Here is a 51,848-nt window from a genome sequence, read left to right as displayed (position 1 = left end):
TCCGATCCCATCCCGATCTCGGAAATTAAGCCCTCCAGCGATTCATTAAGTACTGCCATCTGGTGGGAACAATGTGACGCCGTTAGTCACTTTTTATTTTAGGCATTTTAATTGGTACATTTGAATTAAGCGATTTTTTAGGATATTAAAAAAATTTAAAATTAAAATCTTACAGGAATATTATTCTTTTCAACTTCTTTTTTTAAGTCGTTTACTGTACATTCCCTGTAGTGCAAGATGCTTGCCATCAATGCAGCATCAGCTTTCCCATCTTTAAATGCATCAACAACATGGTCTGAATTTCCACAACCCCCGCTTGCAATTATTGGAAGTTTTGTATTTTCAGAAATTGCTCTCGTTAATACTAAATCATAGCCATCTTTTGTACCATCTGCATCCATACTGGTTAAAAGGATTTCTCCAGCACCCAGATTTTCAACCTTTTTAGCCCAGTCTATTGCATCGATACCAGTTCCTTCCCTTCCACCATAGATATAAACTTCAAACCAGCAAGACCCAAGTTTTGTTTCAAAGATGTTTTTATCTTTCAAATTTTCATTCTGGGGATTTGTTATATAGTTTCTTTTCACATCCATTGCAACAACAACACACTGTGTTCCAAAAATTTCAGAAGCTTCCTTTATCAATTCTGGAGTTTTTACTGCAGATGTATTTATGGAGATTTTGTCTGCACCTGCCCTCAATATCTTTCTAAAATCATCAACCGTTTTTATTCCTCCGCCAACAGTTAGCGGGATAAAAACCTGTTCAGCAGTTCGTTTTACAACATCTATAATAATATCTCTTTTTTCAAACGATGCAGTAATATCTAAAAATACTAGTTCGTCAGCGCCCTGTTCATTGTAAATTTTGGATAGTTCAACTGGATCTCCAGCATCTCTTAACTCTACAAAATTTGTTCCTTTAACAACTCTGCCCTCTTTAATATCGAGGCAAGGAATAATTCTCTTAGTAAGCATAAATTCACCAAAAAAAGTAATAAATTGATTTTTTAAAATTCTTCGTTTTCTTCAACTTCTTCGTCTCTCTTTTTAGAAGTCATATCTTTTAATTCTTTTGCTACTTTTAAAGCCCTAACTGCGGCAAGGTCTTTTTTAATGTAAACTTCAGCAAGATCTTCTGCTAAATAACTTAATTCTTTACTGAATTTTGACTTCATCTGAACTGCAGGGACGTTTTCCATCCATTGAGTTTCCACTTTTTTGTCGTATGGCAATATTGCAATAATATCGTCAAGTGCTTCATCAAAGTCCACGGTATCTTTGAATTTATTTACAATAACACCAATACAATCGATATCAATTGCATAAAGGAGTTCTTTTGTTTTCATTGTATTTGCAATTCCGGGGATACTATCTTCTGCAACTACAATCATTTTGTTCACTACTTTTTCTTCCAAATTGAGCGAGGAAAACAAGAGATTTCCTTCGGTAATATTTGGAGGAAGGTCTAGAAGAACGATATCGTAGTTATCATTCAAAACTCTGATTAATTCAAGCATTCTTTTCTGATTTATTTCAGTATTAAATGAATTAGGGGTTGAATCTGCAACGATTACAGAAAGATCATCAAACTGGTGAATGATGTCGTTTAAAGCACTTGTTCCAGAAAGGTATGAATTTAATGTGTGCGGGCTATCTTCAAATCCAAATAACAATGCCCCACATCCCGCGTAAATGTCGCAGTCCACATAGACTGTTTTTGTTTTATCGCTTAAGTAATATCCAATATTTGCAGCAATGGTCGTTTTTCCAGTTCCGCCTTGTATGTTGTAAAATCCCAATCTCATAGTACCACTTCCTAGCTATTGAGTGAAATTGTATCTGGTGCTTTTGATATAATCAATTTTCCTGTTGCATCATATAACTCTGTTGAAGTACCTTTTACCCTAGTTATATTTTCTCTATAAATTGTTATTTTTGCATTATCGTCTGCATTTAAATATACAGTATCGTTTTGGATAATAAGTTTACTGGTTCTGTATGTTTCAGCCCAATCGGCATATTCTTCAAATGAACAAATCCAGGTATTTTCGTCATTTAAATCGTATATCGTATTGGTATCGTACTCAAATACATCAGCAACGTAAACTCCATATTCTTCATCATAAGGTTCGATGTATATTTCTTCAATAAAGTGTATTCCGTTAATTTCATTGTTATTTAATCCCGGAACATTAATGACAGAAACTCCGTTCATTTTATCGTATCCGATATAGTCGGGAATTACCAAATAATCGATTCCTTCTATATTTAATTTCCATGTAACATTCTTGTTGTATTTGTTGAATACCGCATCTAATAAATCATCGTCACTTGAGAATAATAAAAGACCGTTTGCACCCGTAGTCATTGCATAAGCGTAATTTTTAACGTACCAATGTTCAAAATAATCGTATCTGTCATTAAGGTCTATTTCTTCGCTCATACTTGCATAATCACCATTAACGGACCAATAATCTCTGGAAACGGTTTCATCATCGTTCCAGTAATCTTCTCCATCGTAGTGGTAATAGTTGTTTTCAGAATCCGCACCTTCATTCCAGTATCCTAAACTTTCAGAACCCGAGTATGAAATGGTATTGGGGTAGTAACCTCCAGTTGGGTCATCTTCAAATGTTTCGGGTGCCTTATCAACATAAATTAATGGATAGTAACTCATTGCAAGTAAGTCAACTGTGTTCGGGTACTCTCCGTAATCATTGTATTTTATATGGGTGTAATAATCAGAATATCGTTTTTTAAACCAATAACTGTTTAAAAGATCTTCTTTTTCATCTTCAGTTATGGAACTGTCTTTTATTATATCTATATTTTCAGAACCTGTTGAGATATACGTAGTTCCGATTCCAAGAAGTTCTGAAACTGTTTTAACGCTATTTAGTTTTCTTTTAATTAAATCTTCATCCCGTACTTCAACAGTTATTTTTCTATCCGCAACAGAAATTGAATTTTCCCCGTTTTCATCAGGAATGATGTTCTGTACAACAATTCCATTAATTACGACAGAATCATAATTTGAAGGAACTTTGTTGATATATGCAAAAGTTTCACCTTGGCTTGCTGCATACTTTCCGATGAAATCGATTATGTCCTGATTTTCAAGGTCAATATTGTATGGAATAAATAACTTTCTAGGTTTAATTTCGTAGTATCCATCATCGTATATTTTTGAACTGATGGATGCTTCAAATATTATACTTTTGTTTGTTTCACCCATGGATGTATCAACATAGATATATGCACCGTCTTCATCCCTGTAAACATAATTTTTGGGAATTACTGAAGTGCTTTGGGTTATAAAAACCGAATCTCCAAAATAGGGTATTTTTCCAGAAAGGTCCTTTGATTCAACCAGACCAATGTACTCTAAAAGTTCTTCTGTTTTAGAGGTCATTGTAAAATCGTTTCCAGTATAAATTACAACAATATTATCCGAATTCAAATAATATTCAAGCTTTTCTATATCCTGTATGTTTGAAATATCAACATATGTGATTGGCGTTGTCGAAGCCCACTTGTAAGGTATTGCATTTGCAACCCCGAATAACATAAATGACACAATAATCAAGCCAAAAAATTTTAGCTTCATCAAATCACCGCAGTATTGTTAATAACGATTACGTATTATGTCTGCGGTCATTAATATAATTTCACTACTTGAACCTACATAAACAAGTACACAAAAATTATTTTAAAACCCCTTTACTAATTTTAACTAGAAATTATAGTTCCATATGGGATTTATCAAGAATTTATCCTTTTTAGGGGTATTATGCGAAAGACGCCAATTTTAATCCTCATTTTGTTATTCACGATTTCTGTAAATTATGCAGAAGATGATGAAGGAATTTCAATTTACAAAATATGGGGTGTCGGGGACAATCCTGACTCTTCAGAAATATACATAGACCCAAGTACGCCTTTAGTATATGTGGGGCTCGTAAATAACGACCCGTACCAGAGAAACGTCAAAGTAAAAGCTACTTATGATGGAAACTATTTTGAATCTACGATTTTGCCACTTTCACCAAACACCCACTATGAAAAAATTGTTGAAATAAGGCTTGAATTTGATGAAGTTGGTAACCATGACATTGATATAAGTTTGGTCGACGAAAATGGAAAAGAAGCCGATTCCGAAGAAATCACTGTAAACGTGGTAAATCCAATCGATGTAAAAAATGTAACATGTCAAGATAGCTACGTTTCTGATTCAAATCCAAATCTTGAAGTTGTAAACAGTAACTGGTTTACAGTAACTCTTGAAAGTAATTATCGGGCACAGACGGACTACGAAGTTAAAACATGGATAAGTATAGTTTCTAAGGATTATGACGGCGATACCAACGAAGATGGAAATAATGAAGATATATATTACAATGGAAAGGATGATACGAAATTAGTTTACGTTCCATACCGCTCCGAAAACGAAGTTTCTTTTAAAATTCCAGAAATAACTTCAGATGAAGATGAATTTAAGATACAGGTCCACACTGAGGTTATGGGTCTTCACGATTACACAAACGATCTCGAAGAAACCGAATTAGTAAAATCAACGGGAACAATATCCTATAATTATAAAAAAACTGCCAAAACATACCAATTTCCAACGCATGTTGTAAGCTATTCTTTATTTAATAATATCAACGGAAGTACTTCCGAAATGGTAAGTGATTACTACCAAACTTCAAAAATTTACGATAAAACAATTGAAGACGCATTAAACAATATTTACGAAACAAAGAATGTTCTTCCAAGGGCCTATGTAAAAGACGATCCTTATCTATCATTTTTAAAAATTAATCTTCAAAATAGGTATGATAACGATCAAACGGTCACAATAATACTTGAAAGTTCCAGTGGCTGTATCTCTAAAGAAACAATTGAAATAAATGAAAATGATGCTGAAACGCTGTATATGCCGTTATTTTTAAAATTATCTGATGATGGAGATTTTAAACTAACCACGTATTCAAATAAGTACTACATTTACGAATCAGATGAAGATGTGGATATAGATCCAGAAGTGGTTTCTCCAGTTCAAATTTATAACCTAAGTTATCCACTGGACGATTCGATAATTTCATCATCTGAAAATTCGAGATGCGTTTTTGTTGGAAAGAATTATACTTTAGATGTGACTTTGAAAAACAATTATAACAGGACATTAACTGGAAAACTCTATATTGGAAACCATTACAATGAAGAAAATGTTTATGAAAGCGGGGTTTTTGAAACATCCGATCCAATAACTTTCAAACTTTCACCAAAAGAAAAAAACACCTATTCAATAGATTTAAAGTTTAATCGGGAAGTAAATGGATTAATTGAAATAGTTGTGGATACCGAAGGAGCTGCAGTAGATGAGGATGATGATATTGCAGGGTACAGTACAATGGTTCATTTTGACGCTTACAACATAATGGATGTAAGAAAAGTATGGTATAACAACACAATTCTTCCAAAAATCGCAACCATAAATGAAAATGGGGCTTTATTTGTAAATTATCCTCTCGCAGGATTTAATAATTCATGCGTAGCTTCATTTGAAAGCAGAGTTTCAGATGATATAACTTACAAGATGTGGGTTGAGGTTTACGACTCAGATGGAAATTTAAAAGCAACATCTGATAAAAAGAACGTACTTGTAAAATCCAAAACCAGCAGTGAAAATTTACAGACTGCTGATTTTGATATATTCTTTGAAGAAGGTTTTGTCGGATATACTCTATTCCACGCAGTTCCTTTGACTGATTTTGAAGATGTGGATATATTTTATACCGAAGGTTCTGGAACTGTTTCAAAAGATATAAACCCATTAGCGCCTGTTGGAAGGTATTCCAGCATAGACCTTTTAAATGCAATACCCACAAGTACAAACAAGATCACTGAAGTTGTAGCACCAATAAATATAGACGATATGGTCTACAATGAAAATAGTTTGAACGTGGTTATTTCATCCGGTCTTTCAAGCATATATCCTGTTAATTTAACTTACTTTTACAAAATTACTATTTCAAATGATAAAGAAACTATATATAAAAGTCCAACATATGAGGACATAATTCATTCTACGGAATCAAAACCTCTTACGATTAAACTGGGTGATATCGATGGGGAAAAGTACAATATAGTCTTTGAAGTTGAAATTCCTGATTTTGCAATGGGATCTGGAAAATACTATCCAATGATACTTAAAAAATCTTTAACTATTTATAACAATCAAGAAATTATTATGGAAGAAGTAACAGCTGACGAATCCGAAATTCAGGCAAGTACTGATACTATCGAAGAAACTATTGAAGACGATAACGCCTCAGAAAATCAGTCTAGTAATATAAATGAAGATAATGGTATTATTGGAAGCATAATGGACACCATAAGTGCCATCGCATCCAGAATACCTATTATAAGAAACTTTGTATGACGAAAATTCTTATTTGGGGTATTAAGTTTACGGTGCCTAATTGTATAAATAATGTCAATGCCACTAAGTACATTATTACCCCTATAATCCCCAGCATTAAGAATATTCTTAATGCCCCCGTATTTTAATTTTAGAAATCCTATCCCCGAGGTGTCTTTTTTTGGGATCAGAAGACATGATGTTTATAAATCCGACGATAATAAGATCTCTAAACAAGAGCAAGCTAAGAAAAAAAATTGTATATTTTTTGTATGACATACACCCCCATGGCACGTACCTTTCAGAACTTTCCCGAAGGGTAAAATCGGACCCTAGCAATGTATTGGGATGTTTAAAAGGCATGGGAAATCGATACAATGGTAGTTCATCTTTGATTGAACTTGGACTTGTCAACTGCGATGGAAAAGAAGGAATGAAGATATATCAAATGACAAATTACGGAAAGACAGTAGTTGAATATCTCAAAGACTACGATTCTGCTGATAACTGGTGAAATCATGGTTTTTAACGTAAACAGTTCAGGTAATAAATCAGGGGTGACGCCAAATATGATTTCTGAAAACGGAATTTCAGGTTACAATTCAAACTTTAGCAAGGCTGATCTAAGCAGCTTGAACAAAAAAGTAGATTCATTAAATTATACTGTAGAATACATTAATAATGAATTAATGGGAACATTTTTCAGACAAGGGCTTAAATTTGGAATATTCAAAGCTATTGAAGATTATAGGCCCTCTATTTCGGAATTAATAAATATTTTGGGCTACCCAAACAAAGAATTTGTAGAAAAATATGTAAAAACTGGTTTAAGTTTAAATCTGCTTGAATTCAACGAAGAAGAAAAGTTAGAATTAAATTCTGATTTTAGATATTCTACAATTCACCCAGAATACAATAAAATCATTTCTGATCATGTTTCAAAATACGACTTCATGGCAGGACTTGTTCAATATGCATTTATTGGTTACAATCACCCGGAAATTCTATTAAACGTTAAAAAAGATGCAGACATCTGGGACATGATGTTAAATACAAACTACATGAAAACATGTAGGGAAGTAGTTTTCGAATATCTGGGAATAAAAAATGGAGATAGTGTTCTTGAAGTTGGTTGCGGTTCAAGGTCTCCGCTTTATTTTGCATCAAAAGTAGCTCCAAACGGCGAATATACTGGAGTAGACATTTCAAAAAAACTCATAAGGGTTGCAGAAGGAAGATTAAAAAGAAGCGGAATTCAGTGCGCAACACTAAAATCAATGGATTTTTCTGAAACGATTTCAAAATACAAGCACGATTACGTGTTATGTATCCATACACTAAGTTATGCAAATTCTTTGAAACTGTTCCTCAAAAAAATGATGGAATCCCTCAAAAAAGGCGGTAAACTTGTTATAATGGAGGAATTTTTTACAGAAAATATCAATACAAATGCAGAACTCTTTGAATTTTACAACCACTTAAACAAATACTTCAAAAATTACGTTTCGAGAACCGAAATTTTAAAAGAACTCGAACTGATTGGAATTGATTACAAATATGAACTGCTTGGAAATAATTGCATCGTAGTCGAAAGGATTTAATAATTAAACTACCCAATTACATTTCGTTTATTTTTTTTTAAAAAGGTGGTTGAATGAAGGTTACGGTATATGGTGCAGGCAACCAAAACCTGTACGTTAACCAGTTAGATTTACCTGGGGCATATGGTGGAGTTCCCCCATATGGTGGAAGCAGAATGGCTATTGAATTTGCCGAAGCTGGCCACGACGTTATTTTAGCAGAAGTTAATAAATCAATGTTAACTGATGATCAATGGAAAATTGTCGAAGAAGCGGGCGTTAAGGTATTAACTGACGACGCAGAAGCTGCAAAAGAAGCAGAAATTGCAATATTTTTTACACCATTTGGTAAAAAAACCGTAGAAATCGCTAAAACTATTTTACCACACCTTCCTCAAAATGCAATCATTGCAAATACATGCACGGTTTCTCCTGTTATATTATATACAATGTTGGAAGTTGAATTAAGAACAAAAAGAAAAGATATTGGTATCACATCAATGCACCCTGCAGCAGTTCCTGGAACTCCTCAGCACGGACATTATGTGATAAGTTCAAAAGCAACAAATGGAACAGAATACGCTTCAGAAGAACAGATTGAAAAATGTGTTAAACTTACTGAAAGCATTGGAAAAACCCCCTATCTAGTTCCAGCAGACGTATCTGCAACAGTATCGGATATGGGCTCCCTTTTAACAGCAGTTACCCTTGCAGGAGTTTTAGATTATTATTCAGTAGGCACAAAAATAATCAAAGCTCCAAAAAAGATGGTGGAACAGCAAATTTTAATGACATTACAGACAATGGCATCACTTGTTGAATCATCAGGGGTAGATGGCCTTTTAAGAGCATTAAATCCAGAATTAGTTACAAAATCTGCTTCATCAATGCATTTACTTGATAAACAAAAAGATTTGGATGCAGCACTTGAAATATTGACTAATTTAGATGGTGAATTACAAAAAGCTTCAACAAGTGCCGAAATAAAGCCAACAACACTTGTCGCAGCACAGTCTTTGGTAAAAGAACTCGAAACCTTAATCGGTGGTGCAGCAGCTAACGGTGCTATTAAGAGAAGTACAAGAAAACTCTTCCAATAATGGGATATTAATGGTAAAAGAACTTAAAATAGTGATAATGGGCTCAGAAGATGTTGGTAAAACCACGCTCATGGAATCCCTGATCAAAAATGTTGGGAAAGTAGAGCACAATGGAACTACTGTGGCGATAGACTATGGTAGAATTGAAATGGATGATAAAAAATTCCACTTCTTTGGAACTCCGGGTCAGGAACGATTTGGATTCATGAGAGAAATTGCAATCGAAGGGGCAGATTATGCTCTTTTAGTTCTTGATGCCACTGTTGGTTTAAGAAAGGTTGATTTGGATATTATTGGCCTTTTAACTAATAAAAATATTCCTTTTTCAGTATTCATAAATAAAATGGATTTATGCAATGAATCGAATGCAGTTGAAATAATAAATAGTTTGAACGGTTTAACGGAAAATTCAAATATTGTTACAGGGTCTATCTATCGAAAAGAAGGATTGTCCGAAATAATAGATCAATTGAAAATAATCTAAGTGGGGTAATATTTATGATTGACAGAATTCTTGCAGATTTGAGTAAAACTGAAGGAATAAAGGGATCAATGGTTGTAGGTAAAGATGGGCTTGTTATTGCATCACAAATTCCATCAAACCTCGATAGCGAACTTATCGGTGCAATGGCTTCCGCAGCATTTGGTTCCGCAGAAAGAACTGCAACAGAAATCGGCCAAGGGGCTCTCGAACAAATGATGGTCGAAGCAGAATTTGGTAAAACGTTAATGACTGATGCAGGAGAGGGAATTTTGGTTGTACTCTCTGATTCAAAAGTTAACCTTGGTTTAATCAGGATATCAATGAAAAAAGCAACTGAAAAAATTAAAACAGCATTTTAATTAATGCTATTTCGTATTACGTTGAAATTGATTATTGGATTTAATTAATAACATTTAAATATCTTCCATATTAATATTATATGGGGATATGGATTTTAAATGTTTTCAGCAGTGGTGGGGGTATATGAAATCTCACAACTGTACTCATACACACTCTATTCTTTTTTCTTTATTTTTTAAAAAAATTTAATATCTCGTACATCTCATTCTCGCTTATTTTATGAATATCCATTTTTTTTATCTCTAAAACGATTCCTTTTCTTAAAATTCTTTCATATAATGGGCAAATTGTAATAATTGATTTTCCATTATCCAGTTTAACTGATTTGTCTATTTTTTTGGCGATCTCTTTTGGATTTTCATATTCTAAGAATACAGAAACCCCATTGGAATCTTTAAAGTATGCATTTTCCATATTTTCCTTAAATATATTTGAAAAATTTACGCAAGAATTATATGATTTTTTTGAGAGCAAACTTTCTTCTATTAATTTTCCGTAAATATCTGGCATTTTATATGTTTTTAAAAGACTTTTAATATCTTCTTTTAAGTTTTTGTCTTTTAATACCTCAATGATTTCTTTAGAAATTCCTAAAAATCCGCCATATTCGCAGTTTATAATTTTTGGCGACCCTGTTGAACAAACAACCATGTCCCCATATCCGCAGTCCCCTCCGATTTTTCCAGAAACATCTTCAATAAACAAAACTTCATTTTCACTACAAATTTTTGCAATTTCTTTTAGGGGTTGTTCTGCGAGGTATCCTGCAAGTGACGTTAAAAAGAGAGATTTTGCACCACTTTCTTTAATTTTTTCTTCGAGAGTTTCAGTATTAACTACTCCGAGATCTGTCTCCAGTGTTTCAACATTCAATCCTGATAATTTAGAGTATGTTTCAAAACCTTTCCATCCGCCCATGTCAGGAATTAATGTTTTTGAATTCGGATTTAATTTTGATATAATTTCTGAAGTGATATGGATTGCAGAATTTCCTGAAGGTAGAATATGAATTTCTTTTTCAGAAAATAAAAGATCATTTAATATATTTCTTAATTCTTCGAGATTTCCAGAACTTCGGATTTCTGACTCAATACATGGTTTTCTGTGTGGAATTATCATCTGTTCACCGAGATATTGTATTTTAATTTCGCAATATGGTTTTAGGAAAATAGTGGCATGCATATATATATTAGTTTTTCTAATAGTATCTATTTATCTAAGATAAATGTTTAATAATAGTGATATCATGGACCCAAAAATTAGTTATTTTCAAACGTTTCTATTTGCCGCAAAGACTAAAAGCTTTTCTAAAGCCGCGAAAAAATTGGGCGTTACACAAGGAACTGTAAGCAACCACATATCTGTTTTAGAGAAATTTTTTGATGCACAGCTTTTTTTGAGAACTCCCGAAGGAGTTGATTTAACTACTGAAGGAAATATTCTATACGAAAATGCAGAAAAGTTACTAGAAAATATATCTAACGCAAAACAACAGATGAGAATTCTCCACGAGCATCCTGAAGGAGTAATTCGAATTGCTGCAAGTACTACGCCTGGAGAACATTTGCTCCCAAGCATTATTAAAGATTATACTAAAGTTTTTCGAGATGTATCATTTCAGATTCAAATTACCGATTCTGAAAAATGTTTCAAGCTTTTAGAAGACAGGACAGTCGACATAATTGCAGTTGGAAATATTTATGATGGATCATACGAAAGTGAAGTTATAGGAAAAGATAGGCTGGTACTCATAGTCCCACCAGAACATCAACTTGCGAAAAAAGGAGTTGCAAAATTTTCAGATCTCTTAAAAGAAGATTATATTGACAGGGAAGTTGGATCGGGTACAAGGGAGATATTTGTAGATGCTTTACAGGATAAAGGATATTCAATGATGGATTTACACACAATAATGAGCCTTGGAAGTAATTCTTCAATAATTACGGCAGTTTCAGAAGGATACGGTATATCAATTATTTCAGAAATTCCTGCAAAAAAAGCGGCAGATGCAGGCCAGTTACAAATAGTTCCTATTGAAGATTTAGACCTTACTAGATACATGTATCTTGTAAAAGGAAAGAAACCAAGAAACCCAAGCGCAATAAAATCATTCTGGGACTTTGTTTCAGGAAAATAATTTTTGAATCACTTAAAAAACCATATATATTTTTTGTACAATAATTCATATGAATTAAAAATCACTGGTGAATGAATGTTCAGGGCTACATGTAATACAAGAGATTTTAAAAAAGTTATTAATGCAACTAGCAATTTAGTAGATGAGATTTGTTTTGAAGTGGACGAAAACGGTATCAAAGCAAGTGCAATGGATCCGTCACACGTGGCTTTAGTGAGCATGGAAATGCCAAAAGACGTTTTTGAAGAATACGAAGGGGATATTCAAGATATCGGAATTGATCTGGAAGCACTCAAAAAAATCATTGCGAGAGGAAGGGGCGACGAAAAATTAATTCTTGATCTTGATACGGAAAAAAACAAATTGAATGTTACTTTTAAAAGCAACGTTACAAGGAAGTTTTCAATCGCGTTATACGATGTTTCATCAAGCAATTTGAAAGTTCCAGACATAGAATATCCAAACAGCGTTTCAATCAAAGCAGGTGCATTTGTTGAAGCCTTAAAAGATGCAGAACTTGTAAATGATCACATCACTTTGAAAATCGATGAAGATAAATTTATAATCTATTCAAAAGGCGATTTAAACCAGAGTGAAACTGTATTTGATAACAGTATTGAAGATGACGACAATGCTCTTGCAGAATTCAACATGGGCGAAGCTTCAAGAAGTACTTTCAATTTAGCTTATTTAAAAGATTTAACAAAATCAACTGCGGCAGAAGACCTTTTAAAAATATACCTTGGTTCAGACATGCCTGTTAAAATCGAGTACGAAGTAAGCGGTTCAAAACTCGTCTTCTTACTTGCACCAAGAATTGAATCCTAAATTTTATTTTTTTTATTATCGCAACGTGAAAAACCATGTATAAGAAAATAAGGGATGCATTTTTCAACGAATTTTTTAAAGACGGTTTATCCGACCTTCCGGAAAATTTTTACAAAGATGCCCGAAACTATCTCGAAACAATCGATGATAATGCTAAATCAAAACGAGTAAAATATTACCTAAATAATCTTTTAAGTTTTAGAATTTACAAGGTAAACTGTTTAAAAGAAAGTCCGAATAAATTTATTCAAGATGAAAAAAAGGTCATAAATTTTATCGAAGAAACCTGCTATGGAAGTGGTACTGAAGATTACATTCCAAAATTAGATGAATCCGATAAAAAAAAAGACAAATTTTCAGTTAATTTAAATAAACCGGAAGAACAAACCGATAAGTGTCAAAAACCAAAACATATAAATAGTGAAAGTGATATTGATATTGTAAGAGTCATCACTAAGTTCCCCTGCTTTACCGATGGGAATTTACAGTATGTTTTAAACAAGAATGACGTTATCTCTTTGGATAGGAAATTTTCAAAGATTTTAGAGAAACACAATATTATTAAACGGGTGAACATCCATGAAGATGAAAAAAAAGATGAACAGATACTGCCCATACTGTAAAAAGCACACTGCACACACAGTAGAAAGAGCTAAAAAAAGAAAAGCTAGCGAATTGAAATGGGGTCAAAGACAATTCAGAAGAGTGACTGCAGGATACGGAGGTTACCCAAGACCTTTACCTGGAGGAGCTAAACCAATTAAAAAATTGGATTTAAGATACAAATGTTCCGAATGCGGAAAAATGCACACTAGAAGCAACGGTGGCTTCAGAGCAAGAATGTTTGAATTAATAGAATAATTAAGAAAAACGGTGAGAAAACATGCAATTAATCTCAAAACCTAAAAGCAGATTCTTAAAAGTTCAATGTACAGACTGCAACAATGAACAAGTTATCTTTGGATGCCCTTCAACAGAAGTTAAATGTGCAGGATGCGGCAAAATCATTGCTGAACCAAAAGCTTCAAAAGGCGCAATCAAAGCAAAAATCTTAGAAGTATTACAATAACTCTTTTTATTCTTTTTTAAAAGTCTTTCAAAGTAGTTCGATTTTATAATTGTTTAAATACTAGTGGGTATAAACACTCCATATGCGTATTATAAGTTAATCAAGGTGGAATCATGAGAAAGGATTTTCCTGAAGAAGGGGACATTGTAATCGGAAATGTTATTGACGTTAAGTCTTTCGGGGCCTTTATCGAACTTTTAGAGTATCCTGGAAAGGAAGGGATGGTTCATATTTCTGAAGTTTCCTCAGGATGGATTAAAAACATAAGAGACCATATTAAAAAGGGTCAAAGAGTCGTTGCAAAGGTAATGAGAGTAACGCCTCACAAGAACCAGATCGATCTTTCATTAAAAAGGGCAACTGACCAGCAGAAAAAAGTAAAAGTTCAGGAATGGAAGAGATTCCAAAGAGCTGAAAAATTACTCCAGTTCGCATCAGAAAAACTTGGAAAAACGATCGAAGAAGGATGGGAAATTGTTGGATATCCTTTAATCGATGAATTTGGGGAATTATACGACGCTTTTGAATCAATCGTTATCGAAGGAAAAGAAGTTTTAGATGAACTTGAAACACCACTTCCACAAGAATGGGCAGATGTAATTTACGAAGTTGCAAGTGAAAATATCGAACTTTCAAATGTTAAAGTTGCAGGAATAGTTTCACTTACAACAACAGATGCTGCGGGAGTAAAAATCATTAAAAACGGTTTGAAAAAAGCTTTAAAAGCAAACCCTTACGAAGACGTGGAAGTAAATATCACTTACATCGGAGCTCCAAAGTATAGGGTAGAAGTACTCGCACCAGACTACAAAAGTGGAGAAGATGTTTTAAGAATGGTATCTGAAGAAGCAATCGACTTCATAAAAGGATATGCTGGTGGAAAAGGTAGTTTTGTACGAGTTGAAGAGTAATTGATACTATGAGAATGAAAAAATGCCCTAAATGTGGAAAATACACATTGAAAGATTTTTGTAGTGGCTGCAATGAAAAATCCGTTACAATAAAACCGCCTAGATTTTCTCCCGTTGATAAATACGGAAAATACAGAAGGGCTCTTAAAAAAGCCAAAATGTGAAATTTATGGTTGATTTAAGATACGGTTCTGGAAATATTTTCAATGAAAAGGTCCACGGGATAGGAATTATTGCTCTTGGATCATTTCTTGAAAATCACGGTTCAGCCCTTCCAATAGATACCGATGCAAAAATTGCATCATATATTGCATTAAATGTTTCAATAATTACCGGAGCAAAATTTTTAGGCGTAGTACTTCCTTCAACAGAATATTCTTACGTGAAACACGGTATTCACGATTCCATCAAAGATGTAATTAATTATATTAAATATCTGGTTGAAAATGGCAGAAAAATTGGGATAAATAAATTCTTGATTATAAACTGCCATGGTGGAAACACCCTAATAAAAGACGAAATTTCAAAATTAAATCATGAAAACTGTTTTATCCGAATGGAAAACGTCTGTTTAACCCATGCAGCAACTGATGAAGTATCCTTGGGATATGCAGTTGGAATACTTTCAGAAGATAAGATGAAGACCCACGATCCTGAAATTTACGAAGAAATTGGAATGGTCGGTCTAAAAGAAGCAAGGGAAAAAAACGAAGCTATAGATTTAGAAGCAAGATCTGTGGAAGAAAATGGCGTTTTTTTAGACAGAACTCATGGAAGATTCCTTTTAAATGAGCTAATTAATAATTATGTTGAAATTGTTAGAAATATGATTTAGGTGATTTATATGTGGGAAAATTCCCCTTCACACATCTGCAGAGGCGGCGATTTAAGGGGACTTGCATTCTGCTGCCCTCCTGTAAAATACTGCCCATTACACAAGGCGTTAGAATCAATTGATATACCTGTAGAAGAATTTTCAAAAATGAAACAAGATTTTGGAAGCCGAACAAGACTCGGGCTTGGCAAAAACACCTGTTTTGGAAGTTTAATCTGGTGCTGCAAGATTACAAAACCATGTCCATTTAGGGACAGCGCAATGCTTGCAATAGATATGGGCGAAGATGAATACATGGAACTTAAAAAAGAACTCGCCGAAGAAATAATTAAGAAATCAAAAATGTTTGAAGAAGGCGTCAAGGCTTTGGAAGAACAGGGAATTTCAAAAGAAGCGGCAGAAAAAGCAATTTTGGAGTCAGGGGATTTAAAAAAAGCTTATGAAATTGTTAAAAAACAAATTTAATTAATATCTTTTATTTTGGCGTTTTTGAATTCCTTAATATTTTTAAACTCGTCTTCAGTTAATTCGTAGATTTTAAAGATGGTATTATTTAATATACAGAAATTTTTGATAATTCTAAACGCTTTATCTCCGTCGTATTCCCCTAAAAATGCCATAATCGGAGTTTTGTCTTTAGAAACAAGTATTGCATTTTTTTCAACAATTTCAACGATCGACGGGTTTTTTGGGAGTATATTATATAACGAATCATTTTCAACAATTTTTGGAGATTTTTGTTTAATTTTTTCTATCAATTCTTCAAATGATACAAAATTTTTCAACAATGCATCCCTATTTTCTTTTAATATTTCATCTAAATCCTGTTTTGATATTTGTTCAGGGCATATTTTTACATCGCTAACTGCAAAAATAGTCTTTATTTTATTCAATGCTTTCAAACCGACAAGAATTTTATCCTTTTTCTGGTGTATTGCAGCAATTTCATCTTTGTTTGAAAATAAAATAGTTCCTATTTCATCTTTATATTTTCTAGGAAATAATGTAACTTTAAAAAGCCCATGCCCCACATAATTTTCAATATTTCCATAAACATCGACAAAAATATCTTTTGAAACGGATTTAACATCTGGATTTTTCGAAAGAACTTTATCGAGCAAGCTGTTTACCCGATCGTAATCCATGTTTTTAGCTTCGATCTGGAATTCTTCGGGGATATTTTTAAAAATATCTTTTAAATCCATTTCTTTATCATTTAAACTAGAAAAAACAAGTTTTGAGTCGATATAATATAATCTGGCATTATCAAGGGAGATAATTCCAGTAAAATTGTTTAAAATAGATATTAACTCTTTTAGTTCGGGAATTCCCCCTTTTTTAGAGTACATTTTGTCCATAAAGCCCACCAAAAATATAAAACGGCGCAGGGGGGGAATCGAACCCCGAATTCCAACGGAACTCGACGGATCTGAAGTCCGCCCTCATCTACCAAGATAAGCACCCCGTGCCACAAGCCAAGATATAAACTATTTTAAAGATATATAAGCCTTTTTGTTTACTTTCTTTTTAAAGTTTATTAAAAAACGTTTTAAAAAAGATATATTAGTTTTTCATTGTCTGGTGAATATTTACTAAATCGCTCAGAATTGCAGAAGCAGTTTCAATGTCTCCTGCACCGGTTCCAACAACTACAATATCGTTTGCAAGATCCGTACTAACCATTGCAACGTTTAAACTTCCTTTAACGTTTAAAGGACTGTCAATAGGTACAAGTTTTGGGCATACTATGAGTTTTTCATCTGTAACTTCCCCTATTAATTTTATAGTGTGGCCACTTTTATTTGCCATCGCAAGCGCTTCAGGAGTAATTCTTGTAATTCCTTCTAATTCCACATCTTTAATTGTTACATCTCTTCCAAATATTGAATTTGCTAAAATTACAATTTTTGCAGCAGTATCCAATCCGCTGATATCCTGATGAGGGTTTGTTTCAGCAATACCGAGTTCCTGGGCTTCTTTTAATACCATATCAAAATCAAGCTGTTCTTTTTCCATTTTGGTTAGTATATAGTTTGTAGTCCCGTTTAAAATTCCTTTTATTACTTTAATATCATTTCCTGCTAGTGTTTCCTTTGCAAGATTGATTATTGGCATTGCGCCACCGACTGAAGCTTCATATCTGAAACAAACTTTATTTTCTTCTGCACATTTTACGAGTTCTTTAAATGAAACTGCGAGGGGACCTTTATTTGCACTTACGACGTGTTTTTTGGTTTCAAACGCTTTTAACATGTATGATTTTGCAGGTTCACCGGTTTCAATGTTCGTAGGGCTTACCTCAACAATAGCGTCCGCATTTACTGACTCAATAACTTCTAAAATGCCCATTTCGCATCCTTTTTCTGGATAATCTGCAATTTTTCCTGTTTCTTCTTTAACTTTCAAAGCTAATTCCAAATCGAGGCCGTTTTCATCAATTGCAGCACCGCTTCTATCACAAATTGCAGCAACTTGTAAATCCATTCCATATCTATTCTTTAAATGTTCTGATTTGAGGGTAATGGTCTTTAAAACACCCTTACCAATTATTCCAAATCCTACAAGAATTATCTTCATAAATATCCCCTTAGCATGATTTAATAAACAACAAACCTTTTTCTTTAGCTATTTTATCAAATTCGTCATAAAGCTCGTTTAATTTTTCGTTATCTATCGTTATTCTCATTCTTGCAGAAGATTCCGCAACAGGATCAGGCATTGTTAAATCTAAATCAACAACTACCCCAAATTCATTAATCCTGTCGATAGTATCGAGTACATCAGTATCTACGATATGTCCAACGACTACAACTTCGAGGTTCGTTTTTTTCATTTTTTCGTTTATTTTAGCAACGATAACGTCTAGTTTTTCAAGGTTTTCCACGATAGAATTTAACAGATTATCGTTTAATTTTTCGATCACGACTTTTACGGGGACTCTTCCGTCCTGTGTTTTATTTTCGCGCATATGAATAACACTAAAAATATTGGCTCCCGCAGAAGAAATCGGTTGTAAAGCTTTCAAAAGCTCTCCGGGAGAATCCTTGAGTTCCAGATCAAGAAATATCATTTTTTCACCAGTCGGTATTTCGGCTACAACATAAATATTATTCATAATCATGTTATGCACAACAAGTATAAATATTGCACCAAAGCCGGTAAAAAGTTAGATTTTAAAAATAAGCCCGATATGAATTATTAAAAATGTCAACAAAATAAAAAAAGAGAAATTAAATTCCTTTAAAGCACTTTTTAAGGTGATCCTCTGAAGGCGCCTTTGTTAATAGACTTACCACTACTGTTGCAATAAATGCAAGTGGTAGTGAGATTACCATTGGATCTACAAATGGCCAAGGCATTGTGGAAATCAAAACATCTCTTCCAATCAACATCTTTGAAATTCCGAGTGCGGCTGCTTCTTTTTCGTGAACGAATAATAGGCAGAAAAGACTTACAAACGTACCTGTTAGTAGGCCTGCAATCGCGCCTTCTTTTGTTGTCCTTTTCCAGAATAATCCAAGTGCATACGCGGGTAAAAACGCAGCACTACAGAGTCCAAAGAATAATGCAGTTCCTCTTGCAACTATTCCTCCTGGAAGTATGTATCCAAGGATTACTGCAATTATTATTGCTACAATTATTCCAAATCTCGTGATAATTACTGAATTCAATCCTTTTTTACCACAGAGAGTTTCATAAACGTCCCTTCCAATCGACGTACCCTGGGCATGGAATTGGCTTGAAATAGTAGACATTGCAGCGGCAAGTAGTGAAACCAAGAATATGTAAATAAACCATTCAGGCATTGCTTTGTTGATGTATAGTGGCATGATACTGTCACTGTTTCCTGTAGGAAATGCTTCAGAGACTGTTGCACCAATTGATAGAACTCCTTCTGTATTCATAAAGTAAACGTTTGAAAGCGTTCCTACAACGTATGCAGTACCTGTCGCAATTAAAATGAAGACTGCACCAATCAAAACTGCCCTATTTAATTCCCTGTTACTTTTTACAGTCATGAATCTAACAACGAGCTGAGGCTGTGCCAAAACTCCGATTCCAACACCTAATATTATACTTGAAACGATTGTCCACCACATTGGAGAACCAAATGTCGGCATCGAGGTCCATCCGGCATGCCCGATACTTGCAAGATTTGCCGGAACCATGCCTGACATATTTGTAATTGCTTGATGAGCGGTAGTAACTCCTCCGAGTATATCGTAGGTCATGTAGAGCAAAAACAACATTCCAAAAAACATAATGGTTCCCTGAAATGCATCTGTGTACATCACACCTTTTAAACCGCCCATTACAACGTACACTGCAATAATTACAGAAAATACGAGCAGTGCAACGTCAAATGAAATGTTGAGTGTGGTTTCAATGAACCTTGCAGCACCAATTAACACTGCTGCGGCATATATTGGCATTGCACAAAATATCAAAAGGCCTGAAAACCACTGTATGAACTTGCTTTCAAATCTTTTCGCCAGAAGTTCTGGAAATGTAAGTGCATTTAAATTATGGCCCATTTTTCTGGTTCTTTTCCCGAAAAATACGAATGCTATAAAGATACCTAAAAAGATATTTAGAAACGTCAGCCATAGTAAACTCATACCAAATAAGCCTGCGAATCCACCAAAACCAACAATTGCTGCAGTACTAATAAATGTGGCACCGTAACTCATTGCCATAACAAATGGGTGGATTTTTCTACCTCCAACCATGTAGTCTTCAGCACTCGAAGTTCCTTTCCAACCTTTGTATCCAAGGTATCCAACAATTAAAAGATAAACTAACACAATCACGTTTAGAAGAATGATATCCATTTAGACCACCGTTCCGATTTCATCTTCCATTTTTTCTTCTTCTTTTTCCCATTTTAATTCTTCTTCAATTTCTTCTGTTTCGGTTTCTGAACCTTTATTCCAATTTAATGCCCCGTATATCACGCATAATAGTGTACTCAAGATGCAGAGCACGTATGCACTTAATACATAGGGGTCTGAAATGCCTAGCATAAAACACCTCTTGAAAATGGATAGTCGTGTAGTATGATGTAATCGACTAATATAAACACGTTATAAAACTTTTATAAACTAGATACGCAGTATTTTTGGATTAACGAGCGTTAACAATACTGGAATAAAACAAAACCGAGATACCCAAATCTAAAATGTTTTTCCGTACTTTTAAACAAAGCATACTTGATTATTTTGAAAATGGACATCGGATTCATAAAGATCTCTTTGAACTTTATTAAACTTTAATTTTGCCACAGAATTCATTTACCCTTTTTTACTATATATAAATTATTGAATTCGCGGATTTGAAAAAATAGAATCGATTTTGTTGGTGATTACCACCATACTTTTTTTAAATGGAGTTTATATGCGATTATATTCGAGGAAAAATGGATTATCGGGGAGATTACCAATAAGATTACCATTAAGTTTACTGGTTGTTGGTATAATGGATATGCAAATATTAATGCAAATACTATAAACGTCATCTGATCTAGAAGTGGGGCAGACTGGCCTTGATTTAATTTGAGTCGTCTTTTTATAAAGCTTCCAAGCATATCTCCAAAAAGAGCACCCGTTCCTAATAAAAAGCCGAGAATAATATATCCAGTTAGCCCGTAGTTAAAAACTGATTGGGGATCCATATATAATATAACAATAAAATGCTGTAAAATTCCGGTAATTATTCCAAAAAGTATTCCAAAAAAAGTGCCCCTGTAAGTTACACCATTTCCGATAATTCTATTACCATCGAAAAAATTTTTTCCAAGATCAACAGGTCTTCCCCCGCCTAAAATACAAGGAACCGCATTAGCTACATATGCAGGCAAAATATACCATATGGCGCTAAACAACAATAAAAGTAAATCCATGAAATCCCTCGCATGTATGAAATTGACACTTAGCATACTATTTTTGTACAGTATTTAAAGATTACTTCTATAAAAAAGTCGCCAAGTTAATTTTTAAAAATATAAAAAAATTGGAGGGGTAAGAAATAGGGGGTGGTTTATGTAAAGTATTGATAATTATTAAAATAGAACGGGGAGGGGTTTTTAAATTTTTTGTAAATTGTTAGTAGTATATTACTGGTAAATAAAAGAGTTTTTTAAATTATTACATTATATGAGGGGTGGGAATGGGATTGGGAGATCAAATCTCCCACACGGTGTCATCAGTAGTGAAGTGGGGGTATGAGGGGGGTTTAAAATAACAATCTCACTACTGTCCCACACCGTGCAATTTATACATTTCAACTTTTGATATATATATCTAACGGTCTACTTATTAATTTTAAACGTATAGTAATATTCTTTGATCAAACGGTTCATTCAAATATTATTTTTTAACAATCTACCCTTTTTTAGAGCAATTAGAAAATTTATGGTATGCCATTAAGATATATGGATACTATTTTAATATTCTTCAAGACCGTAGACAACTGTTTTTAAAGCCGGTTATTATTTTTTCTAATATTAATAGTAGATATTAGCAATTTCAAGAATGTATCTTTTTATAAGCAGGTGAGTGTAGTATAAATGTATACCAATTACCTTACTTGTTATATGTGGAGGTGAATCCATGAGTGACCCCAAAGTGGGTGTATTCGTCTGCTACTGTGGTGCAAACATCAATGGTGCAGTGGATTGTGAAGCCGTAAAGGATTTCGCTTCTAAATTAGACGGAGTAGTTGTTTCAGCTACATACCCGTTCATGTGTGCGGACCCTGGTCAAGGTCTTATTAAAGACGCGATCAAAGAGCATGGATTGGACAGGATTGTAGTTGCAGCATGCACGCCTAAGATCCACGAGCCAACCTTTAGAGGTTGCCTACAGGATGCGGGAATATCCCCGTACTACCTAGAGTTTGTAAATATTAGAGAACACGACGCATTTGTCCACATGGGCAATGTAAAAGCAGCAACAAACAAAGCATGTGAAATGATTGCTGGTGGAGTCGAACGAGCTAAGAAATTAGAAGACGTTCCTCAAAAAGTCGTAGAAGTAGATAAAAGCTGTATGGTTATCGGTGCAGGTATCGCAGGTATTCAGTCTGCGCTTGACCTTGGTGACCAAGGCTTCAAAGTTTACCTCGTAGACAAAGATGAATCAATCGGAGGAAGGATGGCGCAACTTGCAAAGACCTTCCCAACAGACGATTGTGCAATGTGAATTCTCGCACCAAAAATGGTGTCAGCAGCTAACCACCCTAACATTGAATTAATTACATTTGCTGAGATTAAAAATATCGATGGTTACATCGGAAACTTTGATGTTACCCTCGAGAAAAAACCAAGATATGTTGATGAGGACACCTGTACCGGATGTGGTGCATGTGCAGCAGCATGTCCAATTGAAGTGCCTAATGAGTTTGATTTAGGATTAGGTACAAGGAAAGCAATTTATGTTCCATTCCCACAAGCAGTTCCATTACTTTACACAATCGATAAAGATCACTGTATTGATTGTGGACTTTGTGCAAAAGTTTGCTGTGCAGAGGCAGTAAGATACGATCAGAAACCTCAAGAACTCAAAATTAATGTCGGTACAATTATTACCGCAACAGGATACGATGAGTTCGATGCAAGCAGAAAAGAAGAGTATGGATACGGAGTTTACGACAACGTAATTACAACTCTCGAAGTTGAAAGGATGATTAACCCTGCTGGTCCAACCCACGGGCACGAAATCAGACCTAGCGACGGAAAAGCACCAAAAAGAACTGTATATATACAGTGCGTTGGTTCAAGAGACGAGAAAGTTGGAAACCCATACTGTTCAAGAGTATGCTGTATGTTCGCATTGAAAAATGCGCAGTTAATGAAAATGCACGACCCTAATGCAGAAGTTTATATCTGCTACATGGATATCAGGGCTTTCGGTAAAGGGTACGAAGAGTACTACAAGAGAGCTCAGGACCAGTTCGGAGTTAAATTTATTAGGGGAAGACCAGCTAACATTATCGAAGATCCAGAAACTAAAAACTTGACCGTGAGAGTAGAAGATACCCTCTTGGGAGAAATTTTAGAGATCGACGCTGATTTAGTTGTTCTTTCAGCAGGTTTAGAGGCTAAAAAAGATGCCGCTGAACTTGGTAAAATGCTTGGTATTGATAGAGGTCCAGAAGGATTCTTTAAAGAATTACACCCTAAATTAGCACCTGTTAACACGAAAGTTGATGGTATTGCAATTGCAGGGGTCGCTCAAGGACCAAAAGATATTCCAGATACAGTAGCACAGGCAAAAGGTGCCGCAAGTGCTGTTGCAATTCCAATGTCACAAGGTCAGTTCAAGATCGAAATGATTAGGGCAACAGTTAACGAAGAAGTATGCGGTGGCTGTAAAGTATGTGCTTTAATGTGTCCATATAACGCAATTACTTACGAAGAAAAAGACGGTCACTTGGTGGCAATCTCTGACGACGTTGCATGTAAAGGATGTGGTGCATGTGCAGCAGCATGTCCAAGTGGTGCAATGCAGTTAAGATACTACCGAGATGAGCAAGTCATCGGTATGATCGATGGTATTCTCAATGCCGCAAAAATGTTAGAAGAATAATTTAAGCACAAGGAACAGGGAATGAACGAATAAATAACTAATTATCAATTAAAATTAAATTCTCAGCAAAATTAAGTTAGGATAGGTGTTAATTCATATCATATGACGAACAACCCGAAGGTTAAAACCAGGGAAGTTCTGATGAGTTACGAGTTAATTTAATTAAAAAATTAAAAAAGGGATATATTATGGCAGAACCCGTAATTATGGCCTTTGTATGTTACCAGTGAGGATACGGTGCAGCCGATTTGGCTGGTACAAGCAGAATGCAATACCCTGCATCAGTTAGAGCTATTAGAGTGCCATGTACAGGTAAATTCGATATTACCTATGCATTAAGAGCATTCCAAAAAGGTGCTGATGCTGTATTCGTTGCAGGTTGAAAACCAAACGAATGTGCATTCGAAACTGGAAACTTCAAAGCTGAAGAAAGGGTTAAATTTGGAAAACAGATCCTAGATGAACTCGGAATTGGTGGCGAAAGACTTGAAATGTTCTTCATGTCAGGTGCTGACGCAGGTAAATTCACCGAATCAGTTAACGAAATGACTGATAGAGTTAAAAAATTAGGACCTAACCCATTCAAAGCGTAAAACGGTTTAAAAAGAGAATGAATTTTGCGGGGAACCAAACGGACTCGTAAAAGGACTGCCCTCTGTTAGGGAATTTTTACCAATCACAAGGTGATTAAATGGCAGATAAAGTTAAGGTAGGCATTATACAACTCTGCGGATGCTCTGGATGCCATATATCACTACTTGACTTACACGAAGGCCTTTTGGACGTTCTTCCAGCTTTGGAAATTGTTTACGCTCCAATCATTGCCGACGTAAAGGAAATTCCTGATGTGGACGTATTCTTAGTCGAAGGCGGAGTAAGAAGCGAACACGATGAACACTTGATTCACGAAATCAGGGAAAAATCAAAAGTAGTGATTGCATGGGGATCCTGTGCAGCTTTTGGAGGTATTCCTGGACTTGGAAACCTTTACACTCCAGAACAACTCAAAGAAACAGTTTATACAACAGTTTCAACAGACAACCCTGGAGTTATTCCAACTGATGGAGTTCCTGAATTAACTACTACAGTAAAACCTATAACTGAAGTAGTTAAGGCAGATTACGTAATCCCTGGATGTCCTCCAAAGCCAGCATTGACTGCAGGAGCAATTGTTGCATTATTAGAAGGAAAAGAACCAGTATTACCTACAAAAATTGTATGTGATGAATGTCCAAGAACAAAAGAGAATGTATTCCCTACGGAATTCAAAAGATCTGGCCAGGGAACTCCTGACCCAGATAAATGTCTCTTTGAACAAGGATACACGTGCATGGGTATGGCTACAAGAGCAGGTTGCGGTGCGATGTGTCCATCAGCAAATATGCCTTGTAGAGGATGCTACGGTAAAACTGACGAAACTTTGGATCAAGGGGCAGCAGCTGCAAACACTTATGCAAATGCAGGAGAAGCAGCACTCAATATCCCGGATAAGGTTGCAACACTAAACAGATTCACGTTACCTGTTGCTTTAGTATCTAAAAAAATCCAAAAAGAATAAACTAATAATTCAAAAAATATAATTTAAGGATGGTGACTCTATGGGTAAGGTTACTATCGAACCTCTATCCCGTTTAGAAGGGCACGGTAAGGTTTCAATAACCTTAGACGATTCGGGAAAACCAACAGATGTAAAATTACATATTACTGCCCTTAGAGGTTTCGAACAGTTTGTTATAGGTAGGCCTGCAGAGGAAGTACCAAGAATAGTACCAAGAATTTGTGGAATCTGTCAGACTCCGCACCACTTGGCAAGTGTTAAAGCAGTAGATGCTGCATGGGGCGCAGAAATACCAAGCGCAGCAGGAAAATTAAGAGAATTAATGCACCTTGGAAACATGATGCACTCCCACGCATTACACTTCTATTACTTGGCAGCTCCTGATTTTGTACTCGGTCCAGATTCAGATCCTGCAGCTAGAAACATTATTGGAGTTATCGGTGCAGCTCCTGAAGTTGCTAAAAAAGCAATTGCAATGAGAAGAGTTGGCCAATCAATTGTTGAAACAATTGGTGGTAGAGCAATTCACCCTGTTACAGGAGTTCCTGGTGGGGTATCCAAAGCATTGAGTGAAGAAAAAAGAGACGAATTATTAAAAGAAATTGACGAAATGATTGCATTTGGTCAAGAAGGTGTCGCTCTTATCAAAGCACTCAATGAACAATACATGGATCTTGCAAAAACACTCGGTGTAATCGATACTTGGTATTTAGGTTTAGTAAAAGATGGTAAACATAATTTCTACGGAGACACGTTAAGATTCATGTCCCCTGATGGAAAACAAATAACTGACTTTAAACCTTCAGAATATTTAGATAACATCGGTGAACACGTTGTAGAACACAACTACGTTAAATATCCATACAACAAAAAAGTTGGATATCCAGAAGGGCTCTACAGAGTAGGACCATTAGGAATGATTAACGTATGTGACTCAATGCCTACACCTCTTGCCGAAGAAGCTAGAAAAGATTTCGCAGACACTTTCGGAAAACCAGCAAACCAATCATTAGCATACAACCATGCAAGATTGATCGAGTTACTCGGTTCATGCGAAAGAGTCAAGGAACTTTTAGAAGATTCCGAAATAACTTCAACAGATATTAAGGCAGAAGTTGAACCTAAAGCAGGAAATGGTGTTGGTGCGATTTACGCTCCAAGAGGTACATTAATCCACAATTACGAAACGGATGATAAAGGAATTGTTGTAAAAGCAAATATGATTGTAGCTACGACACACAATGTACCTACCATGGAAAAAGCTATCCAACAAGCTGCTGAAGTGATCTTCAAATAAGCACGGTGGTAAAGATGGTAGATGAGGCAAAATTAAATTTAATCGAGATCGTGCTAAGGGCATACGATCCATGATATTCATGTGCAGCGCACATGATTGTAAAAGACGAACAAGGAAAAGTTCTCCTTGAAGTCATAAAAGAAGAATAAATATTCTCTAACCGAACCCTAATGGGAGGCTAGAGAAACCTTCAATAGAAGGCCCCATACCTTTAAAAATTTTTTCGGGGGTTGTCATTTGGCAGGAATATCTATTCAAGAGGATGCTTGCCTTGTGTGTAATGCCTGTGCGAAGGCATGCCCGACAGAGGCAATAGAGATTGCCCCCTTCAAGACATGTATTCAGTGCTTTAGTTGTGCTAACGCATGTCCGACAGGGGCATTAGTTGTTAAAGATGGAAAATTAGTTTTCAACGGAAGTAAATGTGATTTAGATGGAGCATGTGCAAAAGCATGCCCTCAAGGAATCAAAAAAGTAGATGACAGATTCCCGTACTCCAAAGGACACTGTGTTCTTTGTGAGAAATGTGTTGATATCTGCCCTGCTGAAATAATTTCACTTCCTGGAAAAGCTGAAAAGCCTAAAAAAGAAATAATTATTCCACAAGAACCAATTGCAGTTACAAAAGACTGTGTTGCTTGTGGTGTATGTGTTCCAGAGTGCCCGGTTGATGCAATATCTATCAAAGATATCGCAGTAATCGATACAGACAAGTGTATATACTGTACGGTATGTTCACAAACCTGTCCATGGAACGCAATCTTTGTAGCAGGAAAAATGCCTCAAAAAAGACAGAAAACAATCAAATCTTTCACAGTTAATGAGGAAGAATGTATTGGTTGTGAAAAGTGTGTTGAAGCATGTCCTGGTTCAATGATTGAATACAATGGTGAAGCTTTAGGTGTTAAATTACCAGTTGCATGTCCTGCATGTGGACTATGTGTAGAAAGCTGTCCAGTTGAAGCTATTAGCTTGGAAGTTGAATATGCAAGCGCAAAACCAGTTACTGACGAAGGTCTTGTCTGGTTAGAAGATAAATGTGCATACTGTGGACCTTGTGCACTGAAGTGTCCAACAGGTGCAATAAAAGTAGTTAATCCGAAAGGATTAGAATTACCTTCAAAGAAAAAAACCGAAAAAGCAAACGAATTCGCAATGTGTATTCGATGCGGTGCTTGTGCAATGAAGTGTCCAACCGGCGCTTTAAAAATGGGCAAAGTGGTTCATGAAGGTAAGGAATACACAAGAGTTGAATTCAGCCCTGCATTATGTAATGAATGCGGCGAATGTGTAGACGTATGTCCACAGAAAACACTGGAACTTACCGGTGACGACAAAATGCCTCTCAAAGGATACTGTGTAATGTGCTTGAAATGTATTGAAGCATGTAACAAGGTCAAAAAAGAAGCATTGATATTGAAATAACCATTCCCATTTTTTTTGGGTGATAAAAGTGGAAGTGTTTAAGAATGTCGTATGTCCATTCTGTGGAACTCTTTGTGATGATATCGAAGTTCTTGTAGAAAATAACCATGTAGTTGGGACTAGAAATGCATGTAGAATCGGAAATGCAAAATTTATGCACTTCGAGGGCGCTGTAAGACATGAAAACCCCCTCATGAGGGAAAATAAAAAAGATGACTTTAAAAAGGTTGACTACGAGACTGCGACAGAAGAAACCGCAAGGTTACTCGTCGAAGCAAAGTTACCACTCATTTACGGGTGGAGTTCTGCAGAATGCCATGCACAACAATTAGGTGTATTATTGGCTGAAAAAACGAAAGCTATTGTGGATAACACCGCGAGTGTTTGACACGGGCCTTCACTTTTAGCTGTACAGGATGTAGGATACCCTGTTTCAACATTAGGAGAAACTAAAAACAGAGCAGACGTTGTCTTGTTCTGGGGTTCAAACCCGATGCATGCTCATCCAAGACACATGAGCAGGTACTCAGTATTCCCGAGAGGATTTTTCCGACAAAGAGGAAGACAAGACAGACAGATGATTGTGGTCGATCCGAGAAAAACGGATACTGCAAAACTCGCTGACATTCACCTCCAAGTGGAGCCTCATAAGGATTATGAGCTTGTAAGTGCTCTGAGAGCTGCAGCAAAAGGATTTAATATTGAAGCTGAACAAGTTGCTGGTGTTCCAACGGAAACCATCTACGAAGCAGTCGACATCTGTAAAAATGCCCAGTTTGGTTCACTCTTCTTCGCGATGGGCGTAACAATGAGCAGGGGAAAACACAGAATTATTGACAATGCTATTCAGTTTGTAATTGATATGAATGCATATACTAAGTTTGTATTGACTCCAATGAGGGGACACTACAACGTTAACGGATTCAACCAGGTTTCAACCTGGGTTACTGGATACCCATACGGTGTAGACTTCTCAAGAGGATACCCAAGATACAACCCCGGAGAAACTGCTTCAAACGATGTATTGCAGAGAGGAGACACCGACATGATGATCAACGTTGCATCAGATGCTGGTGCTCACTTCCCTCAAAAAGCAGTACAGCACATGGCAAAAATCCCGCTTGTATGTATCGATCCTCACGAAACTCCATCATCTGTAATTTCCAACATTGTAATTCCTCCAGCAATAACTGGACTTGAAGTTACAGGAACTGCTTACAGAATGGACGGAGTTCCAATCGAACTAAGAAAAGTTATCGAAGCTCCTGAAGGAATGCTTTCAGATGCAGAAATAATGAAAATGTTGATCAAAAAGGTCGACGAAATGAAATAATTAAATTTCGGTATCCTACGACTGAAGAAAATAACTCGTTGAACGGAAACCATTTTGGACCCTTCAACAAAAATCTCTTTTTAAATTATTTATTTCAAAATTATTTCGGTTTTTGAAAGAATCTATTTTAATTTATAAATTAGGAAAAATTATATAATTTACAAGTTTGAAATTCATTTTTAGATTTAGTTATTATTCGTTTTAAAGGTGTTTTTATGGAGATTATACCAGTTATTGATTTAATGGATGGCTTAGCAGTTTCTGGAAAAAGCGGGAATAGAAAAGAGTACGTTCCAATAAAATCTGTTTTATGCGATTCTTCAGACCCTAAAGATATAATTACAAAATACAAGAAAAATGGGGCAAAAAAAGTATATATCGCAGATTTAAACTCGATAATGGGTACTGGAAACAATTTTGAAATTGTAAAAAGTCTCGATATTTTTAAAATAACTGATTTTGGAGTCAAAGACAGAAACGATTTAGAAAACGTTAAAAAATATTCTGAAATGACGATTCTTGGTACCGAAACTCTAAATGATGTTTCCATTTTAAAAGAGGAACATATTATTTTAAGTCTTGATTTTAAGGATGGAAAACTTTTAAATTATGATTTAGATGAACTTTTAAAAGAAATTGATAAAAAAATGCCTTTAATAATATTAGATATTTCATCAGTTGGAACTCAGAATGGAATTAACGTAGAATTAATAACAGATATATTAGAAAAAACAGGTAATCCCATATATATTGGTGGCGGAATTAAATCTGAAGAAGATTTGAAAATTTCAAAGGAACTTGGAATTTCTGGAGTATTGATTGGAACTACAATACACAATGGAAAACTCGATTTAAAAAAAATAATTCAAAAGTACGGGGAATAGTATGGAACTTACAAGATATGAAATTATTAAAATTTTACTGGAATACGTGACCGATGAAATAGTTGTTTGTAACATCGGAATCCCAAGTAAAGAACTCTTTAAAATAAACGACAGGGAAAAAAACTTCTACATGTTAGGATCGATGGGTTTATCATCATCCATCGGACATGGGTTAGCACTTTCTGTAGATGAAAAGGTAATTGCAATTGATGGGGATGGTTCTGTTCTGATGAACATGGGCTCTCTTGCAACAATTGGAAAAACTGCTCCAAAAGACTTTTTACTATTAATTGTCGACAACTGCGCTTACGGATCAACTGGAAATCAGGAAACTCATTCGACCTGTACTGATTTATACCAGGTTTCAAAAGCATGCGGAATAGATTCAATTGGTGTAGCTAATGAAGAACAGTTAAGGGATGCACTCAAACTCGCATTAAGTGAATCCGGCACAAAAGTAATTGTGGCAAAAGCAAAACCACACAACGAAAACGTTCCAAATATCAATTTAGTTCCAACAGAAATAAAACACCGGTTCATGAATTCGATAAAAAAATAATAAATAAAAAAAGTTATTTTTTCAAAAATTTATTTTTAAAGTTTAAAATATTTTCATAATCCTGATTTATTGGATATCCAACAATAACATGGTCTTTAAATTTATTTAAATCTTTATTTTTTAAGTCTTCAAGTGAAATTATAAAATCTTGCCAGTTTCCGTGATAATCTTCACGCCGTCCAAGGTAGTTTTTCATGGAATTTAAAATATTTTCATCCATTTTTTTACAATAAGGTATGTAAATTGCTTTTTTTGAAGAAATATCTGGATTTTCACAGCCGTAAACATAATAAGAAATTAAATCGTTTTTTTCGATAAAATCTTTTACAAGTTTTTCGACCCCTTCAGTTCCTACCCAAATTTTATTTTTGTAAGAAACTGCTTTTTCTAAAACATCCAAAATCCTTGTTTTTTTAAAATTAGACTCTTTTTCTGAAAGATATGCGCGATTTCCTAAAACAACGCATATATCAAAATCATATGATGCATATTTTTCCAAAAGTTCAAAAGAATCGGTTCTTTTACTTTGAACCGTCAAAACTGCTTTTTTTAAGTCTTCAAGAATATTTTCATCTAACAAAGTAGTTTCAGCATCTATAACGTGGTAATCAAAAGATTTTGAAACGGTTCTGTTTATTTCAAGCAATTTTTCATAATCATAATTAATTTTAGTAAGTTTTGTTGCAATTGCAAGCATTTTTTCACATTTATTCTTCAGTTTCAACAGTAATTGCCTGATCTGGGCATTGTAATATGCAGAGCTGGCAGTTTGTACATTCTTTTGGGTTTACTGGAATGGGCGGGTAAATTCCTTTTTTATTCAGTGTTTCTGACTTTTTGTAAACGTCTTTTGGGCACACTTCAATGCAGATGTCGCATCCTTTACAGTAATTTTCGTCAATTATAATCTTCATAATATTCACCGCTAATTTATTTCTTCTTTGATTCCGCTTTAGTTTTATCATTTTTATTTCTTTTTTTCCAGATTCTAGGATAGATCCCAGGTTCCATTATCACACGCGTTATTTCTACAACTTCGCCTTCTTCGGTTTTTAGCATGTCTTTTGTATTCATGAGTGGTTTTCCAACTGCAACGGCTTCTCCTTTTAGTGTTTCGATCAGAACAACTTCATCAGTTCCAATTCCCTTTTCAATTTTTGAAACTCCTGAAGAATAAAGTGTAGCTCCATGGCATACTGCATCGACTGCGCTATCCTTTACAATTATTTTTTTAAGGTGTTGTAGCCCGTATTCAAGAGGTTTTACTAATTTTCTTAATTCTTCTTCGTTTCCGTCTTCTTTCCAGAATATATATGCATCGAGTAAATCCTGCAAATAAACGGCTTCATTTTCATAAAATGGCCCACTAATCGTTCTTCTAAGTTCCTGCATGTGTGCAGATGTTCCAAGAGCTTCTCCCATATCATCTACAAGTTTTCTTAAATACGTTCCGGACTGGCATTTTGTTCTAAATAATATATCTCGACCATCGATTTCCAAAATCTCAATTTCGTATATTTTTCTAATTCTAAGGCTTCTTTTGACAGCAGCTTTTAAAGGGGGTCTTTGATGAATTCTTCCAGTAAATTCTTTGAAAATATTTTCAATATCTTCAAGTTTAGCATCGTCATGCAGATGCATCAAACACACGTATTCTTTTGGAGGGATGTGCCAGATCGGAACACACTTTGTGGTGTTTCCTAATGCTACAGGAAGTGCACCTGTAACTTTTGGGTCAAGCGTTCCACCATGCCCTGCTTTAACTAAATTTAGCATGTTTCTAACCCATGCGGCAACTTCGTGGGAAGTTGGGCCAGATGGCTTATCGATTACAACAAGTCCCGTATTTAGAAGCGTTTTTATGTCTCTTTTGTATGGATCAGATCCGTAATTATAATCCGTTTTTGATTCTTCTTTTACAATTAATTCCAAAATCTCACCTAATCAACCTGTCATTTTCGTTTTCTGTTTTCTTTCAGCTGTTTTTGATGTTTTTTCATAAATCTGTAGAGCCTAAATGCAGTTACGATAATTCCTGTAAAAAATCCAATTAATACAAAGCAGTTGTTACTATATGCATTCTTAAGTATATAACCTATTATAATTCCAAATGCTATTGGAAGAACTATTTCAAAAGCGAGATCGATCATATTTTCAAATTTTATTTTACACTACTAAAAATCGCAATCAAAGAAATTACTAAATAATGGATTTAACAGTAAATTATATATATATCTTTTTTTATTCTTATAATGTGCAATAGGGAGTATGGTGTAGTCTGGTCTATCATCGGGGACTCCAAGTGCCTATATGGCCTTCTTAAGAATCTAAGGATTTTTAAGGCGCACAAACACAAGTTTGTTGCGTGGACTAAAGCCCGATGCAGGAGAAATCCCTGGACCTGGGTTCAAATCCCAGTACTTCCACTTTTTTTCTTTTAAAAGTTATTCTTCGATCGTATCGATTATTATACTATCTTTAATGTTCAAAACTAAATAAATAAATATATATATTCTGTGGCATATATGGATTAATGAACCTATAACACTGTTCAGGTGGTATTCAATGAAATTTTTAGAAAAATTAACATCAAAAAAAGGTCAGGTATCAATGGAGATTGGTATCCTCGTTGCAGCAGCAGTTGCAGTTGCAGCAATCGCAGCATACTTCTACGCTAAAAATGCAAAAGCAGCAAGTGAAGATACAACAGGTAAGGTAACCGATACACTCGATCAGTTGGAAGCAGTTACAGACAGCAGTGTAAACTGGTCTTCCATAAATTCTAGCGCATAATGGCAGCTATTCTTTAACTATTTTTAATTTTTTTATTATTTGGGGATAGTGGATGGTATTTTTTAAACTAACATCAAAAAAAGGTCAGGTATCAATGGAGATTGGTATCCTCGTTGCAGCAGCAGTTGCAGTTGCAGCAATCGCAGCATACTCCTACGCTAAAAATGCAAAAGCAGCAAGTGTGGATTGGAGTTCCGAACTAAGCGAAACCCATAATCAAATAGAATTAATCCAAAATAATTCCATAAACTGGTCTTCTATAAATTCTAGCTAACTTTTAAGGAGTTTTATAATGGTTATAAAAAAGTTAATTTCAAAAAAAGGTCAGTTATCAATGGAAATCGGTATTCTGGTAATGGCAGCAGTTGCAGTTGCAGCAATCGCAGCATACTTCTACGCAAGTAATGTATCAAATACTGGAAAACAGATAACAAATTCAACAAACCAGACAACACAGGCACTCGCAGATGCGATATCCGATGCTACTGCAGAACTGTCAAACCTCTCAGGATAATTTATGGCGGTTCTATGAGAATTATTGGATTAACAGACTTACATGACCGTATAATTAATTTTGATAAACTTTTAAGATACAAACCTGACGCTATTTTAATTTCTGGAGATTTTACGAAGCGTAGCTTTGTGAAGTCAGAGAATCAGAATGATTCGTGCGATATCGTCCATGAAGGGGATACTAGAATTATTGATTTTTTAAAAAATTTAAACGAAAGGATAAAAGTTTTTTTAATTCCTGGAAACTGGGAATGTTCAGATGTAAAAGAAAAAATGAACGAATCGGGTTTAAATGTTGATGAAAAAATGGTTAAATTCGATGATACTATTTTTATCGGACTAGGGGGATCAAACAAGACCCCCATATGCAGTCCAAATGAGTATTCTGAAGACGAGATATATAATAGGTTTATTAATATTTTAAAAGATGAAAATATGGACATTAAAAATAATTTTATTTTAATTTCTCACGTCCCTCCAAAAGATACAATGGCTGACAGGTATGATGCGGGAAACGTTGGAAGCAGTGCAGTTAGAAAAATTGTCGAAGAATTTAAACCGGTTTTGTGTGCATGCGGCCATATTCATGAAAGCAGGTGCATTGATAAAATCGGAAATTCATTAATAGTAAACCCTTCTTCGACAGGATTTTTTATATATGATACAAAAACTAAAAATTTGGAAATACATGATTTGTGATTATCTTAGAAGAGTTTTTTTCAATGAAATTCTTCCCGAAGCTCTTTTTTTTATAAACGATCTCATTTCCAAGTAATATACTAGAACAAACAGATATGGGGCAAGTACTGTTGGATAGTATTCAATTTCTATTACATTCAACAAGATTAAACCGACCATTAATATCAGGTATACTACCAAGTATAGTTCAAATGCCCAGTACCGAACAATACTGTTTCCAACAAGTGCAAATGATGTAATCAGCATAATCACTGAAATATATATCATACTCATGTATCCCAGTGGTATGATATATAGTAAAAATACGAACAACAATGCCGAGTAGAATAAAATAATGGCTATGTAGTACTCAAGCCCAAATTCTTGGAGACCGCGAAAACTTGAGGTATCAATACTCAATGAGTTATCAAAATATGCTCTTGAAATTTCAAATACTACCATTGTAGCTATTGAAAATCCGATAACTGGAACAATGCCCTCAGTACTCAATGTTTTCAATGCCATTTCCAAAAGTACGTATGTATTAATCGTACACATTAGTACAAGAACTAGGTAGTATCCTGTCATAGATTTTGATATTTTTGTGAACACATAACCTATTATACCGGAAATTAACACAAGGAGTAATGTTTGATAATCCATAAATATTCCTTCTATGGTTTTTTAAGGGTCAATTATACATATATATTAATTTTATATTATATAAATAGTACTCTAATGAGTTTCGAGTTTTAAACGTCTAATTTGTATTTTATTTTTGGAATAACGGTGTTATTATGGAATATTTACTTAATTTAAAAAGAGCAGTTAAATTACTTAGAAAAAATCGGGAAAAAAAGATACTAGTATGTACCCACATCGATACAGATGGTATAAATTCCAGAATTATTTTGGAAAAAGTTCTCGAAAGATTGAATATTGAAGCCGAATTTTTATTTCTAAGGCAGATCGATTACGGAACAATCGATACAATTCCTTTTGACAATGATTTGATAATATTTGCAGACCTTGGAAGTGGCCAGATTGATTTAATAAATGAAAAGTTAAAAGAACTCTCAAAAAAGCCAAAAATAATTATTTTAGACCACCACCTGATATCAAATGAAAAAATTCCTGAAAATATCGTAAATGTAAATCCTCACAACAATGGAATTGATGGCGGAAAAGAAATCTGCGGTGCTGGAGTTTGTTATCTTTTTGCAAAGATATGTAATCCGCGTTTTACCGACCTTGCAAAATATGCAGTTTTAGGGGCTGTTGGAGACGTTCAGAGTCTTGAAGGAAATTTAATTGGATTGAATAGGGATTTAATATTAAGGGATGCAATTAATGCAGGAGATATTTCAGTAAGTCCTGATTTACAGTTTTATGGGAAACACACGAGGCCACTTTTTACTTCAATTAAATATTTTACCGATGTTAGGACCGATCTTACAGATAACGACTCTCGAATAATTAACTTTATAAACAATGTAAACAGAAAGCACGGAACCAATATAATTCCAAAAGATTATCTGTGTGATCTCACATTCGAACAGAAAAAAATCATGGGAAGTGAGTTTTTACACAAGTGCAGTCGATATATCCCCCCTGCCTGGCGAATACACCTTCCAAAAGTTATTTTTGGAGAAAGCTACGAGTTAGTAAATGAAGAATTTAAATCGAATTTGAAAAATCTGGAAGAATTTTCAACCTGTATAAACGGATGTTCGAGATACGATGAATATGAGGTTCCTCTTGAAGTTCTAAAAGGGGATCGAGACAAAAACTACAGTAAAATGCTTAGAATGCTCAAAAAACACAAAAGAAATCTCGCAGGTTCGATGGATTTTTTACGAAACGAAGTTGAAATAGTTCAGAAGGAAAACTTCCAGTACTTTGAAGTTGATAAAAATGCAATAACGGGAAACATCGTTGGAATTGTTGCTGGAATGAGCTATTCTCTTGAAAAGGTTGATTGGAAAAAGCCAATTTTTGCAGTTTCTGAAGTAGATGGCGGATACAAGGTTTCAGCAAGATGTCCAAAGCTGTTATCTTTTGCACAAGATATAAACCTCGCAACTGCGATAAATTACGCTTCTAAAAAGGTTGGAGGAAGTGGTGGAGGACATAAATTCGCTTGTGGGGCATATATCCCAGAAATTGGAGATTTTGTTAATTATCTTGAAGAAAAATTATAATTTAAATTAAAGTGAAGATTTGTAGGTAAAAACTATGTTCAAAGAAGACACAAAATTTGCATCACCGTACGAAATAAAGATTTTAAATGATTTAACCGGAAAAAACTTCCAAGAAGATGATTTAATCCTTTTAGAAAAGCTTTCAGGAATTGATTACAGAAAAAGGGTTTACGTTTCTGAAGATCAGATTGGAACACTCGAATTTGATTTACTAGATTTAACTTGGAAATTTATTCCCTCTCCTCTTTATTACATGATCGAAGATCCAAAAATTTCCTTAAAATATACTAAAAAAAGGCTTAAAGGAAAATATATTAAAGAAGAACTTTTGGAAAACCCTGAAGAATTGAATGAAGCATTAAAAGATGATTTTGAATATATTGGAGTTAAAATTGGGGACTTTTTAGGTGTGGGGGTTAGAAAAGAGGATCGGATAAAAGTAAAAGACCTTTCAAGGAAAAAGGAACTTGACTTTCAAAAGATTGCAGATTATTTGGAAAACAATAAAGAAAATCTTGATGAAAAGATTGAATATTCAATAGAAATCCTTCAGGATGCAGTTGAAAAATACAAACGAAAAGGCTATGTAATAAATGCATCATTTAGTGGTGGAAAGGACAGTGCAGTATGTACTTTAATTTCAAAAGAAGTTATTCCTGATTTAGACGTTGTATTTATCGATACGGGTTTAGAATATCCAGAAACCCTAAATTATGTAAAAGATTTTGCAAAAAAATACGATATAAATCTTGATACTGTAGACGGGGATAATTTCTGGGATAATCTTGAAAAAGAAGGTATTCCAACGAAAGACAATCGATGGTGTAACAGTGCATGCAAACTCATGCCTTTGAAAAGATACTTAAAAAAGAAGTATGGAAACAAAAAAGTTCTTACAATTGATGGTTCAAGAAAATATGAAAGTTTCACCCGTGCAAATCTAGATTACGAAAGAAAAAGTGGGTTTATCGATTTCCAGACAAATATATTTCCGATTCTCGACTGGAATTCACTTGACGTTTGGAGTTACATATTTTCAAAAGATATATCCTACAATCCGATGTACGATAAAGGATTTGAAAGAATCGGCTGTTATTTATGCCCTTCAGCATTAAACAGCGAATTTTTGAGAGTAAAAAAACTTTATCCAGACTACTTTGAAAGATGGGTAAAATATCTCAAGAAATACTTCCCAGAAAGCGAGGTATTAAGGGGCTTTTGGAGATGGGACGAACTTCCGCCAAAAATGGTGGAGCTCGAAGAAAATATGGGCGTAGATATTGAAAAAAAGAAAAGATTAAAACGAATTACTCAACTGTAACACTTTTTGCAAGCCCCCGTGGCTTATCTACATCTCTTTTTAACTCAACAGCTTTATAATATGCTAAAAGCTGGCAAACCGGCGCATAAACAAAAGGGCTCACTTCTTCAATTACATCCGGAACTTTTACCAAATATTCTAAATTATTTTCAACCGGTGAAATTCCGATGACTTTACCATTTCTTGCTTTTATTTCTTCTACATTTGAAAGAACGGAACTTAAAAGTTCGGATTTTGAAGGCGGAATTAGTGCAACCGTATCCATATTTTCATCAATTAGTGAAATTGTCCCGTGTTTTAAAAATCCGCTGCTCATTCCTTCTGCATGCAAATAGGTTATTTCTTTGAATTTTAAAGCCCCTTCAAGGGCATTTGCAAGATTAATTCCTTTTGAAATGAAAAGATAGTTTTTAGCGGTTATTTCTTTTGCAATTTTTGAGATATTTTCTTTTTCATCCAAAACTTTTGAAATGTAATCTGGAATATTTAGTAATTCTTTTTCAAAAATATCCATATTTTTTCCGACGATTTTACCATACTCAATGAATAACCGGTATAAAATAACAAGCTGTGACATGAATGTTTTTGTTGCACAAACCGCAATTTCTAGGCCTGAACCCATCATTATCGTGATATCCGCTTCCCTAGTCGCGGTGCTTCCAAGCACGTTTACTATAGTTGCAGTTTTTGCACCCTTTTCTTTAGCGTATTTGATTGCTTTCATGGTGTCGTATGTTTCACCACTTTGAGTTATCCCAATAACTAAAGTTTTCTCATCAACAATTCCTTTTATTAAAAATTCAGATGAATCGAGTGGAATAACTAATTTATTTAATCCTGAGAACCAGTATTCCGCAACCATTGCAGCATGAAGTGAAGTGCCCATTGCGGTGATGTATATTTTATCACATTTTTCAATTTCTTTTGCAAGATTTTCAATTTCAGGTTTTGAAATTTTCATTGAATTTTTTAAGATAACCGGTTCTTCCATAATTTCTTTTAACATGAAGTGGTCGAATCCTTCCTTTTCAGCACTTTCCATGTCCCACTGAAGTTCAATAATTTCTCTTTCAACCTTTTTTCCATCGTTTAAGACTTCAATATCTATTTTATTGTTTTTTTTTCTTAAAATTACCATATCGCAATCATTTAGCGGCATTGCAAGTTTAGTGTATTCTAAAAATGCCGAAATATCACTTCCAATAAAACATTCATCATTTTTTATCCCTAAAATCAGTGGACTTTCGTTCCTAACTCCGATCAATGTTTCTGGAAAAGCCTGATTTAAAATTAAAAGTGCGTAAGTTCCTTTAAGTTTTCCAATTGCATTTTTAAGTCCCTCAATATAGTTATTTTCGGTTAATTCTTCAAAATTTTTTAGTTCTTCTTCAATCAAATGCGGGATAACTTCAGTATCAGTTTCGGATTTGAAAACATGGCCTTTTGAAATTAAAAACTCTTTTAATTCCCGGTAATTAGATATGATTCCATTATGAGCAATGCAAATTTTTTCGCTACAGTCGTAGTGCGGGTGCGCATTGTTTTTTGTAATCCCGCCATGTGTCGCCCACCTACTATGCCCTATTCCAGTAAATCCAGTCATATCTTCAAAATTTTCTTTTTTGGAAACTTCCAAAACTTTTCCAGTATTTTTTTTAAGTTTAATCGTATCATCAATAGTTGCAATTCCGCAGCTATCGTATCCCCTATATTCTAGCCTTTTTAATCCGTTTAACAGTACTTTTGAAGCCCGTTCATTTCCGATATACCCGATTATTCCGCACATATAAAACACCTGTAATTTTCGACTGAAATCTATTTGACATTGTTTATATAATATAATTTCGATTATTATAGTTAGTACTATTTATTCAATCTTATTATCGGTGATTTATTCATGAAAAAAATAACCTTAATTGGCAGCGAGCTTGCAAAAACTGGAAATGAGTTTATTTATCTTGGGCCACTCGAAGAATGCGAACCTTGCAGATTTAAAAGAATATGTCACAATAACCTGGATGTTGGAACGAGATACAAAATAGTAAGTGTCCGATCTGCAAATCACCCGTGCACAGTCCATGAAAACGGTGTTAAGGTGGTAGAAGTAATGCCTGCAGAATTTACAATAATAATAGAATCTAAAAAAGCGCTTGAAGGCGTAACTTTAACGCATGTAGATGTCCACTGTGACAGAGTATGCTGTGAAAATTACCTTTCATGCCATCCTGAAGGAATATCTGGAAAATACCGGGTTTCTTCAATACTTCCAGAAAAAGTAGAATGTAAAAAGGGAAATTCTCTTAAAAAAATTTCGATAGTTCCAGTTCAGCAGTAATTTCTTACAATTCTTCATAATTCTTTTTTAAAATAACTGCATCGTATTCTAATCTCGGACTTTCACAGATAACAGTACCAGAACACTCAAAATCTTTTAAAGCTTTTAATACCTCTAAATACTTAAATTCAGAATTTGATATCGGGAGATGTTTTTTTTCTCCGCCATTTCCAAATTCAATTCCTGAAATGTGGATGTGCATGTCTTTAATTCCTTTTTTTCCGAGATTATTCTCAAGTTTTGATAAAATATTTGAAAAGGAATCGTAATCATTTATTTTTCCAAGACTTCGCGCATAAACATGTGAAAAGTCAATGCAGGGCATTATTTCAATTTCAGTTGATAACTGGATTAATTCATCAACGCTTCCAAACTGTGAACCTTTTCCAGTAGTTTCTGGCCTCAACATAGCATTTATTTTATTTTCATCCATTATTTCAATTATTCTTTGGGTATTTGCTTTTATTTTCTCATAAACTAATTTTTGATCCTGTTTTAAATAAAATCCAGAATGAAAAACCACATTTTTATTTTCGGAATTTTTTTTGTTGAATATATGAATAATTTTTGCAGAATCAACGATTCTCTTAATACTGGATTCGATTTTTTCAGGTTCTTTTGCATTTAAATTGATATAATATGGGGCGTGTGCACTGAGCGTAATTTCCAAATTTTTTGCTAAAAGTTCTGCTTTTTCACTTTTTAAGTTGACACCACGAACAAATTCAAGTTCCATTGCATCAAGATTAATTTTTTTTAGATATTCAAGTGCATTTTCGGTGCTTTTCGCATTTATTGGGATTCCTGCGGTTCCAAATTTCAACATTTTATCACGGATTAGAAGTATCAACCTATTTATCTAAGTTTATAGCTATATATTTTAAGGTAGGTGAAGATATGGATATAAAAGCATATTTTGAGTTAATTAGGTTAAAAAATTGTTTAACGGCATCTTTTGGGGCATTTATCGGGGGTTTGATTGCATCCTACTTCAATCTTGCTACAGTCTATGATCTAATTCTCGCATCGATAGTCGTTTTTTTAGTTTGCGGGTTTGGAAATGCTTTAAATGATATCTATGATTTAAAAATTGATAAAATAAACAAACCAGAACGACCCATTCCTTCAAAAAGACTTTCATTAACTGATGCAAGGGTATTTTCATATTTATTGGTGTTTGTAGGGTTATTTATCTCTTTATTTAATATGGCATGCTTTTTAATGGCAGTTTTAAATTCTATCGTACTCCAACAGTATGCGAGTACTTATAAAAAGAATAAAATCATCGGAAACTTAATTGTGGCATACTTAACAGGTTCAGTGTTTATTTTTGGTGGAATTGCGGTTGGAAATATAGATGTTACAATAATGCTATTTTTGTGTGCGTTATTTGCAATGTGGTCTCGAGAAATAATTAAGGATTATGAAGATATAGAGGGAGATATACAAGAAAAGGTAATTTCAATTCCGATAAAATGCGGTGAAAAGTCGGTATACATTGCTGCATTTTTGCTCGTATTTGCAGTTTTTTTAAGTCCTTTACCGTATTTATTTGGATTTTTTGGAATTTATTATATGCTTTCTGTGGTATTCTGTGATTTATTATTTTTAATTGGAATATACAACCTTGTAAAAAATCCTTCAAAAAAAGAGGCGAAAAAAGCTTCAAGAAATATAAAAATAGTAACGAATTTGGTATTAATTGCTTTCTTAATTGGTTCATTATTCAAATAATTAAATTGGGAGGCTCGTTCCAAGCAGGCTTCCGGTCATTACTTCTGTGATGTATCCAACTATTGATGCAACCCAGAGCATTATCACAAAGTGCATGAGTGAAACTTGATAGTGTCCCCCATCCATCAATTTTATCAGGTATCCTGAAACAATCGAATAAATTACAAGCACCCCATATATTAAATATGCAACTAGGTTGAAGTCTTCAGGGGTTATGATATTCACCAAAGAAATCATAGTGTCGGGTATATCAAGACCTGTATAGAGGCCATTTACCATGTTTGCAACCCCTGCTGATGCATATAGGGTAAGTGCCATACCTCCAGATAATCCGTACATAATTCCAGAAAACTGGCTAACACTTTGATATTTTGCTCTTCTCAAGTTAATGATTTTTCTGAAGTTTTTTCCAATCATGTGTGCAGCAAGACCCGCATTTCCTCCTAAAAATGTACATCGTTCAAACATTTCGGAGAAAAGCTGTATCATGTAGCTGCAGGTGTCATATCCAAAGTATCGCCATGCTTTCTGACTGTTCACCCTAATTGATACTCTTTTGTAAAGTCCTTCTAGATCTTTTGTTAGTGGTCCAAAGTCGTTTGATGAGAGGTATTCTAGTGAATCGGTCATACCACCACCTTTTGCACTAACTGAATCTCCCAATGACCTTAAAAAATCTGGAAAGTTGAATTCTTTTCTAATTACGATATTTTCTTCACGCTGTGCAAAGTATCCTCCAATTGCAAGGGGGCTCATTCCAAGCGCGAAAATTATCTGGTAGGGTAATTTCATTATTTGGGGTATTTCTCCAATAAATTTTCCCCAGAGTAGGAATATTGTGACCAATACTGTTCCAATAACTGAAATTATTAGCCATTTTTTTAATTTTAAGTCGATTTTGGTTGGTCTTTCTCCAGTATGCCACAAACGATCATAGGGAAGTCTGCTCTTTATTGCATAAACCAGTATAACTTCAATCAGTATAAATCCCAAAAGGGCGACAGTTACCATTGTAACAAAGTCATAAGGGAGCAAAAATGGTGCAATAATCGCAAAAGTTACGAAAAATGACACCGAAGTCACCGCGCTGACGTACATTTCTTTAAATGTATCGAGCGTGTAGATTGCCCTTTTATAAAATTCACCGTAATCTTCCATCACAACGTCCTGTTCCCCACTTAAAAATTCTTTTAAATCCTGACCGCTGTCTATTGAATATGCCATACGGTCTAAAAAATCACCGAACTGGTTGCTTGGAGATCTGTTTGCCAAAAATCTGCAGGATTCTGCAAGGGACTGGTTCCATCTTTTAATTAATACGAAGATTTTGTGGGACTCAATTGCAAGCTGGCCTAATTCTTCTTTTTCAGTTGCTAAAAGGTGCATTAATTCTTTTCTATCTAAATCCGTGATCGAAAGGACACCAAATTTTGTAATAAATATGTGGAGTCTTTCGTTTATTTTCTGGCGCTGTGAATCGAGTTCAATGTAGGGATAACCTATAGCACTTCCCATTAAAAGAAGCGGTAAAAATAATACAACTAATCGGGTGTATCCTGAAAAGTAGGTTATTCCTAAAATTAATAATAGGATTGAAATTGCGCTTGCAGGAAGTATGAATTTAAGAATGTAATCTTTTGGTTTTAATCCGACCCTTGGAAGTATATCAAAAAACATGGAAAACACCTTAAACTTGGAATGGCAGTCCTTCCAATCCTTTTTCATAGAAACTCCAGATAATATCCAAAACCTCGTAGTATCCAAAGATTCCTCTTGCAATCATTTCTTCAAGAATTCTAACTCTTAAATCAAGTTCATCGTAAATTTCTCTCGGATCTTCGTATCCTGCAACAGTTGCGATTTTATCTTCGAGAATATAGCTGTTATTTAAACCTGTGAAGTTGTGAACGTCTTTTTGGGGGTCCCATTCAAAAACACCTCTGGTGATAACCCCGTCAACTTCTTTGTAGTATCCTTCGATTTCTTCAACTGAAACAACTCGTCTTAAGAATTTTCCTCTAGCATAAACCGCAAGCTGGAACAGACAGACGTTTAAGTTATCCATAAATGTCTGAGGGATATTTATCGGATCCCCTGTAAGCCTTTGAATCATTTTTCTAACGTTTGCAGCGTGGAATGTTGAAATTACGGGGTGCCCTGTTTGCATTGCTTGGAATGCAACAGCCCCTTCTACAGACCTGATTTCCCCTACAATAATGTAGTTTGGTCTAGACCTCAATGCAGCCCTTAAAAGATCGAATAGTGTAACCCTACTTTCCTCAGGGCCTCTTTCTCTAGTTAACAACTGCTGCCAAACTGGGTTTGGGGGTTTTACTTCGGAAGTATCTTCACATGAGAATATTTTTGATTTAGGTTTGATGAATGGAAGTATTGCGTTTAATGAGGTAGTTTTTCCAGATGCAGTTTCCCCACAGATAAATATACTCATCCCGTATTCAAGACAGAGCCATAAATAAGCAGCAGTCTGTGCGGACATCGTACCCCAACTGATGATCTGAGTTATACTTATTGGAACATCTGTAAATTTACGAATTGTAAATGAAGGACCTTTTAATGAAACATCTCCTGAATAGAGAATGTTTATCCTTGATCCATCTGGTAATGAACCATCTACGATTGGTGTAGCATCAGAAACTGGCCTTCCAATTCTTTCACACATGTTTTTCAAGTAATTTGAAATATCTCCTTCATCTTCCCATTCAATATTTGATGGAAGCATGTCGTAGATTTTGTGAACTAGCTGACAGTTTTTAGCACCGATTACGTGAATATCTTCAATATATGGGTCTCTTTTTATTGGTTCAAGAGTTCCAAGTCCAATTAAATCTCTTTTCAGTAAATAGAGGAATTTTTCCCTTTCTGGTTTTGATACATTTATTTTTCCAGAATCTGTTAATTTTGTTAACAGGCCTTTTTTCTTTTCATTTTTTTGAGTTGATACTTTTGTAACCATATCGAATAGCTTTGTAACTACTTTTCCAAACTCTTCGTCATTTTCAGGAGTATCGCTGTATGGTGCGTATTCTAAAATTTTATCGAGGATTTCAAAATATTTTTTTCTTTCATCCGAACCGCCTAATTTAGGTTCTATTGCGATATATCTTGTTTTTAAATTCGGAGTTCCATAAAGGTGGATGAATATGGGATCCCCTATTGGATAAATGATATTCGGATACCTTATTTCTTTAAAATCCCTTGAAAGGCTTGGAACAAATTCGGGAATTTTCATGTACGTTTTTTTAAATTTTTCAACGTAATTTTTCAAATGGGGATTGTTTACTTGTGCAGTTTTGAAATCATCAGCCATATTACCACCTTTATGCTACAGAGGATATTTCTACAGCAATTCCGAGTCCGGGATCGACTCTAAATACCATAACTTTCTGAAAAGAACTTCTCGCAAAGTTGTATTTTTCAATTTTGGCGGAATTTTTAAGATTTCCACCAAAGGAATATGTTGCTGTTTTTATTACAATCGTTGCCGAAGTTCTGAGTATTGTAAGAACTGATTCTGGGAGTTCTTTTGGGTTTACCGTGTAAATTACAATTTTATTCATGGATGCAATTCTTTTAAAAAAAGCCATTAAATCTGTGATCTGTACTTCACTGGCATCATTTGACACCAATGTTGAGATGGAGTCAAATAAAACAATATCTTTTTCATAAAATGCTCTCGTATTCATTATTTTTTTAATAAAGTCATCTTTTATCGCATTTTCTGAAATTAATGGATATACTGGAATGTACAAAAGATTTCCGTTCAATAATTTTTTATTGATGTTGTATTTGAGTGACATCATCTGTTTTACAAATTCAGTTGTGGTCAATTGGGTTGATACATATGAAAGTGAGTACGAGTTCTGCAAAAATCCGTATGCTAACCGCTGGCAGATTATTGACTTTCCTGAAGATTCTTCTCCTTCAATTAAGATAACGCTACCAAATGGGATTCCACCACCCAGTCTTTTATGAACGTCATCTCTGCTAAGCTCTATTCGTGCCAGTTTCAAATTAACCACCGATAATTAATTGACATTTCCCGTTATTGTTCTAGATATGCCCTGTTCAGATACTATTTTTATTTTGTGAAATCCAGTTTCATTATAACTGATTTCAATCTGCCCAACTTCCGATGGACTTAAAACACTTCCCGCACCATTTATAATACTCGTATCAGAAATATCGCAGATTTGTCCATCGATTATTGCTGTTAAAGTATCACTTTGAATTGGAATCTGTATTTTTCCTGTATTTTTTATGTAAATTGTACTTATTCCACTGGTGGAATTCCTGTGGATATACCCCGGATCATTGATAATTTCAAAGTCCTGGGATAGCTGCGTTGATAATGTATCGCCCTTGCTACTGATTCCAAGCGATATTTTGTGAGTACTTGTTGCAAGAATTCCTGCGACAGCGGCCGTAATTATCAAAACACTAACAAATATTATTATTTCTGAGAAAACATTGGATGCCAATCTAATCACCAACGCAAGATATCCTAAAAACAAGGATCTTTAATTTAAATTGTAGTAATACTGGTTTCCGTATTCAGAAACTACCGATATTCTTCCTGGCGAGGTTGCATTTATTGAGATTTCAGCACTTTCTAAGGGTACTAAATATGCTTCACCAGATGCAATTGTAAAATTCACGGGAGTTCCGTTGTATAAAACGTCCCATTTAGTTAATTCATGGGTTAATTGCCCTTCGTTTAAAAGGGTAATATTTATGTTGTCTGTTGAACTTTCAACTCCAACAACAGTTAATTTTTCGTCTAATTTATTTTTCAAGTATTCTGAATGCTGGCTATAAGCATCATTTACTTTTACAGACGTTATATCTACAGTACTGTACATGTAGATCGAACAGATCAGTACTGTAGTTAATAACAACGTTAGTCCCGCAGTTGAACTAAATCCCATAGTATTGCTCTGCGCCTCTTTTTATTCTTCTGATTTCCCATTCTAGTTTGTCTAGAACTTCGCTTGATATTTTTTTACCATTTAATCTTTCGATAAATAATAATGATACCAAGTGATCTGCGATTGTAAGTTTTCCAGATGGGCTTGCAATATCGTCATCGTCTATTTTTATTCCTTTTGAGAATTTTAATAGTCCTGAAATTGCATTGTCTGATAACCATCCTAAGTTGTAGTAGAATTCAAGAATATCTGCAATGTTTGACTGACCCACTCTTTCTGAGAGGTATTCTAACCATTTAAATGCAAATATCAATGAAAAAGCATCTTCTGGAACAGATTCTAATTTAGCAGGCTTCTGGGATTCGAGTAATATTGATGATAATGCTGCAGTGTTCATTTTGCTCACTCCTTGTAGTTATGTAAATTACATTTTTTGTAGTTCATCAGCCCATTTTTTGATTCTGTTGATTTCTCTTTCCATACCTTCGAGTTCTTCAACTGCAATAGGCCTTCCTGCTAATTTTTCAATGTAGAGTAATGATACAACATGGTCTTCTGGGGCCATGCATTCATTAGCTTTCCAGTCAATGTCTTCATGGAAATATTTCATGTTTTTAGATACTTTCATCAATTTGCTGATTGCTTTTCCAGATATCCATCCAAGATTATGGTAGTAATCAAGAACATCGATTAAATTTCCTGTTCCAACTCTACTGATTAAAAATTCAAGCCATTTGAATACTAACATTGTGGAAAGTGTATCTTCTGGTAATTCCTGAAGTCTTGCAGCTGTTTCAACTGCAGGAGCTAATTCGTGTCTCATGTTATTTTCCTCCTCAATTTCCAAAGGAACTTTTGAAACAACCTTTTCAATTTTAGGTTCTTCTTTGAACTCAATAATTGGTTCAATATTTTGTTCTATTATTTTTTCAACAGGTTCTTCAACATGCTCGATTGAAATTTCGGGTTCTTCGATAATTTCGGGAACTTCTATAGCTTTAGAAATTTCTGGAACCTCAATTTTTTCATCAAGACAATCCAGTTCTTTTTTAATATCATCAGACACTTTTGTCGCAGAAGAAATTGTAGCAACTTTCATTAAAGCATCTAATTTCTGGCTCAAATCGTTGATTTTGTTTGTAAGTTCCGCAGCCTTCTTATCTTCAGGTTTTTTTCCAAAGTAAAGGTCAGAAACTCTTCCAACGATCTTGTCCAATTGGGGTCTTGTTAATTTTCTATTTTTTAAATTATTTTTCAAGAGTTCTACGATAAACGAAGGAATTTTGGATCTCAAATTGTCCAAGTATTCTTCCATTTCACTCTCGGTAAGATATTCTTCCGAAAGGGAAGAATATTCCATTTTAACGTTACCAATCATCGGAATCCTCTCCTGAGATTGCTTTGGAGAATTCTTCTTCTGCAAGCACTTCATTAATAACTCCATCAAGGTCAATCTGGTGCGTATTTAGATATACGTTTGCCAAAATCACAACATCATTTTGAAGCTCTTCAACCCTCTTTCGCAAGTTTTGAGATTCATTTTCCATCTTCTCTACTTTTTCCATGCTGGTTGCTGTGATTTTTGAAATTCCTATGAATGGATTAATTTGATTTGACACCACTTCGTAAAGGGCCATCATATCCTGAAAATTTTCATTAATAGATTGGATGTCACTCCTGAGGTTTTCATTTTCCTTCCTCAGGTTTGTGACCATCATTTCAATTTTTGGAAACTTGGATTCAAGTTCGCCTATTTTGGCAAGAAGTTCTTCGTTTGCAGCAAACAAATCTTCAGATTCATTCGCTGCTTCCTCTTCAAGTGTAAAGCTAAATTCATCATCAGGTTCAGGTTCTGAACTTTCTTTTGCCTTCTTGCCCAATTTGATCTTCTGTTTTATCTCTTCAATAATATCAGAGATATTGGGCATAATATCACCATTATTGAAGTGCAACTACTGTTTCAGTAAATACTGATGGAGCCCTAAATTCAACGATTCCTGAAGCACCGTAATCTGGGATTACTTCTCCGGAAACTTTTGAAGTTGAATTAATTTGCATAGCAACTGTAATGTATACTTTGTCACCGTAATTTATTGTTGGGTGTGTGGATTCAGAGGTTGAATTGTCACTATCTTGTAATACAATTACACCATATGTGCTTCCTGTACCCCATTCAGTTTCGTCAAATATACTCACTGATCCGTCATCTTTTACATCTGAATTATATTGGGTATCATCATAAACGAGAGAATATTTTGCATCCCCTGTACCCAATGTTAATAGCGTTGTCGAAAGATCGATTTCTCCACCAACATTTGGTGCAACCATGATTGCTATTTTATCAAGTGAAGTTTTGGTATCTGAATGTCCAATTACTTTTAAAACCTGTATTCCACTTGCAACCTGTTCGGTACTTTCATCCCCAACGGTTGAAGCTTTATGCTGAAGTTTTCCAGCAGTATTTATTATTACTGATGCAGCAATTGCTGCAACGAGTACCATTGCAATAAAAATGATTAAGGTACCAATTCCTACAGCACCTTTTTTGCTTTTCATGAATTTTTTCATCATTTCACCCACGTCGTTAAAAATAAGCATTAAGGCTTATTGAAGTTCTACAACACCTTGAGTAAGGTATGTTGCAGGGGTAGTGAATGAAATAACTCCTGGAGCACCGAATTCAGGTTCAAAGGTACCAGATACAGAGGTTCTCTGGTCGAAGGTTAATTCTCCTCCCACATTACTGATAGTAATGGCTACAACGTCACCTTTATTGATTACAGGTGTTGCTGCAGCACAGGAGTTGTCAGCATCTTGTATTTCTTTAATTCCAAATTCTGTAGCTGATGTATCAATATTTGTCCAGGAAAGTCCCGTAAAAAGGCTACCTTTATCTGAATCAAAAGCATCTTCATCAGCAGCATATTTTTTAACTATTTTTTTATTTCCATCTGTAAGCATTAATGTAGCTTTTGATAGGTCAATTGAGCCACTACCTGCGTTAGGTGTTACAATCAATGTAATGTATTCAATATCATCAGCAGCAACATTCACTTTACCCATTACTTGGATAATTTGAAGTCCGCTTGCAACCTGTTCTGTACTTTCTTTTCCAGTTGTTGCAGCTTTTTGTTGTAAGTATCCGCTTGTGTTAATCAAAACACTTGCTGCTACTGCAGCAACCAATACCATTGCAATAAAAACAATCAAGGTACCAATTCCAGAAGCACCTTTTTTGCTTTTCATGAATTCCGTTATTTTCATAGTTAAAACCTCGTTGTGGTTTTAATTAGGTTATTTTTTTAATTTATTGTAATTCTACAACTTTACCGTTAAGGTATGTTGCAGGGGTGGTAAATGAAATAACTCCGGGAGCTCCAAATTCTGGCTGAATTTCTCCTGAAACAGGCGTTCTAGTACTTAATGACAATGTTCCTTTTTTCATTGTTATTACAACAATGTCCCCTTTATTGATTACTGGGTTTGCAGCACTTACTGTGTTATCTGCATCTTGAATTACAGCAATACCGAATTCATTATCTGCAGTATCTACATATTTCCAGCAATCGTTTCCAGTAGCATCATCTGTAGCAAAAATATTTTTGTCAGTTGTCGCAGTTTCTTCGTAATCTGTAAATGCAAGATTCGCTGCTTCAGAATCATATGTTTTTATGAACCTGTTGGTTCCAGCTGAAATCATTAATGTAGCTTGTGATAAATCAATTGAGCTACTTCCTGCGTTAGGTGTTGCATAAATTGCAACATAGTCTACGTTTGTAGCACTTGTATATCCCATTACATTCAAAACTTGAAGTCCGCTTGCAACCTGTTCTGTACTTTCTTTTCCAGTTGTTGCAGCTTTTTGTTGTAAAAATCCGCTTGTGTTAATCAAAACACTTGCTGCAACTGCAGCAACCAATACCATTGCAATGAAAACAATCAAGGTACCAATT

At 34.7% G+C, this 51,848-nt stretch carries 60 protein-coding genes, 2 tRNA genes and 1 rRNA gene (1 of these 63 only partly in view); 34 read left to right on the top strand and 29 right to left on the bottom strand.

Features of this window, described 5'->3' with window-relative positions; genetic code table 11:
* Positions 1-88, top strand: a 5S ribosomal RNA gene (gene rrf, locus HNP90_RS09495); the annotation flags it as partial.
* Positions 89-161: 73 nt separating this feature from the next.
* Here rrf and hisF read toward each other — a convergent pair.
* From hisF to HNP90_RS02980, 3 genes are read right to left on the bottom strand one after another with little or no spacing between them, the layout of a single operon-like run.
* Positions 162-980: an imidazole glycerol phosphate synthase subunit HisF gene (gene hisF / locus HNP90_RS02990; protein ID WP_011977377.1), complete on the bottom strand. Its 819-nt coding sequence runs from the start codon at positions 978-980 to the stop codon at positions 162-164.
* A 32-nt stretch (positions 981-1,012) separates the two neighbouring features.
* Complete coding sequence (locus tag HNP90_RS02985; protein ID WP_011977376.1) at positions 1,013-1,810, bottom strand: MinD/ParA family ATP-binding protein; 798 nt, start codon at positions 1,808-1,810, stop codon at positions 1,013-1,015.
* Positions 1,811-1,821: 11 nt separating this feature from the next.
* Entirely contained in the window at positions 1,822-3,612 is a 1,791-nt protein-coding gene (locus tag HNP90_RS02980; RefSeq protein WP_011977375.1) for a hypothetical protein, read from the bottom strand.
* Positions 3,613-3,795: 183 nt separating this feature from the next.
* On the opposite strand from HNP90_RS02980, the gene HNP90_RS02975 reads away from it, so the two are divergent.
* The 6 genes from HNP90_RS02975 to HNP90_RS02950 all read left to right on the top strand — a co-directional run bounded on the left by HNP90_RS02975 (position 3,796) and on the right by HNP90_RS02950 (position 9,952).
* The gene (locus HNP90_RS02975; RefSeq protein WP_011977374.1) at positions 3,796-6,450 is read left to right on the top strand and encodes a hypothetical protein; all 2,655 of its coding nucleotides are present in this window, start codon (positions 3,796-3,798) and stop codon (positions 6,448-6,450) included.
* Positions 6,451-6,625: 175 nt separating this feature from the next.
* Positions 6,626-6,943 (top strand): helix-turn-helix domain-containing protein, encoded by a 318-nt coding sequence (locus HNP90_RS02970; protein WP_011977373.1) that lies wholly within the window; start codon positions 6,626-6,628, stop codon positions 6,941-6,943.
* 4 nt (positions 6,944-6,947) lie between these two features.
* Positions 6,948-8,030 (top strand): class I SAM-dependent methyltransferase, encoded by a 1,083-nt coding sequence (locus HNP90_RS02965; protein WP_011977372.1) that lies wholly within the window; start codon positions 6,948-6,950, stop codon positions 8,028-8,030.
* Positions 8,031-8,083: 53 nt separating this feature from the next.
* Positions 8,084-9,109 (top strand): H(2)-dependent methylenetetrahydromethanopterin dehydrogenase-related protein, encoded by a 1,026-nt coding sequence (locus tag HNP90_RS02960; protein ID WP_011977371.1) that lies wholly within the window; start codon positions 8,084-8,086, stop codon positions 9,107-9,109.
* Between the two features lie 10 nt (positions 9,110-9,119).
* Positions 9,120-9,593 (top strand): GTP-binding protein, encoded by a 474-nt coding sequence (locus HNP90_RS02955; protein ID WP_011977370.1) that lies wholly within the window; start codon positions 9,120-9,122, stop codon positions 9,591-9,593.
* A 14-nt stretch (positions 9,594-9,607) separates the two neighbouring features.
* The gene (locus HNP90_RS02950; protein ID WP_011869436.1) at positions 9,608-9,952 is read left to right on the top strand and encodes a roadblock/LC7 domain-containing protein; all 345 of its coding nucleotides are present in this window, start codon (positions 9,608-9,610) and stop codon (positions 9,950-9,952) included.
* A 169-nt stretch (positions 9,953-10,121) separates the two neighbouring features.
* Here HNP90_RS02950 and HNP90_RS02945 read toward each other — a convergent pair whose 3' ends face one another.
* Entirely contained in the window at positions 10,122-11,072 is a 951-nt protein-coding gene (locus tag HNP90_RS02945; RefSeq protein WP_048060425.1) for a PLP-dependent aminotransferase family protein, read from the bottom strand.
* 127 nt (positions 11,073-11,199) lie between these two features.
* Here HNP90_RS02945 and HNP90_RS02940 point away from each other — a divergent pair, with 127 nt between their 5' ends.
* The 9 genes from HNP90_RS02940 (at position 11,200) to HNP90_RS02900 (ending at position 16,198) form a co-directional block, all read left to right on the top strand.
* Positions 11,200-12,090: a selenium metabolism-associated LysR family transcriptional regulator gene (locus HNP90_RS02940; RefSeq protein WP_011977368.1), complete on the top strand. Its 891-nt coding sequence runs from the start codon at positions 11,200-11,202 to the stop codon at positions 12,088-12,090.
* Positions 12,091-12,165: 75 nt separating this feature from the next.
* Positions 12,166-12,918 carry a DNA polymerase sliding clamp gene (locus HNP90_RS02935; RefSeq protein WP_011977367.1) on the top strand — a complete coding sequence of 251 codons (753 nt, stop codon included), beginning with the start codon at positions 12,166-12,168 and terminating at the stop codon, positions 12,916-12,918.
* Positions 12,919-12,953: 35 nt separating this feature from the next.
* Complete coding sequence (locus HNP90_RS02930) at positions 12,954-13,541, top strand: DNA replication complex GINS family protein (protein ID WP_011977366.1); 588 nt, start codon at positions 12,954-12,956, stop codon at positions 13,539-13,541.
* The gene (locus HNP90_RS02925) at positions 13,498-13,779 is read left to right on the top strand and encodes a 50S ribosomal protein L44e (protein ID WP_011977365.1); all 282 of its coding nucleotides are present in this window, start codon (positions 13,498-13,500) and stop codon (positions 13,777-13,779) included. The genes HNP90_RS02930 and HNP90_RS02925 overlap by 44 nt, the downstream gene beginning before the upstream one ends.
* Before the next feature lie 22 nt (positions 13,780-13,801).
* Entirely contained in the window at positions 13,802-13,987 is a 186-nt protein-coding gene (locus tag HNP90_RS02920) for a 30S ribosomal protein S27e (RefSeq protein WP_011869442.1), read from the top strand.
* Between the two features lie 113 nt (positions 13,988-14,100).
* Positions 14,101-14,898: a translation initiation factor IF-2 subunit alpha gene (locus HNP90_RS02915; RefSeq protein WP_011977364.1), complete on the top strand. Its 798-nt coding sequence runs from the start codon at positions 14,101-14,103 to the stop codon at positions 14,896-14,898.
* An 8-nt stretch (positions 14,899-14,906) separates the two neighbouring features.
* Positions 14,907-15,062: an RNA-protein complex protein Nop10 gene (locus tag HNP90_RS02910; protein ID WP_011977363.1), complete on the top strand. Its 156-nt coding sequence runs from the start codon at positions 14,907-14,909 to the stop codon at positions 15,060-15,062.
* Positions 15,063-15,067: 5 nt separating this feature from the next.
* Positions 15,068-15,733, top strand: coding sequence for a 2-amino-5-formylamino-6-ribosylaminopyrimidin-4(3H)-one 5'-monophosphate deformylase (gene arfB / locus HNP90_RS02905; protein WP_011977362.1), 666 nt, complete (start codon positions 15,068-15,070; stop codon positions 15,731-15,733).
* Between the two features lie 9 nt (positions 15,734-15,742).
* Positions 15,743-16,198, top strand: a complete 456-nt coding sequence (locus tag HNP90_RS02900) for a methanogenesis marker 9 domain-containing protein (RefSeq protein ID WP_011977361.1) — start codon at positions 15,743-15,745, stop codon at positions 16,196-16,198.
* Here HNP90_RS02900 and HNP90_RS02895 read toward each other — a convergent pair.
* The 7 genes from HNP90_RS02895 to HNP90_RS02865 all read right to left on the bottom strand — a co-directional run bounded on the left by HNP90_RS02895 (position 16,195) and on the right by HNP90_RS02865 (position 21,632).
* Positions 16,195-17,091: a hypothetical protein gene (locus HNP90_RS02895; RefSeq protein ID WP_011977360.1), complete on the bottom strand. Its 897-nt coding sequence runs from the start codon at positions 17,089-17,091 to the stop codon at positions 16,195-16,197. The two genes, HNP90_RS02900 and HNP90_RS02895, sit on opposite strands and share 4 nt — an antisense overlap.
* Positions 17,092-17,113: 22 nt before the next feature.
* Positions 17,114-17,203, bottom strand: a tRNA-Sec gene (locus HNP90_RS02890).
* Between the two features lie 93 nt (positions 17,204-17,296).
* Positions 17,297-18,310 carry a homoserine dehydrogenase gene (locus HNP90_RS02885; protein ID WP_011977359.1) on the bottom strand — a complete coding sequence of 338 codons (1,014 nt, stop codon included), beginning with the start codon at positions 18,308-18,310 and terminating at the stop codon, positions 17,297-17,299.
* Between the two features lie 10 nt (positions 18,311-18,320).
* The gene (locus HNP90_RS02880) at positions 18,321-18,803 is read right to left on the bottom strand and encodes a hypothetical protein (RefSeq protein ID WP_011977358.1); all 483 of its coding nucleotides are present in this window, start codon (positions 18,801-18,803) and stop codon (positions 18,321-18,323) included.
* Between the two features lie 160 nt (positions 18,804-18,963).
* Positions 18,964-20,565, bottom strand: a complete 1,602-nt coding sequence (locus HNP90_RS02875) for a sodium:solute symporter family protein (RefSeq protein WP_011977357.1) — start codon at positions 20,563-20,565, stop codon at positions 18,964-18,966.
* Positions 20,566-20,757 (bottom strand): symporter small accessory protein, encoded by a 192-nt coding sequence (locus tag HNP90_RS02870; protein ID WP_011977356.1) that lies wholly within the window; start codon positions 20,755-20,757, stop codon positions 20,566-20,568.
* Between the two features lie 338 nt (positions 20,758-21,095).
* Complete coding sequence (locus HNP90_RS02865) at positions 21,096-21,632, bottom strand: CDP-2,3-bis-(O-geranylgeranyl)-sn-glycerol synthase (RefSeq protein ID WP_011977355.1); 537 nt, start codon at positions 21,630-21,632, stop codon at positions 21,096-21,098.
* 709 nt (positions 21,633-22,341) lie between these two features.
* Between HNP90_RS02865 and HNP90_RS02860 the strand changes: the two genes are divergently transcribed.
* From HNP90_RS02860 to comE, 9 genes are all read left to right on the top strand, one after another.
* On the top strand, positions 22,342-24,318 hold the full coding sequence (locus tag HNP90_RS02860; RefSeq protein WP_011977354.1) for a CoB--CoM heterodisulfide reductase iron-sulfur subunit A family protein: 1,977 nt from the start codon (positions 22,342-22,344) through the stop codon (positions 24,316-24,318).
* A gap of 188 nt (positions 24,319-24,506) precedes the next feature.
* Positions 24,507-24,911, top strand: a complete 405-nt coding sequence (vhuD, locus tag HNP90_RS02855; protein WP_011977353.1) for a F420-non-reducing hydrogenase iron-sulfur subunit VhuD — start codon at positions 24,507-24,509, stop codon at positions 24,909-24,911.
* Positions 24,912-25,009: 98 nt separating this feature from the next.
* The gene (gene vhuG, locus HNP90_RS02850; RefSeq protein WP_011977352.1) at positions 25,010-25,876 is read left to right on the top strand and encodes a F420-non-reducing hydrogenase subunit VhuG; all 867 of its coding nucleotides are present in this window, start codon (positions 25,010-25,012) and stop codon (positions 25,874-25,876) included.
* A gap of 40 nt (positions 25,877-25,916) precedes the next feature.
* A complete protein-coding gene (gene vhuA / locus HNP90_RS02845) occupies positions 25,917-27,173 on the top strand; it encodes a F420-non-reducing hydrogenase Vhu subunit A (protein ID WP_011977351.1) in 1,257 nt (418 codons plus the stop codon).
* Between the two features lie 14 nt (positions 27,174-27,187).
* On the top strand, positions 27,188-27,322 hold the full coding sequence (vhuU, locus tag HNP90_RS09395; protein WP_011869457.1) for a F420-non-reducing hydrogenase selenoprotein subunit VhuU: 135 nt from the start codon (positions 27,188-27,190) through the stop codon (positions 27,320-27,322).
* Between the two features lie 88 nt (positions 27,323-27,410).
* The gene (vhuB, locus tag HNP90_RS02840; protein WP_011977350.1) at positions 27,411-28,598 is read left to right on the top strand and encodes a F420-non-reducing hydrogenase associated-polyferredoxin VhuB; all 1,188 of its coding nucleotides are present in this window, start codon (positions 27,411-27,413) and stop codon (positions 28,596-28,598) included.
* Between the two features lie 28 nt (positions 28,599-28,626).
* On the top strand, positions 28,627-29,931 hold the full coding sequence (locus HNP90_RS02835; RefSeq protein WP_011977349.1) for a formylmethanofuran dehydrogenase subunit B: 1,305 nt from the start codon (positions 28,627-28,629) through the stop codon (positions 29,929-29,931).
* A 215-nt stretch (positions 29,932-30,146) separates the two neighbouring features.
* Positions 30,147-30,815 carry a HisA/HisF family protein gene (locus HNP90_RS02830; protein ID WP_011977348.1) on the top strand — a complete coding sequence of 223 codons (669 nt, stop codon included), beginning with the start codon at positions 30,147-30,149 and terminating at the stop codon, positions 30,813-30,815.
* A 1-nt stretch (position 30,816) separates the two neighbouring features.
* Complete coding sequence (gene comE / locus HNP90_RS02825) at positions 30,817-31,374, top strand: sulfopyruvate decarboxylase subunit beta (RefSeq protein WP_011977347.1); 558 nt, start codon at positions 30,817-30,819, stop codon at positions 31,372-31,374.
* Between the two features lie 13 nt (positions 31,375-31,387).
* Here the strand turns inward: comE and HNP90_RS02820 are convergent, their stop codons facing one another.
* Genes HNP90_RS02820 through HNP90_RS02805 form a run of 4 tightly spaced genes read right to left on the bottom strand, consistent with a single transcriptional unit; the run spans position 31,388 to position 33,524 of the window.
* Complete coding sequence (locus tag HNP90_RS02820) at positions 31,388-32,071, bottom strand: hypothetical protein (RefSeq protein ID WP_011977346.1); 684 nt, start codon at positions 32,069-32,071, stop codon at positions 31,388-31,390.
* Between the two features lie 10 nt (positions 32,072-32,081).
* On the bottom strand, positions 32,082-32,288 hold the full coding sequence (locus HNP90_RS02815; protein WP_011977345.1) for a 4Fe-4S dicluster domain-containing protein: 207 nt from the start codon (positions 32,286-32,288) through the stop codon (positions 32,082-32,084).
* 16 nt (positions 32,289-32,304) lie between these two features.
* Positions 32,305-33,306, bottom strand: a complete 1,002-nt coding sequence (locus HNP90_RS02810; protein WP_011977344.1) for an RNA-guided pseudouridylation complex pseudouridine synthase subunit Cbf5 — start codon at positions 33,304-33,306, stop codon at positions 32,305-32,307.
* 20 nt (positions 33,307-33,326) lie between these two features.
* Positions 33,327-33,524: an AtpZ/AtpI family protein gene (locus HNP90_RS02805; protein ID WP_048060424.1), complete on the bottom strand. Its 198-nt coding sequence runs from the start codon at positions 33,522-33,524 to the stop codon at positions 33,327-33,329.
* Positions 33,525-33,636: 112 nt separating this feature from the next.
* Between HNP90_RS02805 and HNP90_RS02800 the strand changes: the two genes are divergently transcribed.
* The 5 genes from HNP90_RS02800 (at position 33,637) to HNP90_RS02780 (ending at position 35,379) form a co-directional block, all read left to right on the top strand.
* Positions 33,637-33,800: transfer RNA gene (locus HNP90_RS02800), tRNA-Trp, on the top strand.
* Between the two features lie 139 nt (positions 33,801-33,939).
* The gene (locus HNP90_RS02795; protein ID WP_011977343.1) at positions 33,940-34,167 is read left to right on the top strand and encodes a class III signal peptide-containing protein; all 228 of its coding nucleotides are present in this window, start codon (positions 33,940-33,942) and stop codon (positions 34,165-34,167) included.
* Positions 34,168-34,219: 52 nt separating this feature from the next.
* Complete coding sequence (locus HNP90_RS02790) at positions 34,220-34,441, top strand: class III signal peptide-containing protein (protein ID WP_011977342.1); 222 nt, start codon at positions 34,220-34,222, stop codon at positions 34,439-34,441.
* A gap of 18 nt (positions 34,442-34,459) precedes the next feature.
* Entirely contained in the window at positions 34,460-34,681 is a 222-nt protein-coding gene (locus HNP90_RS02785) for a class III signal peptide-containing protein (protein WP_011977341.1), read from the top strand.
* A gap of 14 nt (positions 34,682-34,695) precedes the next feature.
* Positions 34,696-35,379 carry a metallophosphoesterase family protein gene (locus HNP90_RS02780; protein ID WP_011977340.1) on the top strand — a complete coding sequence of 228 codons (684 nt, stop codon included), beginning with the start codon at positions 34,696-34,698 and terminating at the stop codon, positions 35,377-35,379.
* Here HNP90_RS02780 and HNP90_RS02775 read toward each other — a convergent pair whose 3' ends face one another.
* Complete coding sequence (locus tag HNP90_RS02775) at positions 35,380-36,021, bottom strand: hypothetical protein (RefSeq protein ID WP_011977339.1); 642 nt, start codon at positions 36,019-36,021, stop codon at positions 35,380-35,382.
* Positions 36,022-36,155: 134 nt separating this feature from the next.
* On the opposite strand from HNP90_RS02775, the gene recJ reads away from it, so the two are divergent.
* Positions 36,156-37,559 (top strand): single-stranded-DNA-specific exonuclease RecJ, encoded by a 1,404-nt coding sequence (gene recJ / locus HNP90_RS02770; protein ID WP_011977338.1) that lies wholly within the window; start codon positions 36,156-36,158, stop codon positions 37,557-37,559.
* A 34-nt stretch (positions 37,560-37,593) separates the two neighbouring features.
* Complete coding sequence (locus HNP90_RS02765; RefSeq protein WP_011977337.1) at positions 37,594-38,880, top strand: phosphoadenosine phosphosulfate reductase domain-containing protein; 1,287 nt, start codon at positions 37,594-37,596, stop codon at positions 38,878-38,880.
* On the opposite strand, the gene glmS is transcribed toward HNP90_RS02765, so the two are convergent.
* Positions 38,867-40,666 (bottom strand): glutamine--fructose-6-phosphate transaminase (isomerizing), encoded by a 1,800-nt coding sequence (gene glmS, locus HNP90_RS02760; protein ID WP_011977336.1) that lies wholly within the window; start codon positions 40,664-40,666, stop codon positions 38,867-38,869. The two genes, HNP90_RS02765 and glmS, sit on opposite strands and share 14 nt — an antisense overlap.
* A 111-nt stretch (positions 40,667-40,777) precedes the next feature.
* Here glmS and HNP90_RS02755 point away from each other — a divergent pair, with 111 nt between their 5' ends.
* The gene (locus tag HNP90_RS02755; protein ID WP_011977335.1) at positions 40,778-41,215 is read left to right on the top strand and encodes a UPF0179 family protein; all 438 of its coding nucleotides are present in this window, start codon (positions 40,778-40,780) and stop codon (positions 41,213-41,215) included.
* A 4-nt stretch (positions 41,216-41,219) separates the two neighbouring features.
* Here HNP90_RS02755 and HNP90_RS02750 read toward each other — a convergent pair whose 3' ends face one another.
* Positions 41,220-42,041 (bottom strand): TIM barrel protein, encoded by an 822-nt coding sequence (locus HNP90_RS02750; RefSeq protein WP_011977334.1) that lies wholly within the window; start codon positions 42,039-42,041, stop codon positions 41,220-41,222.
* A 71-nt stretch (positions 42,042-42,112) separates the two neighbouring features.
* Between HNP90_RS02750 and HNP90_RS02745 the strand changes: the two genes are divergently transcribed.
* Entirely contained in the window at positions 42,113-42,949 is an 837-nt protein-coding gene (locus HNP90_RS02745) for a UbiA family prenyltransferase (RefSeq protein WP_011977333.1), read from the top strand.
* On the opposite strand, the gene flaJ is transcribed toward HNP90_RS02745, so the two are convergent.
* The 11 genes in view from flaJ to HNP90_RS02690 are tightly spaced (at most 43 nt apart) and all read right to left on the bottom strand, a layout consistent with a single transcriptional unit that may run on beyond the window.
* Positions 42,950-44,626, bottom strand: coding sequence for an archaellar assembly protein FlaJ (flaJ, locus tag HNP90_RS02740; RefSeq protein WP_011977332.1), 1,677 nt, complete (start codon positions 44,624-44,626; stop codon positions 42,950-42,952).
* Between the two features lie 10 nt (positions 44,627-44,636).
* Complete coding sequence (locus HNP90_RS02735; RefSeq protein WP_011977331.1) at positions 44,637-46,277, bottom strand: type II/IV secretion system ATPase subunit; 1,641 nt, start codon at positions 46,275-46,277, stop codon at positions 44,637-44,639.
* Positions 46,278-46,287: 10 nt separating this feature from the next.
* Positions 46,288-46,980 carry an archaellum protein ArlH gene (gene arlH / locus HNP90_RS02730; RefSeq protein WP_011977330.1) on the bottom strand — a complete coding sequence of 231 codons (693 nt, stop codon included), beginning with the start codon at positions 46,978-46,980 and terminating at the stop codon, positions 46,288-46,290.
* Positions 46,981-46,995: 15 nt separating this feature from the next.
* Positions 46,996-47,448, bottom strand: coding sequence for a flagellar protein G (locus HNP90_RS02725; RefSeq protein WP_011977329.1), 453 nt, complete (start codon positions 47,446-47,448; stop codon positions 46,996-46,998).
* Between the two features lie 39 nt (positions 47,449-47,487).
* On the bottom strand, positions 47,488-47,895 hold the full coding sequence (locus tag HNP90_RS02720; RefSeq protein WP_011977328.1) for a flagellar protein F: 408 nt from the start codon (positions 47,893-47,895) through the stop codon (positions 47,488-47,490).
* Positions 47,885-48,292: a FlaD/FlaE family flagellar protein gene (locus HNP90_RS02715; protein WP_011977327.1), complete on the bottom strand. Its 408-nt coding sequence runs from the start codon at positions 48,290-48,292 to the stop codon at positions 47,885-47,887. The genes HNP90_RS02720 and HNP90_RS02715 overlap by 11 nt, the downstream gene beginning before the upstream one ends.
* Before the next feature lie 27 nt (positions 48,293-48,319).
* The gene (locus tag HNP90_RS02710; protein ID WP_011977326.1) at positions 48,320-49,273 is read right to left on the bottom strand and encodes a FlaD/FlaE family flagellar protein; all 954 of its coding nucleotides are present in this window, start codon (positions 49,271-49,273) and stop codon (positions 48,320-48,322) included.
* A complete protein-coding gene (locus HNP90_RS02705; protein ID WP_011977325.1) occupies positions 49,263-49,823 on the bottom strand; it encodes a flagella accessory protein C in 561 nt (186 codons plus the stop codon). The genes HNP90_RS02710 and HNP90_RS02705 overlap by 11 nt, the downstream gene beginning before the upstream one ends.
* A gap of 10 nt (positions 49,824-49,833) precedes the next feature.
* Positions 49,834-50,463: a flagellin gene (locus HNP90_RS02700; protein ID WP_011977324.1), complete on the bottom strand. Its 630-nt coding sequence runs from the start codon at positions 50,461-50,463 to the stop codon at positions 49,834-49,836.
* A gap of 36 nt (positions 50,464-50,499) precedes the next feature.
* Positions 50,500-51,159, bottom strand: a complete 660-nt coding sequence (locus tag HNP90_RS02695) for a flagellin (protein ID WP_011977323.1) — start codon at positions 51,157-51,159, stop codon at positions 50,500-50,502.
* Between the two features lie 43 nt (positions 51,160-51,202).
* On the bottom strand, positions 51,203-51,848 hold the 3' portion of the coding sequence (locus HNP90_RS02690) for a flagellin (protein WP_011977322.1). It continues 44 nt past the right edge of the window; only the last 646 of its 690 coding nucleotides appear in the window; the start codon falls outside the window, past its right edge; the stop codon is at positions 51,203-51,205.

This window comes from Methanococcus maripaludis (assembly GCF_013760955.1).
Lineage (GTDB): Archaea > AGJL01 > Methanococci > Methanococcales > Methanococcaceae > Methanococcus > Methanococcus maripaludis_A.
The sequence above is the reverse complement of the archived record's forward strand: the minus strand, read 5'-3'. Positions and strand labels throughout refer to the sequence as shown.

Bases quoted from the DNA above. Each gene is read 5' to 3' on its own strand.
- HNP90_RS02815 (WP_011977345.1), bottom strand. From the start codon at position 32,288: ATGAAGATTATAATTGACGAAAATTACTGTAAAGGATGCGACATCTGC.
- HNP90_RS02755 (WP_011977335.1), top strand. From the start codon at position 40,778: ATGAAAAAAATAACCTTAATTGGCAGCGAGCTTGCAAAAACTGGAAAT.
- HNP90_RS02805 (WP_048060424.1), bottom strand. From the start codon at position 33,524: ATGATCGATCTCGCTTTTGAAATAGTTCTTCCAATAGCATTTGGAATT.
- HNP90_RS02710 (WP_011977326.1), bottom strand. From the start codon at position 49,273: ATGATTGGTAACGTTAAAATGGAATATTCTTCCCTTTCGGAAGAATAT.
- HNP90_RS02920 (WP_011869442.1), top strand. From the start codon at position 13,802: ATGCAATTAATCTCAAAACCTAAAAGCAGATTCTTAAAAGTTCAATGT.
- HNP90_RS02955 (WP_011977370.1), top strand. From the start codon at position 9,120: ATGGTAAAAGAACTTAAAATAGTGATAATGGGCTCAGAAGATGTTGGT.
- HNP90_RS02875 (WP_011977357.1), bottom strand. From the start codon at position 20,565: ATGGATATCATTCTTCTAAACGTGATTGTGTTAGTTTATCTTTTAATT.
- HNP90_RS02930 (WP_011977366.1), top strand. From the start codon at position 12,954: ATGTATAAGAAAATAAGGGATGCATTTTTCAACGAATTTTTTAAAGAC.
- comE (WP_011977347.1), top strand. From the start codon at position 30,817: ATGGAACTTACAAGATATGAAATTATTAAAATTTTACTGGAATACGTG.
- glmS (WP_011977336.1), bottom strand. From the start codon at position 40,666: ATGTGCGGAATAATCGGGTATATCGGAAATGAACGGGCTTCAAAAGTA.
- HNP90_RS02820 (WP_011977346.1), bottom strand. From the start codon at position 32,071: ATGCTTGCAATTGCAACAAAACTTACTAAAATTAATTATGATTATGAA.
- HNP90_RS02885 (WP_011977359.1), bottom strand. From the start codon at position 18,310: ATGAAGATAATTCTTGTAGGATTTGGAATAATTGGTAAGGGTGTTTTA.
- hisF (WP_011977377.1), bottom strand. From the start codon at position 980: ATGCTTACTAAGAGAATTATTCCTTGCCTCGATATTAAAGAGGGCAGA.
- HNP90_RS02870 (WP_011977356.1), bottom strand. From the start codon at position 20,757: ATGCTAGGCATTTCAGACCCCTATGTATTAAGTGCATACGTGCTCTGC.
- HNP90_RS02715 (WP_011977327.1), bottom strand. From the start codon at position 48,292: ATGAACACTGCAGCATTATCATCAATATTACTCGAATCCCAGAAGCCT.
- HNP90_RS02700 (WP_011977324.1), bottom strand. From the start codon at position 50,463: ATGAAAAAATTCATGAAAAGCAAAAAAGGTGCTGTAGGAATTGGTACC.
- HNP90_RS02785 (WP_011977341.1), top strand. From the start codon at position 34,460: ATGGTTATAAAAAAGTTAATTTCAAAAAAAGGTCAGTTATCAATGGAA.
- HNP90_RS02925 (WP_011977365.1), top strand. From the start codon at position 13,498: ATGAAGATGAAAAAAAAGATGAACAGATACTGCCCATACTGTAAAAAG.
- HNP90_RS02975 (WP_011977374.1), top strand. From the start codon at position 3,796: ATGCGAAAGACGCCAATTTTAATCCTCATTTTGTTATTCACGATTTCT.
- HNP90_RS02960 (WP_011977371.1), top strand. From the start codon at position 8,084: ATGAAGGTTACGGTATATGGTGCAGGCAACCAAAACCTGTACGTTAAC.
- HNP90_RS02910 (WP_011977363.1), top strand. From the start codon at position 14,907: ATGAGAATGAAAAAATGCCCTAAATGTGGAAAATACACATTGAAAGAT.
- HNP90_RS02965 (WP_011977372.1), top strand. From the start codon at position 6,948: ATGGTTTTTAACGTAAACAGTTCAGGTAATAAATCAGGGGTGACGCCA.
- HNP90_RS02950 (WP_011869436.1), top strand. From the start codon at position 9,608: ATGATTGACAGAATTCTTGCAGATTTGAGTAAAACTGAAGGAATAAAG.
- HNP90_RS02985 (WP_011977376.1), bottom strand. From the start codon at position 1,810: ATGAGATTGGGATTTTACAACATACAAGGCGGAACTGGAAAAACGACC.
- HNP90_RS02745 (WP_011977333.1), top strand. From the start codon at position 42,113: ATGGATATAAAAGCATATTTTGAGTTAATTAGGTTAAAAAATTGTTTA.
- HNP90_RS02735 (WP_011977331.1), bottom strand. From the start codon at position 46,277: ATGGCTGATGATTTCAAAACTGCACAAGTAAACAATCCCCATTTGAAA.
- HNP90_RS02695 (WP_011977323.1), bottom strand. From the start codon at position 51,159: ATGAAAATAACGGAATTCATGAAAAGCAAAAAAGGTGCTTCTGGAATT.
- HNP90_RS02795 (WP_011977343.1), top strand. From the start codon at position 33,940: ATGAAATTTTTAGAAAAATTAACATCAAAAAAAGGTCAGGTATCAATG.
- flaJ (WP_011977332.1), bottom strand. From the start codon at position 44,626: ATGTTTTTTGATATACTTCCAAGGGTCGGATTAAAACCAAAAGATTAC.
- HNP90_RS02900 (WP_011977361.1), top strand. From the start codon at position 15,743: ATGTGGGAAAATTCCCCTTCACACATCTGCAGAGGCGGCGATTTAAGG.
- HNP90_RS02935 (WP_011977367.1), top strand. From the start codon at position 12,166: ATGTTCAGGGCTACATGTAATACAAGAGATTTTAAAAAAGTTATTAAT.
- vhuG (WP_011977352.1), top strand. From the start codon at position 25,010: ATGGCAGATAAAGTTAAGGTAGGCATTATACAACTCTGCGGATGCTCT.
- arfB (WP_011977362.1), top strand. From the start codon at position 15,068: ATGGTTGATTTAAGATACGGTTCTGGAAATATTTTCAATGAAAAGGTC.
- HNP90_RS02895 (WP_011977360.1), bottom strand. From the start codon at position 17,091: ATGGACAAAATGTACTCTAAAAAAGGGGGAATTCCCGAACTAAAAGAG.
- HNP90_RS02915 (WP_011977364.1), top strand. From the start codon at position 14,101: ATGAGAAAGGATTTTCCTGAAGAAGGGGACATTGTAATCGGAAATGTT.
- HNP90_RS02940 (WP_011977368.1), top strand. From the start codon at position 11,200: ATGGACCCAAAAATTAGTTATTTTCAAACGTTTCTATTTGCCGCAAAG.
- recJ (WP_011977338.1), top strand. From the start codon at position 36,156: ATGGAATATTTACTTAATTTAAAAAGAGCAGTTAAATTACTTAGAAAA.
- HNP90_RS02720 (WP_011977328.1), bottom strand. From the start codon at position 47,895: ATGGGATTTAGTTCAACTGCGGGACTAACGTTGTTATTAACTACAGTA.
- HNP90_RS02970 (WP_011977373.1), top strand. From the start codon at position 6,626: ATGATGTTTATAAATCCGACGATAATAAGATCTCTAAACAAGAGCAAG.
- HNP90_RS02790 (WP_011977342.1), top strand. From the start codon at position 34,220: ATGGTATTTTTTAAACTAACATCAAAAAAAGGTCAGGTATCAATGGAG.
- vhuA (WP_011977351.1), top strand. From the start codon at position 25,917: ATGGGTAAGGTTACTATCGAACCTCTATCCCGTTTAGAAGGGCACGGT.
- HNP90_RS02750 (WP_011977334.1), bottom strand. From the start codon at position 42,041: ATGTTGAAATTTGGAACCGCAGGAATCCCAATAAATGCGAAAAGCACC.
- HNP90_RS02775 (WP_011977339.1), bottom strand. From the start codon at position 36,021: ATGGATTATCAAACATTACTCCTTGTGTTAATTTCCGGTATAATAGGT.
- HNP90_RS02945 (WP_048060425.1), bottom strand. From the start codon at position 11,072: ATGATAATTCCACACAGAAAACCATGTATTGAGTCAGAAATCCGAAGT.
- HNP90_RS02705 (WP_011977325.1), bottom strand. From the start codon at position 49,823: ATGCCCAATATCTCTGATATTATTGAAGAGATAAAACAGAAGATCAAA.
- HNP90_RS02830 (WP_011977348.1), top strand. From the start codon at position 30,147: ATGGAGATTATACCAGTTATTGATTTAATGGATGGCTTAGCAGTTTCT.
- HNP90_RS02765 (WP_011977337.1), top strand. From the start codon at position 37,594: ATGTTCAAAGAAGACACAAAATTTGCATCACCGTACGAAATAAAGATT.
- HNP90_RS02865 (WP_011977355.1), bottom strand. From the start codon at position 21,632: ATGGATTTACTTTTATTGTTGTTTAGCGCCATATGGTATATTTTGCCT.
- HNP90_RS02880 (WP_011977358.1), bottom strand. From the start codon at position 18,803: ATGATATTTCTTGATCTGGAACTCAAGGATTCTCCCGGAGAGCTTTTG.
- HNP90_RS02780 (WP_011977340.1), top strand. From the start codon at position 34,696: ATGAGAATTATTGGATTAACAGACTTACATGACCGTATAATTAATTTT.
- HNP90_RS02980 (WP_011977375.1), bottom strand. From the start codon at position 3,612: ATGAAGCTAAAATTTTTTGGCTTGATTATTGTGTCATTTATGTTATTC.